The following is a 56,093-nucleotide window of genomic DNA, read 5'->3' on the forward strand; positions in this document are numbered from 1 at the left end:
AACACTTCTACACGACCGGACAGCTTTTGCTTCCAACCTTGCACGATCGGACAAAATATGGTTCCAGCACCGGGTCTGTTTGGTCGATTTTGATCCTCAAAAGGGGGTGAAATCGGATCTATGCGGACAGATTATGCTTCCTGAACAGGACATCTTTTCGTTCACTACACACGGCCTTGCGGTAACGCGGAAACATGAAGTCTGGTTTCAGCCATGGGACCCAGCTTCTCCTTTGGGGATGACGAACAAGGCCCCGTGGTGACGGGGCCTTGTTCGTCATGAGAGGTCAAAACTCCAGGTTGTGAGTGATAACAGCCACACCCTCTTGATTTGAGTCCTTAACTGAACGGCATTACCCCTCGCGGGGGCCTTCCTGTTCAGGGTCGTACTGGAGACCTACTCGCCCGCGGGCCGGTAGTCATCGGCCAGGGTCACGGGCACCTTGGCCTTGATCTCGGACAGGATGCTGGCCTGGATATCTGCCATCCGCTTCTGCTTGAGGCTCTGGGCCACCTGTCCCTTCACGGCCTCGAAGGGGGGGATGCCCTGGGCCTGGCCCGCGGCTTTCAGGCGCTCGACCTGCTCCTGGTAAAAGGCCTTGAGCTGCTCGTCCGTGGGCTCGGCATTGGTCGTGCGCCGCTTGGCCAGGGCCTGGAAGTAGACGCTGGCCTGCTGCTGCTCCAGCTGGCGTTTGACGCTGGGGTCCTGGTCCAGCCCGGTCTGCTTGGCATAGGCGCTGATGGCCCGGGAGGTGGCGAGGCGGCTGGCGAGGTTGGCCCGCTCGTCCCGGGCGGCGGGATCGGAGAGGAAGGCCTGGGCCTCCTTGGGGTCCGTCGAGAGGGTCTTCACCACGTCCTGGAACTCGGCCTCGGTGATCTTCTCGCCGCCTACATTGGCGATCACGCGGCTCGCGTCAGGCTTGCCGGTCTTGCAGGCCAGGGACAGGAGGAGGGCCGAACCTGCGAGGAGGACGGCGGGGCGGGTCAGCTTGGACATGGAATCTCTCCGAAAGGCATCAGAAGATCCAGAATGACAGGTCCGGGAGGATCCCATGAGCCGAATTAGCGACCTCGAAGGCCTGGAATTGGCGGTCTACAGCGCCACCTGGTGCCCGGATTGCCGGCGCCTGGAGGCCTGGCTGGCGGAGCACCAGGTGGCCCATACCAAGGTGGACATCGAGACCGTGCCCGGGGCCGCCGAGAAGCTCGAGGCCGAGACCGGGAAGCGGGCCATCCCCTTCGTGCTGGTGAACGGGAGGCGCTGGGTCCGGGGCTACCACAAGGAGCTGCCCCAGCGGCTGGACGGAGATCTGCTGGTCGAGGAGCTGGTAGCGGCCGGAAAGTAACCCGCCCCGGACACGCGCGCGGGTGTGCAATTCGGATCCCGCCCCCCTCCGGCCTGATTCCCTCCCTGTGGGGCCCCGCTCCGCAGGCTGCCCCGCAGCCTGCTCTGCGACCCACATGGTCGGGACAGCGGCTGGACGGGGATCTGCTGGTCGAGGAGCTGCTGGCGGCTGGAAAGTAACCCGCCCGAAACCCGGTTGCGCCCCCCGGGCCAGTTGTAGTCGGTCCGGTCTGCGCGTGGCACACTAGGAGGTTCTCCGGGAGTCCTCTGTGGCCAGCATTTTCTCCAGCCAGTTCTGGTCCAATTTGTTCAATTCCGACCTTGCCATCGATCTCGGCACGGCCTCGACCCTGATCCACACCAAGCAGGCCGGGCGCATCGTCATCTATGAACCTTCCATCGTGGCCGTGAACACCCTCACCCACGAGGTGGAAGCCGTGGGCGACGAGGCCAAGCAGCTGCTGGGCCGCGCCCCGCAGGGCGTGCGCACCATCCGCCCCATGAAAGACGGCATGATCTTCGAGGTGGACGCCGCCGAGAAGATGCTGGCCGCGTTCATCCTGAAGGCCCGCCCCAACCGCGGCATCGCCCGCACCCGCATCGTGGTCAGCGTGCCGCCCCGGGCCCACCAGGTGGCGCGCCGGGCGGTGAAGCAGGTCTGCTACGACGCCAAGGCCGGCGAGGTCTTCCTGGTGGACCAGACCATGGTGGCGGCCATCGGCGCCGGGCTCGCCATCAACGAGAAACGCGGCTGCATGATCGTGGACATCGGCGGCGGCACCACGGACGTGGCCGTCATCAGCTACAACGGCAAGGTGTTCTCGGATTCCATCCTCATCGCCGGCGACGAGATGGACGAGGCGGTGATCAAGTACATCCGCGAAAAGTACAACGTGCTGATCTCGGAAGCTTCGGCTGAAGAAGTGAAATGGACGCTGGGCTCCGCCTTCCCCTCCGAGCTGACGCGCACCATGGAAGTGAGCGGCCGTGACCAGTTCGAGGGCCTGCCCAAGACGCTCACCCTGAATGACGCCGAGATCCGCGAAGCCCTGGCCGAGCCCATCGGCGCCATCATCGACCTGGTGCGCAAGGCCCTGAACGAGACGCCGCCCCAGCTGGCGGCGGACCTCATCGACCGCGGCATCTGCCTGACGGGTGGCGGCTCGCTCATCCAGGGGCTGGACGAACGCCTCCGCAAGGAGACGCACCTGCCGGTCTTCCGGGCCGAGGATCCCCAGACCGCCGTGGTGCGGGGCACCGCGCTGCTGCTGGAGAACATCCCGCTCCTGCGCCGCATCCAGATCCTCGACTAGCCGGGAGGACGCATGGTCGTCCGCGCAGCCAAGTGGAGTTGGAGCCGCACGGGGTTGCAGCGCCTGGCCCTGGTCCTCCTCTGGCTGGGGCACGGCACCTGGGTGCTGCTGGGGCCGAATCCCGCCCGTCACTGGATGACCTTCATGGACGTGCTCTCGCGTCCATCCCAGTCCATCGCCGCCCGGTGGGAGGGCTGGCGGGCCGCCCGCCGGGATTCCGGGCGCAGCCTGGCGGAGCTCCGCGCCGAGAATGCGCGGCTGGGGGCCGAGCTGACCCAGTTCCGCACCCAGCAGGCCCAGCAGGCCCCGCGGCTGGCCGAGGCTGACGAGGCCGTGCGGATGCTCGGCCTGAAGCAGCAGATTCCGCTGGAGCTGAAGTCGGCGCGGGTGCTCTTCGCGACGCGCCCGGCCACCTTCGGCGGCCTGATCCTGGACCGGGGCCAGGACCTGGGATTGGAACCGGACCAGGGCGTCCTGGTGCCGGAGGGCATCGTGGGGCGCCTCTGGTCCGTTGGCGCCACCCAGTCGAAGGTGCTCCCCGCCGACGCCCCCAATGCCTCGGTGGCCGTGATGCTCATGCGCAGCCGGGCCACCGGCGTCCTCCAGGGACTGGGCTCAGGGCGGGCGCTGATCCGCTACGTGAGCAACCAGGAGGTCGTGCAGGCGGGCGAGGCGGTCCTCACCAGCGGGCTGGACCGGGTCTTCCCCCGGGGCCTGCTCGTGGGCTATGTGGCCGAAGTGGCCAAGGGCGATCTCGAGTTGCGGGTGATCGTCCACCTCTCGGCGCCCCTCGACCGGGTGAATGCCGTCCTGGTGCTGCCCCCCCAGCCGCCCCTGGAGGTGCAGCCGCCCTTCGTGGCGCCGGAGCCGAAGACCCAGCAGCGGAAGCGGGGGGCACCATGAGGCTCGCCGCTCCCACCCTCACCCGCCAGAACCTGCTCTGTGCCGCCGCGCTGGGCCTCGTCGCCCTCAGCGCGCCGTTCCCGGGCCTCCAGCCCATCTTCCACGCCGCCCTGGTGCTGGCGCTCGCGCCGAGGGCCGGATCTCCGCTGTTCGGCGCCCTGTGGGCCCTGGCCGCGGGTTGGACCCTGGAGGGCTCCCTGCGCCTCTACCCCCACCTCGGCGGGACGGCCTGGGCGGACCTGACCCTGGTCCTGCTGGCCGGCTGGATGGCCGGGCGCTGGCCCCTGGAGGGGCTGAAGGGCTGGCTGGCCCGCCTCGCCGCGCTGAGCGTTCTCCACGCCCTCCTGGCGCATGGGGCCGTGCGCCTTGCCACCACCTCGCACCCCTGGGGCTGGGGGTGGTTCTGGACCCTGCTGACCGTGCCGGTCTGGGGCTGGCTGGCCTGGCGCCTGCTCCATGCAGGCACCGGGTCCGGGCGACGCTGAGATGGATCCCCGGCAGCGCCCCCTTCTGCGCCGGAGGCTCGGGGCCTTCAAGGTGATGACCTGGAGCCTGGTGGCCCTGCTGGTCCTCATCTACGCGTGGCTGCAGCTGGTGCGCTACTGGGAGTTCAAGCAGCTGGCTCTGCAGCAGGCGGTGAAGGTGCGGCCCATTCCGGCGCCTCGCGGCCTGGTGCTGGATCGCAACGGCCAGCGGCTGGTGGACAACCGCCGGGCCCTGCACCTGGTCATCCAGCGGGAGGACCTGCCCACCCGGCCGGAGGTGGTGGCTTCGCTCGCCGCGGCGCTGCAGGTGGATCCGGCGGCCCTGACCCGGAAGATCCAGAGCTACCGCCTGGCGGGCAAGGGGCGGCCCCTGGTCCTGAAGGAGAACCTCGATGAGGCGGGCATCGCTATCGCCGAGCGCATCCGGGCCCGCTTCCCCTTCCTGGGCGTGGAGGTGGCGCCCCGCCGGGTCTACCTCGGCGACGAGCTGGCGGGCCACGTGCTTGGCTACGTGGGGGAGGTCGACGAACCGCTGATGAAGGCCAAGCCCGACCTCTACCGGCTCGGCGAGACCATCGGCAAGGAGGGCTTCGAGGCCAGCGGCAACGACAAACTGAAGGGCCTGGATGGCCAGAAGCGCATCCTGGTGGACCAGCTGGGCACGGAAGTCGCCAACTTCGGCCAGGAGGATGCCACGGCTGGCCGCAGCCTCTACCTGACCCTTGACGCCGGGATGCAGAAGATCGCCCAGGACGCCATGGGCGAGGAGGCCGGGGCCGTGGTGGTCCTGGATCTGCGGGATGGCGGGGTGCTGGCGATGTACTCCAGCCCCTCGTACGATCCGAACCTCTTCCTGAACCGGCTCAGCCAGGACATGGTGGACCGCTACCTGGCCAACAACCTCACCAAGCCCATGGTGAACCGGCCCATCCAGGGCATCTACGCGCCCGGCTCCACCTTCAAGCTGCTGGTGGCCCTGGCGGCCCTGGAGAAGGGCATCGCCACGCCCCAGACGGCCATCTACTGCGCCGGGAAGAAGAACTTCTACGGCCGGGATTTCCGCTGCGACAAGCCCACGGGCCACGGCAGCCTGGCCATGGTGCAGGCCATCGCCCAGAGCTGCGACGTCTACTTCTATGAGCTGGCCTCCCGCCTGGACATCGACGACATCTACGCGACGGCCGAGAAGTACGGGCTCACGGAGCGCACGGGCATCGACCTCCCCCAGGAGAAGCGCACCCGCATCCCCAGCCGGGCCTGGAAGAAGAAGGCCGCGCCGAAGGATCCCAAGTGGTACGCCGGCGAGACCATCAGCGTGGGCATCGGCCAGGGCGCCGTGGGCGTGACGCCCCTGGGCCTGGCCCGCTTCTATGCCCTGCTGGCCACCAGGGGCAAGCTGCTCACGCCGCACCTCTTCTACGGCTTCCGGGATGACCAGAGCAACGAGCTGCAGCCCGCGCCGCCCCCCGCCTTCAAGGACACGCCGCTCGATCCGAAGCACTGGGCCACCCTGGACGAGGGCCTCGCCGAAGTGGTGCAGAGCGGCACGGCCGGCGCCAACCCCTTCATCCGCGAGATCGCCAAGCTCGTCCCCTTCTCGGGCAAGACCGGCACCGCTCAGGTGGCCACCTTCGTGGACAAGGCCCACTACGCGCGCCAGGCCAAGAAGCTCAAGGACCACGCCCTCTTCGCGGGCTACGCGCCCCGCGATCATCCCCAGATCGCCTTCGCCGTGGTGGTGGAGAACGCGGGCTTCGGTTCCACCGCCGCCGCCCCCGTGGCGGCCAAGCTCGTGAAGTACTGGTGCCTGGACCGGCTCTCCAACCCCCTGCCGGCGCCCCGGGGCCGGATGGTGGATCCCTTCGCGCCTCAGCCGACGGAGACCCAGGAATGAGGGAACGCTTCCGCGCCCTGGACTCGCGCCTGCTCTGGGTGATCCTGGCCCTCATCGCGCTGGGGACGCTGACGCTCTACTCGGCCGGCCGGAACACGCCCCAGGCGGCGATCTGGCTCAAGCAGAGCCTCTGGAACCTGATCGGCCTGTTCCTGATGCTCCTGCTGGCCACGGTGGATCCCCGGCGCATCTTCCGCTACAGCTTCCCCTCGTACCTGCTGGGCCTCGTGGCCCTGGCCGCGGTGCTGGTGATCGGCAAGAAGATCGGTGGCGCCACCCGCTGGTTCGTCATCGCCGGGCAGACCTTCCAGCCTTCGGAATTGATGAAGTGGGTGACCCTGCTCTACGTCTCCCACCGCCTGGGCTCGAAGGGCGCTGACAGCGTCGGTAGGCTCGAGCTCTTCGGGGCCGTGGGGCTGGTGGTGTTCCCCATGCTGCTCATCCAGCGCCAGCCCGACCTCGGCATGGCCCTCAGCTTCCTGCCGATCCTGCTGCTCATCCCCCTGATGAAGGGCCTGCGCGCCCGCTGGGTGGTGGCGCTCCTGCTCCTGGTGGGCGTCGGTGGCTTCGGCGCCTGGAAGTTCGTGCTGAAGCCCTACCAGAAGCAGCGCGTCCTGATCTTCCTGGATCCCTCCGCGGACCTGCAGGGGAAGGGCTATCAGGTCAACCAGAGCCGCATCGCCATCGGCTCCGGCGGGCTCATCGGCAAGGGCTTCACCAGCGGCTCCCAGACCCAGCTCAACTTCCTCCCCGTGAAGACCACGGACTTCGCGTTCAGCGTGTGGGCGGAGGAGCGGGGCTTCGTGGGCGTCCTGCTCGCCCTCGGCCTGTTCGGGCTGCTGCTGAGCCGCATCCTGGATGCGGCCCGCGAGGCGCATACCTATGCGGAGGCCTACTTCTGCGCCGGGGCCGCCGGCATCTTCTCCCTGCACCTGCTGGTGAACGTGGGCATGGTGGCCGGGGCCCTGCCCAACAAGGGCATGGTGCTGCCCTTCTTCAGTGCGGGCGGCAGCAGTACCCTGAGCTTCTTCCTGGCCCTGGGCCTCATCATGGGCGTGCTTCACCGGGCGAGGGTGAAATGAGGGCGAGGATGGCATGACCGACCTGCGGCAGCGGATGAAGGACCTGGCGGACCAGGTGCGCATGCACCGGTACCGCTACTACGTGCTGGACCAGCCCACGGTCTCCGACGCTGAATACGACGCACTGGAGAAGGAACTGCGCGCCATCGAGGAGGAACATCCCGAGCTGGCCGACGCGAACAGCCCGACCCGGCGCGTGGGCGCGCCGCCGGTGGATGCCTTCGAGAAGCGCCGTCATGGCCAGCCCATGCTCAGTCTCGACAACGCCTATTCGGAAGCCGAGTTGCGCGAGTGGGAGGTGAAGTGGCGCAAGCTGGCGCCGGAGGCCGGGCCGCGCTATGCGGCCGAGCTCAAAGTGGATGGCCTGTCCCTCTCGCTGCGCTACGAAGGACGCGAGCTGGTGGAGGCCCTCACCCGGGGCGACGGCGAGACCGGTGAGCTGGTGACCGAGAACGCGCGGACCATCGCGGACATTCCATTGCGGCTGCCCGCGGAGGCGCCCGTGCGGCTGGAGGTGCGGGGCGAGGTCTTCCTGTCCCGCAAGCGCTGGGAGGAGCTGAACCGCCAGCGGGATGCCCGCGGCGAGGCGCGCTTCGCCAACCCGCGCAACGCCGCCAGCGGCACCATGAAGCTGCTGGACAGCCGCGAGGTCGCCGCCCGCGGCCTGTCCTTCCTGCCTTGGCAGGTCCTCTGGAGCGAAGGCGGGGAATGGGATCACGCGCAGTCCATGGCTCTGCTGGGCGCATGGGGTTTCGGCGTGATGCCGGCCCATGGCGAGGGCGACCTGGCGGGCGTGCTGTCGTTCATCGCGGAGCAGGCCGAAGCCCGGCTCCGGCTGCCCTTCGATACGGATGGCGTGGTGCTGAAGGTGCTGGATCCCGCCCTGCAGCAGCGCCTGGGGGCCACGGACCGCGTACCCCGGTGGGCCATCGCGTTCAAGTTCCCCGCCACCCAGGTGACCACCACGGTGCTGGGCATCACCTGGCAGGTGGGGCGCAGCGGCAAGCTCACGCCGGTGGCCGAGCTGGAGGCGGTGGAAGTGGCGGGTTCTACGGTGCGCCGGGCCACCCTGCACAACGCCGACGAGCTGGCGCGCCTGGGCCTGAAGGTCGGACATCGCGTGTTCATCGAGAAGGGCGGCGAGGTCATTCCCAAGGTGGTGGCGCTGGTGCCGGGCGAAGAGGGCCGGGACCTGCCGGCGACGCTGATTCCCGCGACATGCCCCGAATGCGCCGGCGAGGTCGGCAAGACGGATGATGCAGAGGTGGCCATCCGCTGCCTCAATCCCGAGTGTCCCGCCAAGCTGGCGGCGCGGCTGCTGCACTTCGGCGGCCGCTCCGCCCTGGACATCGAGGGCCTGGGCGAGGCCCTGGTGGAGCAGGTGGTGGCATCCAAACGCTTCGAACAGCCTTGGGAGCTGTTCAGCCTGCTGCAGGAACCCCGGCTGGGGCTGGCCTATGTCTCCGGCCTGGACCGCATGGCCGAGAAGTCCGCCCAGAACCTGATGCAGGCCCTGGACGAGGCCCGCATGAAACCCCTGGCCCGCTGGATCCACGCATTGGGCATCCCCATGGTGGGCGCCCGCACCGCGGAACTGCTGGCCGAGGCCTACCCCTCGCTGGATCTGCTGTGGGTAGCCGATGAACAGAAGCTGCAGGCCGTGGAGGAAGTGGGACCGAAGGTCGCGGCCGCCCTGCGCGCTTTCGTGGCCCTGCATCCGGAACTGCCGGCGCGGCTCGCGGAGCTGGGCGTGCGGCCCGCGCCGCCCGCGCCCCGGGACTTGTCGGGGCTGCCGCTGTCCGGCGAGGTCGCGGTGGTCACCGGCACGCTGCCTTCCCTGTCGCGGGAGGCGGCGGAGGCCCTGCTGAAGCGGCTGGGCGCCAAAGTCACGGGCAGCGTGTCGCCGAAGACCACCCTGCTGTTGGCCGGCGAGAAGGCCGGATCCAAGCTGGCCAAGGCAGAGACCCTGGGCATCCCCGTGCGCGACGAGGCCTGGCTGCGGGGGCTGGAAGGCTGATCCTGGACGAATGGGCCCGGGGGGAAAAAGCCCTGGACGGGGGGGCAGGCCCGTCCGATGATCGGGAAACCATCGTCCGGAAACCTCCGTGCTGACGCGCCTTGGCAAGTTCGAAATCGTACGGCTGCTGGCCCAGGGAAGCATGGGTGAGGTCTACGTGGGTCGCGATCCGATCATCGGCCGGGAGGTGGCCATCAAGGTCATCCACACGGCGGCCGGCATGGGCCCCCAGGCCCGGGAGCGCTTCGCCACCGAGGCCCGCGCCGCCGGCGTGCTGAACCACCCCAACATCGTGACCGTCCACGAGCTGGGCGAGGAGCAGGGCGTCCTCTACCTGGCCATGGAGTTGGTGAAGGGGGAGGACCTGGGCACGCTGATCCGGGCCGGCACGCTTTCCCCCAAGGACACCCTCGAGGTGCTGGCCCAGGTCTGTGATGGCCTGGCCATGGCCCACCGCCACCAGATCCTGCACCGGGACATCAAGCCCTCGAACATCCGGGTCGTGTGGGACGGCAAGAGCCTCCAGGCCAAGGTGCTGGACTTCGGCGTGGCCAAGATCATCAACACGGACACCACGGACGAGGGCACGGTCTTCGGCACCGTGAACTACATGGCGCCGGAGTACCTGCAGAGCGGCCGTCCCGACTCCCGCAGCGATCTCTTCGCCGTGGGCGTGATCCTCTACGAGTCCCTGGCCGGCATCCCGCCTTTCGACGGCCCCAGCCCCGGCTCGGTCATCTACCGGCTGCTCCACGAGAACCCCACGCCGCTGCCGCCCACGGCCTTCCAGGGCATCAGCCGTGATGTGCAGGGCATCCTCCACCACGCCCTGGCCAAGGACCCGGCCAACCGCTTCCAGACCGCGGAGGACCTGGCGGCGGTCCTGCGCGCGGCCAAGGACACGGCCTGGCGCTGGGAGCAGGAGCGCCCCACGGTGGCCCTCAAGATCAAGGGGCTGATGTCCCCCGGCCGCGGACCCACGCCTCCCACACCACCGCGGGGCGTGCCGATGGTGCGCCCGACGCCGCATCCCGCCCCGGCGAAACAGGCCAGCACCACGGCTTCCGGATCCATGTTCAGCCCCGTGATCGTGTCCCGTCCGGCGGCCCGCGAAGCGCTGGCCCCCCAGGGCACCGGCCCCTACGGCCGCGCCGAGGTCCGCCAGGACGTGCTGGAGACCACCAAGCTCCAGCTGCTCCAGGCCCTGGAGATCGATCCGAGGAACGCCAAGGCCCACGCCATGCTGCTGGTCACCCACTACCGCCTGGGCCGCATGGATGCCGTGATGCAGACCCTGCGCCAGGCCCGGGACCGCGGCATCCCCTCGGCGGAGCTCCGGGCCGTGCCCCGCTGCAACCAGGTGGTGGCGGAAGAGCTGCAGACCTGCCACCTGCCCCTGGACCTGCATGGCGAATTCATGGAGTACTTCGGACTCTGAAGCTTTCCCGGGGCTCAACCGAGAAGGAGGGTCTGGGTTCCATGGTGTTTAGAGTGCCTAGGTGGTGACATGCTCCAGAAGCTGGGCCGGTTCGAGATCCTGAAGCGCCTAGGGCAGGGCGCCATGGGAGAGGTCTACCTGGGGCTCGATCCGGCCATCGGCCGAGAGGTTGCCCTCAAGACCATCCACCGCGAGGCGGCCCAGGGTGCCGAGGCGCGGGAGCGCTTCGCCCGGGAGGCCCGGGCCGCAGGCACGCTGAACCATCCGAACCTGGTGACCATCCACGAATTCGGCGAGGACCAGGGGGTGCTCTACCTGGCCATGGAATTCGTGCCCGGCGTGGACCTGGAGGCCATGCTGCGCGATCGCGTGCTGGCCCCGGTGGAGGCCCTGGAGGTGCTGGCCCAGGTCTGCGATGGCCTGGGCTACGCCCACCAGAAGGGCGTGCTGCACCGGGACATCAAGCCCAGCAACATCCGCGTGCGCCGCGAAGGCGACCGCCTGCATGCCAAGGTCATGGATTTCGGCATCGCCCGGGTGGCGGGCTCGGACATGACGGGCACCGGCACCCTGCTGGGCACCTTCGGCTACATGGCGCCGGAGTACATCCGCACCGGTGTGCCCGACCCCCGCAGCGACCTCTTCGCCGTGGGGGTGATCCTCTACGAGGCCCTGGCGGGCCATCGGCCCTTCGAGGGGGACACCACCGCGACCATCCTCTACCGCCTCGTGAATGAAGAGCCCGCGCCCCTGTCCGCCTCCGACCTGCGCGGTCTCGGGCCTCAGGTGGGTCAGCTGCTGGCCAAGGCCCTGGCCAAGGATCCCGCCCAGCGCTTCCCGACTGCGGAGGCCATGGCCCGCACCTTGCGCGAGGCAATGGATCCCGCCTGGGCCGGCCTGCCCGGCACCCAACCCACCCGGGCCCTGCCCAGATCGGCGGTGCCGCCCCTCGCGACCACCCCTCGGCGGACATCACGGAGTCCCTGGCCCTGGATCGCCATCGCGTCCACGGTCGTGGCTGGAGGGGTGGGCGTCTGGGCCTGGCGGGACTTACCGAAGGCCCCCCGGCTCATCACGCTGCCCGCTCCGACCACCTCGGTGCCTGCCGCCCCGGGGCCCGCGGTTGAAGCTGGCGCGAAGTCCGATCCGAAGCCGACCCTCAAGCCCGAGGCCAGACCCGACTTGCGGTCCACTCCCAAAGCGTCCACCCACCCCAGCCCGGCTCCGAAGGCCGCGCCGCGCCTGTCCGAGCAGGAGGCGGCCGACCTGCTCAACGAGGCCGCCAAGGGCATGGTGGACCAACCCCAGGGCAGCCTGGCCCAGTGCGACCGCGTGCTGCGGGACCACCCCCTGAACCCCCGGGCCTACGCCCTCAAGTGCGTCGCGCTCTATGGGCTGGGGCGCTACCAGGAAATGCCGGGCGTCCTGGACGCGGGCAAGGAGCAGGGCGTGAAGCCGGTCCAGCTGCTGGCTTTCGGCTCCTTCCAGGCCATGCTCCGCGAGGAGCGGCGGGAGCATCGCCTCCCGCGGGAGGTGCGGGAATCCCTGGCGGCCGAGATGCCGCTGGGCTCGTTGCGGCCGGGGCAGGGTGCCTGGCAGCAGCGGAAGGCTCAGAGGGACTGAACGGACTGCAGCAGCCACTCACCCTGGCGTTTGCGCCAGGTCAGGCGGAAGCTGCGCTGCGTGGCGTCCTGGGGCAGCAGTCCGCCGCCGTGGCTGGTGAGGATCAGGTCCACCGCCTGGATGGCCTCGCTTCCCTGGACGGCGACCTCGTTGCGCACCTCCGTCACGCCGACCTTCCCCTGCCGGAAGGTGCCCATGAGGAAGAAGCGGGCCGTGGCGCGGTCCATGCCCTCCGGACCACGAAACGCAGGGTCCAGCGGGGCCATGGCGGCAGTGGCGTCCCCGGCTTCCACGGCCACACGGCAGGCCTCGAAGGCCTTCCGCACCTGGGCCTCGGGGTTGTCGGCCCGGCAGGCCAGGAGGACCGCCAGGACGCAAACCGAGGCAATCCTTTTCCTCATGGGCCCACCCCATCACACTGGACGATCACGGAAGGATAGCGCCATGGACCACAAAGGCCGCTTCGACACGCTCTGCATCCACGCCGGCCAGGCGCCGGACCCCACCAATGGCGCCATCATGACGCCTGTGTACTTCACCAGCACCTACATCCAGGAGGGGCTGGGCATCAACAAGGGCTTCGACTACGCCCGCGTGCGCAACCCCACCCGCGACGCGGTGGAGGCCAACCTCGCGGCCCTGGAAGGCGGTGCCCACGGCATGGCCTTCGGTTCGGGCATGGCGGCGGTGCAGGCCATCTTCGAGCAGCTTTCCAGCGGCGACCACGTGGTGCTGGGCGACAACGTGTACGGCGGCACCTTCCGCCTGCTGGACAAGGTGATGACCCGGTTCGGCCTCACCTACACCCAGGTGGACACGGGTGATCTCGCCGCCTTCAAGGCGGCCCTGCGGCCTAACACGAAGCTGGTGATGCTGGAGACGCCCACCAATCCCATGCTGGGGATCACCGACATCCCCGGCGTGCGCCAGGTGATGACCCTGATGGGCTGCACCGCCGTGCTGGCGGTGGACAACACCTTCGCCACGCCCTTCAACCAGCGGCCCCTGGAACTGGGCGCGGACCTGGTCTTCCACTCCACGACGAAGTACCTGAATGGCCACAGCGACTCCATCGGCGGCATCGCCATCACCAACCGCGAAGACATCGCCGAGGGCCTGCGCTTCCACCAGAAGGCCGCTGGCGGCATCCTCTCGCCCATGGAGTCCTGGCTCATCCTGCGCGGCACCAAGACCCTGCACCTGCGCATGGAGCGCCACAATGCCAGCGCCCTCACCATCGCCCGCTGGCTGGAGGGCCGCAAGGACCTGCAGCGTGTCTACTATCCGGGCCTGGAATCCCATCCCCAGCACGCCCTGGCCAAGCAGCAGATGAAGGGCTTCTCGGGCATCGTGAGCTTCGATACCGGCGATGCCGAGCGCACCCGCCGCATGGCCTCGGCGTTCAAGGTGTTCTCCCTGGCCGAAAGCCTCGGCGGCGTGGAAAGCCTCGTCTGCCACCCGGCCAGCATGACCCACGGCAGCGTGCCCGAGGCCGACCGCCAGCGCCTGGGCATCAACGACAACCTGCTGCGCCTGAGCGTGGGCGTGGAGGATGTCCGCGACCTGATCGACGACCTGGACCGGGTGCTGAAGGTCTAGCCCAGCCCGTTCGCCGCGAAGAGCTCGGGGTAACTGCGGGTCTCGGCGCGGTCGGGGGCGAGGCCCAGGCTCTCCATGGCCACACGGATGGCCTGGGGATCCCCCTCCAGTTCCAGGTAGCAGCCGAAGGGCGTCTCATCGAGGCAGGCCTCCAGCTCCGTCCGCTCCCACACGGCGCGCACCTTCTCCATGCGCATCACGGGCGCGTAGCCGAGGGCCCGGAGGATGGCCTCCAGGGCTTCAGGATTCTCGATGCCGCTTTCCTGCTCGGGGCGGATCTTCAGCATGGCGTCGGGGATCTTCGGCCCCTTCCAGGTGAGCCGTGACTGGCCCGCATAGGATCGCGTGCGCAGGGCCGATCCCACGGCGCGGAGCGACCCGTCCCGGTCCCAGAGCACGCTGATCTCGGCCTGGGCGGGGTGGACTTCATGGAAGCCCAGGGCCTCCAGCAGGGGCCGGTAGGGACCCGTGGCCGGGATGCGCAGTTTCAGCTCGGTCTCGATGGCGGATTTGTGCTTCATCTGGGACCGGCCTCCCGCCGGGGTGGGGCATGATGGTGCAAAGGCACCGGAAACCTTGTGATCCCCCAACGGTACATCATCGCCAGCCTCTTCATCGCCGCCATGCTGCTGCTCTTCGCGGTGGTGCAAGCGCCGCGTCCGGTCAGCGCCGGGGGCGTCACGGCCGTGGAGTCGCCCGCGATCATGAACCTGGGGGGCTACGAGGCCCAGTCGGAATTCCGGCTGGCCGATGGCTGGGCACCGCGCTTCCAGGGCACCCAGGATCCGGACCAGCCCGATGCCTGGCCCTTCGAGGGCGGCTTCGGCACGCCCTGGGAGCCGGCCTCGCCCTATCTGGCGGATCAGGGGCTCGCGCTGAACGGCCCCGGGGGCCGCAGCGAGGTGGTGCTGTGGCGGGGGCTGGAGTGGCGGCACTACCGCTTCGACGCCCCGCTCTGCTCGGCCCGTCTGGATCCTGCCAAGGGCAGCCGCCTGCTGGTGACCCTGCAGATGGGTCCGGCCCGCTTCGAGAGCCGCCTGCTGGAAATTCCGGAGGGTCGCGTGCTCTGGTCCGCGCAGTCCGGCCCCTGGAGCCGCTTCAGCTGGGATGGCCGGGCCGTACTGGTCGGCCTCTCCGAGCCCGGAGAATCAAAGCTGCTGCTCAGCGCGCTGCCCGTGGATGCGGAACCCGGGGAAGCGACCCTCGCGGCCTGGGACGAGCCCGGCCTGCCGGCGCCGCCCAAGGGCATTGCCACGAAGACGGAGGCCCTGTCCGAGGATGGCCAGGATCTTCCGGGCCTGCGGGTCGAGTTGCCGTGGCACACGGGAGACCGCGTGTGGATGCCCCACGGCGATCGCCTCTGGCATGGTGGCGCCTCGGGATGGACGCTTTGGGGGCTGGAGGGCCCCCGCTGGCGCCGCCTGGCCGCCGGCCCCGGCGTGCTGAATGCCCACCCGCCCCAGCGCATGGCCCTGGTGGAGGCCCTTCCGGGCGAGGACATGGTCCGCAAGCTCAGCCCCGTGGCCAAGGCCGACTGGACCGCGGTGGCTCCCGACGCGTTGCCCTGGCCGGCCTGGGATGCCGCCTGGGCCTGGCGCGAGAGCGGAGCCTTCGACGCCTGGGATCAGCGCTGGAACGAGAGCGCCCTGCCGCCCGAGCGGCAGCGGCAGGCCCTGTTCGAGTCCTATCGGGCCGAGTGGCGCTCGGCCATGGGGCTCAGGGCCTCGGTGAAGGGCTGGCTGCCGCGGGGGCCGGAGATCGCCCTGCGGGAGCCCTTCGGCGTGGCCTGGATCTGGGTGGGGGACCGGGTCCTGATGGTCCGCCTTGTGGAAGTCGAGCGGGTCCGGATTCTCAAGAAGCTGCTGCGCTGAAGCGAACCATTGTTATCGAAGTGCACATTTCTGGTAGCGTTGTGCCCAGCCACTCTTTCTTCCTCCCGGCTTCCCGAGGTTTCCGATGCCGCGTCTCCTCCTCGTGGACGACAATCCCAGCATTCACCGGATTGCCGAATCCCTCCTGGCTCCCACGGATGTGGAGCTCATCTGCGTGGATTCCGCCGCAGAGGCCCTGGATCGCTTGGAGCGGGGCGAGCGCTTCGATGTGGCCCTGGTGGACACGGCCATGCCCGGCATGGACGGCTGGACCCTGCTGACCCGCCTGCGCGCCCTGGAAGCCACGGCCCAGATGCCCATCGCGCTCATGGCCGGCGTGCTGGATCCCGTGGATCCCGCCAAGCTGGCGAAGGCTCCCATCCAGGGCTTTCTGAAGAAGCCCATCGAGCTGCGCGAACTGGGTGATCGGGTGAAGGCCCTGTTGGCCACGCCTGTCGTGGCGACTCCCTCCCCCTTCAGCACCGTGCCCGCGACGCCGGCCCGGGATCTGGTGAGGCGGGCCGAAGAGGCCCTGCCCGAGCTGCGGCCCGAGCCGGCGGCGGCGCCCAGCGCACCCGAGGTGGCGGACCTGCCCGTGCCCGAACCCGACGACGATCTGCTGGTGCTGACCGCCGAGGATCTCTGGCCGGAAGAGGCTGAGCCGGTGCTTCCGGAGCCGGACTTTGCCGCCCCGGTTCACTCGGATGTCCATCTGGAGCTGGAGGAGCTGGACCTCGACAGCCTCCAGGACCTGACCAGCGAGGCGCTGCCCCCGGTGGTTCCGGCCTTCGAGGACCAGCCCGAACCCGTCCTGCCCGATTTCGACCCGGCGGCGGTGCTCGCCGACGACGATGCGCTGGTCACCCTCTCCGGTCTTGAAGAGCTGGAGGCCCTGCCGGCTGATTTCCAGATGACCCTCCCGGAACCTGAACCCGTTCCGGCCGTGGAAATGGTGGAGGACGACGATGCCTTCGCCGGCCTTCCTGATGCGGCCTCCCTCATCGGTGGCATGGGCGTGGCTGCGGCGGCGGGCCTGGTGGTGCATGAAATCGCGGCGCCGGAGGTTCCCGAGCCTGCCCCGGCGAACCCGGAACCCGCCCTTGTCGCGCCCGTCGAAGCCGAGGGGCCTGCCGCAGGTGGTCAGGTGCCTGCCGTTCCTGGTCAGGTGGTCCCGGGTTCCGCGGTGCCCGTCTCCTCCGAGCAGGCGCAGGCCCTGGTGCAGGCCCTTCTGGCCGACCCGGTGCTGGTGGATGCCCTGGTCAAGGCCGTGGTGGCCCGCATGGGTGATCAGGTGCTTCGGGAGATCGCCTGGGAAGTCATGCCGGATCTGGCGGGAAGATTGCAACATTAGGCGCATGAAGCGCTCTGTCCCCCTGTTTCCCAGGCTGTCCACCAGGTTCCCCTCATGATCACCGGCTACAACACGGATGTGCGCCACGGGAACCGGGTCTTCCATGTGCAGACGGAAGACAAGGGCCTGTCCAACCCCAAGATCGAAACCCTCATCTACGTGGGGGGCGAGATCCTGGACAGCTACCGGTCCTCCTACGAGGATCTGATTGTGGCCCCGCCGATTACCGAATCCGTGATCCAGAGCCGCATGGACGAGCAGCACCGCGCGGTCATCCGGGACATCAAGAACGGGAAGTACGACCTCACGCCTCCGGATCTGCTGGAGCAGCAGGCCTTCAACGACCGTCCCCTGGACCAGGCCATCCTGGAGTTCCTTCAGCAGGAAGGCGATGTGGACACCCTGGAGCTGGTGCTGGACCAGCCCCTGAAGCCGGCCTTCGGAAGCCTGTTCAAGGTGCAGGTCCGCGCGCGGCTCTGCCAGAGCCAGAGTCCCGTCTCCGGGGCCGAGGTCGCAGTGAAGCTCGTGTCCAGCCTCAAGAAGGCCACGGGCCTGCTCTCGGGGAAAACCGGCGTCGATGGCTTCTTCGTGGGCGAGGTCCAGCTGCCCCCGAGCCAGCCGGGCCAGTGCGCCGTGGTGGTGAGCTGCACCAGTGATCAGGGCTTCGATGAGGTGAAGGCCACCGTCGTCGCCGTCTAGATTGTCTTGATATAAATTTAGACAATCTGTTGAGACGGATTATCATGATTCCGTGGATGGGGGAATCATGGCCAAGGTCGAGCCAGGGTTGTTGAGCATCGGGGACATCTGTTCGGAGACCGGGCTCTCGGCGGACGTGGTGCGGGTCTGGGAGCGCCGCTACGGATTCCCCGTGCCGGTCCGGCTGCCCTCGGGCCACCGGCGCTATCGGCAGGAGGACCTGCACCAGCTGAGGCTCATGGCCGAGGCCGTCGCCCAGGGGCATCGCCCCTCCCTGGTGGCCAGGACCGGGGAGGCAGCCCTGAAGCGGCTGCTGATCCCCAGGGACAACCCCCGGGTGGAGCGGCTGTTCGAGGCCGTCGCGGCCCTGGACACGGACGGGATGCGCGGGCTCCTGAAAGAATCGATCGGACAGCTGGGCTGGAAGCCCTTCCTCCAGCAGGTGGTGGCGCCCCTGCTGGACCGGGTGGGCATGGCCTGGGCGGATGGGACCATCGACATCCACCACGAGCACCTGGTCACGGAGGTGCTGGAGGACCTGCTGCGGCAGCTGCGCCTGGACTGCCGGATCCTGCCGGGCCTTGGCTCCGTGCTGCTGTGCACCCTGCCGGGTGAACGGCATCGGCTGGGGCTGCTCATGGCGGCCCTGGCCTACGCCTCCCAGGGCATCCGGACCGAGCTCCTGGGTGTGGATCTCCCCGTGGCGAGCATCGCCCAGGCTGCCCGGGCGTTGAAGGTGGATCGCGTGGCCGTCAGCCTGTCCATCCAGAGCTCGGGGGAGACGACCCGGCGCCTGCTCATGGACCTGAAGGACCGGCTGCCCGCAGGGTGCCGCCTGCTCATCGGCGGCCAGGGGGCGGTGCGGACGCGGAAGATCGAGGGCGTCGAAAGGATGAGCGGCCTGGAGGTGCTCTGAGCGGCCTCAGGCGTCGTGCGAGGCGTCCTGTTCCGCTGGGGCCCACTGTCGCTTCAGGCGATGGAGCAGGAGCCGCAGCTCCAGCAGCAGGGGGCGGGCCGCGAGGAAGCACAGGAACCCGGCGAGGGGCACCGTCACCTTGAAGCCGACGTGCCGGAACCCGAGGGCGCCCACCACGCCGCCGCCGAGGAAGGACGCGAGGATCAGCAGCAGCAGGGTCAGCTTCTGGCGGTTGGCGACGATGCGCTCGCGGCCGTGGCGGTTGTGGACGTTCACGTAGGTGAGTTTGCTCAGCTCGATGCCGATGTCCGTCACGGTGCCCGTCAGGTGCGTGGTGCGCACGGCCGCGCCGGAGATGATGGAGGTCACGGCGTTGTGCAGGCCCATGATGAAGCAGAGCAGCATGACGGTCATGGGCAGCGTGAACTGGATCTCCTGCTGGAGGCGGTTCCCCATGAATCCGAAGATCAGCATCAGCACGGCCTCGAGCGCGAGAGTAAGCGCGTAGCGGCTGCGCATGCGGTGCCGCTGCCCGAAGCTGATGAGCGTGGTGCAGACGAAGGCGCCGCCCAGGAAGCTGAGCATCATGGCCAGGGCCGCGAGTGCAGTGGTGAGGTCGCCGTCCGCCAGCTCGTCGGCCATGGATGAGACGACGCCGGTCATGTGGGACGTGTAGTGGCTCACCGCCAGGAAGCCGCCGGCGTTCACCGCGCCAGCCACGAAGGCCATGGCCCAGGCCAGCTGGCGGTTGAGGGTTTCGGAGCGCAGCGCCCCTTCGCGCACCAGCAGCTTCTCCTGGATCGGCAGCGTGGCCAGGGCCGATTCCACCGCCGCCTGGAGCTGCTGGCCGTCGAGGCGGTTCCTGAGCAGCCGCCGCAGGTAGCGGGCCACGATCAGCTGGATGGTTCGGGGGATGCGGCGCATCGATGGATCAGTGTACCGGGTCGGGAGTCGCTCCAGCCTCCGGCTCTAGCTTGTAGACTCATCCCATGCGAAAGATCCTCCTCCTCCACACCGGCGGCACCCTCGGCATGGCCCCCAGCGGGGAGCCCGCCTCCCTGGCACCCGGGAAGTTCCTGGACCACCTGCTGGAGCAGGTGCCGGAGCTGGGCCAGCTGGCAGAGCTGTCGGTGGAGGTGCCCTTCAACCAGGATTCGGCCTGCATGGAACCTGCGAACATCCTGGCCCTGGCCCGGCGGGTGCGGTCGGCGGCGGGGAGTTTCGACGGCTTCGTCATCATCCATGGCACCGACACCATGGCCTTCACGGGCTCGGTGCTGGGCTTCCTGCTGGCGGATCTCGGCAAGCCCGTGGTGCTCACGGGCAGCCAGCGTCCCCTGGCCTTCGTGCGCAGTGATGCCCGCAGCAACCTCGTCAACGCCGTGGACCTGGCCTGCCGCGCCATCCCCGAAGTGGGCATCTGCTTCGGCACCCACTGGCTGCGGGGCGTGGCCGCCGACAAGCTGAGCGTGAGCCAGTTCGAGGCCTTCCAGAGCCCCAACCTGCCGCCCTTGGCCGAGATCGGTGCCGAGATCCGCCTGCATCCCGAGGCGGGCAGGTTCCCCCGGCAGGTGCCCGCCGGGCTGGGCGCCGAGCTGGACCTCACGGTCCGTACGGTCACGCCCCATCCGGGCATGGCCTGGTTCCCCGCGCCCGCCGGGGCCCGGGCCGTCCTCATCCAGGCCTTTGGCGCCGGCAACCTGCCCATGGACCGTCCTGACCTGCGGGCATTCCTGGAGGACTGCCGCCAGCGCCAGCTGCCCGTGGTGGTGACCTCGCAGTGCCCCCATGGCGGCGTCGATCTGTCCGCCTACGAGATGGGACGGAAGCTGGAGGACCTGGGCGCCATCTCGGGCGGCCTGCACACCCGCTGGGCCGCCCTGGCCAAGCTGGGCCTGGTGCTGGGCGCCGGGGGCGGGGTGGCCGACGCCCGGGAGGCGTTCAGGGCCGCCTGGGCGGGCGAGCCCACGCCGGAAGGGGCTTGGCCGCAAGCCTGATCCTTCAGCCGAAGGCCATCTCCAAACGCGCCGTGGGCGCGTTTGGAGCAAGGTAAACTACACATTTCCAGGACACCTCCATGTTGGACGCCAACCTCCTCCGCAACGACCTCGACGCCGTGGCGGCCCGCCTCTCCGAGCGGGGCTACACCCTGGACCGGGCCCGCTATCAGGAACTGGACCAGCGCCGCCGCGCCGCCCTGCAGGAGGCCGAGGCCCTGAAAGGCGAGCGCAACCGCGTGAGCGAGGAAGTGGGCCGCCTCAAGCGGGCCAAGGAGAACGCGGACCACCTCATCGCCCAGCAGCGCGAGGTGGGCGACAAGCTGAAGGAACTGGAGGCGGCCGAGCGCGAGATCGAGGCGGCCTTCAAGGACTTCCTGGCCGGCATCCCCAATCCGCCCCACGCCAGCGTGCCTCCGGGCCGCGACGAGCACGCCAATGTCGAGGTCAAGCGCTGGGGCCAGGTTCCCAGCATCGAGGCACCCAAGGATCACGTGGAGCTGGGCACCTCGCTCGGCATCCTGGATCTGGATCGGGCCGCCAAGATCAGCGGCGCGCGCTTCTCGGTGCTGAAGGGGCAGGGCGCCAAGCTGGAGCGGGCCCTCATCGCCTTCATGCTCGACCGCCAGACGGCTGCGGGCTACCTCGAGGTCATCCCGCCCTACCTGGTGAACGCCGAGAGCATGTACGGCACGGGCCAGCTGCCCAAGTTCGAGCAGGACCTCTTCAAGACCTCGCGCGGGGACGGCGCTCCGCTCTACCTCATCCCCACGGCGGAAGTCCCCGTCACCAACCTCTACCGCGACGAAATCCTGAACGCGGATTCCCTGCCCCTGCGCCACTGCGCCTTCACGCCCTGCTTCCGCAGCGAGGCGGGCAGCTACGGCCGGGATACCAAGGGCATCATCCGCCAGCACCAGTTCCACAAGGTGGAGCTGGTCACTTTCGCCGCCGCCGACCAGGCGGAGGCTGAGCTGGAGAAGCTCACCGCGGATGCAGAGGCCATCCTCGAAGCGCTGGGCCTGCCCTACCGTCGGGTGCTGCTCTGCACGGGCGACATGGGCTTCAGCAGCCAGAAGACCTACGACCTGGAAGTGTGGCTGCCTTCGCAGAACACCTACCGCGAGATCAGCTCCTGCAGCTGGTTCGGCGACTTCCAGGCGCGGCGTGCCAACATCCGCGCCAGGGGCAAGGAGGGCAAGCCCGCCTTCGCCCACACGCTGAACGGCAGCGGCCTGGCCGTGGGCCGCACCTGGGTGGCCATTCTCGAAAACTACCAGCAGGCCGACGGCAGCATCGTGGTGCCCGAGGCGCTGCGGCCCTTCATGGGCGCCGAGGTGATCCGCTGACGGCAGGACCCCTTCTCTGGGCAGACGGCCTGGGCTTTCTGCGTGAGGGAGGCTGGGCGCTGAAAGCCGTGTCTTTCACCATCGCCCCGGGCGAAGCCTGGGGCGTCGTCGGCGCGAGCGGTTCCGGAAAAACCACCCTGCTGAACCTGCTGCTGGGCCTGCTGGAACCGACGGAGGGCCGGATCACCTTCGAAGGTGCGCCCTGGTCGCCCCTGCCTGAGCGGGAGCGGAGGTTTCGGCGTCCCCGCATCCAGGCAGTCTTCCAGGATGCGCTTGCCAGCCTGCCGCCTCACCGCACGGGCTGGGAGATCCTCCAGGAGCCGCTGGAGATCTGGAGTCGCGGAACCCCCCGCACCCGGCGGGAGGCCGCCGCCCGCATGGCGGCGAAGGTGAAGTTTCCGGAAGCGGCCCTGGCTCAGCGTCCCGGCTCCTGGTCCGGCGGATTGGCCCAGCGGCTGGCGCTGGCGCGGGCCCTCATGCTCGAACCCTCCCTGCTGGTCCTGGACGAGCCCTTCTCGGCCCTGGACTCGACCCTGGCGAGCCACTTCCTGGCGTTGCTGCTGGCCCTGAAGGCCGAGGGCACCGCGCTGCTCCTGGTGAGCCACGACCTGGAGCCGGTGAGGCTCCTCTGCGACCAGCTGCTCATGCTGCGGGATGGCGAGGCCCTGTGCCAAGCCCCGGCCGGGACCCTGTCGGCTCCATCGCACCCCCACCTGCTGGAACTCCTGGAGGCGTCGCCCCGATTGGCGCCCTCCTGAACGGCCGTCTGAGCTCTCAGTCTTCCATCTGCACCGACACGGCGGCGGTGTTCACGTAGATGCCGCCGAAGTGGCCCCACAGGCTGCTGAAGCCCGGACGCAGCCGGCCCTGCTGGTCCAGGGACTGCAATTCCGCGGAGAGCAGCTTCTGGGCTTCGGTGGTCTGCACGTCCTGGATGAGGCTGCGGCGGGTCTCGAAGGTGAGGGCCGGGGCCGGTTCGCGGGAAGTGACCTTGGCCACCCAGAGCTTGCCGTCCTGGGTCCAGAGCACGGGGGTGGTCTGGCCGACGGCCGTCTCCAGGAGGGCCTTGCGGATGCCCGGGTGGGTGACGAAGTCGCGCATGCCGCTGAGGGGGGCGGCAGCCTGGTCGGTGACGGGGCCCACGGCCTGGAGGCCGCCGGTCTTCAGGGCCTGCTGGGCCTTCGCGACGGCCTGCTTGCGGGCCTCTTCCACGCGGAAGGCCGCCAGGACCTTGGCGCGGATCTCCTTGAACGGGGGTACGGCCTCAGGCAGCTCCTCCTGGACGCGGAAGAGCAGGTGGCGGCCGGGGAAGGCCTGGGGTTTCGACACGTCGCCCACCTTCATGCGGAAGACCTCGGCGGCGATCTGGGACAGCTCGGGGAGGCCCTCGACCTGGGCGGAGGGCTCGTTGCTGAAGGGCTGGCTCAGCTGGGCGGGGCTGCCCAGGCTCTTGGCGGCGGCGGCGAGGTCGCCCCCGTTCGCCCGCTTGCGGATCTGCTCGAGGCGTTCCTGGGCCCGGGAGTTGAAGCGGCTGCCGGAGATCTCGCGGGCCAGCTCGGCCTTCACGTCCTCGAACTTCTTCTCGCGGCGCCCCTCCAGCTTGATGAGGTGGATGCCGAACTGGGTGCGCACGGGCTGGCTGATCTCACCCGGCTTCAAGGCCGCGGCGGCCTCGGAGAAGGGCTTGACCATCTTGGAGGCAGTGAACCAGCCCAGGTCGCCGCCGTTGCCCTTGGCGCTGGGATCCTCGCTCTGCTCTTCGGCCGTCTTGGCGAAGTCCAGGCCCTTGACGAGGCGCTGGCGCAGCAGCTGGGCCTTGGTGGTGGCCTCCTGCATCTGGGTATCGCCCTCGGCCTTGAACAGGATGTGGCGGGCCTTGAACTCGGTGGTATCGCCCTTGCGAGCCTCGAAGGCGGCCTTCAGGGCGGCCTCATCCACGTCCAGGTCCTTGCCCAGGGCGGCGCGGTCCACGGCCACGAACTGGATCACGCGACGGGGGGGCTGGAGGAAGCGTTCGCCGCCGGCCTTGTAGAAACCTTCGAGGGTGGCATCCCCGGGATCGGCGATGGCGCTGGCATCCACGGGCACCGCGACCTGCTGGAAGGCGACCTTTTCGTTGCGCAGGCGATGCTCCTGGGCGATCCAGGCCTCGTCCACGGGCACCTGCAGGGCGGACTGCTGGACCAGCTTGGTGCGCAGCAGCTCGGAGCGGATGGCCCGCTCCTGCAAGGCGGGATTGAACCCGGTCTCCTGGAAGATCTGCTTCAGTTCGGCCGTGGGCTTCAAGCCGCCCTTGGTATCCAGCAGCATGGGGTACTGGCGCAGGAAGGCCCGGAGCCGGGCGCCCACCTCCTCGTCGGTCACCACCACGTGGTGCCGCTCGGCCAGCTCCTCCATGAGCTTCTGGTTCATGAGGTCGCGGAGGGCCTGGGACTGGACGAAGGGCTTCAAGGCCTCGGGGCTGGCCTGCTTCCCGTAGCGCTGGTAGAGCTCCTGCATGTGGTCGCTCAGCTCCTGCATGGTGACTTCGTGGCCGTAGACCCGGGCCACGACCGTGTCGCGGGAGATCGCGCCCCCCGTGGGAGCCAGGTACGCGACCAGACCCAGGAGGACGACGATCATGACCGCGGCCATGGGCGTGCGGTTGGATTTGAAGACCTGGCGGAAAGAACGAAGCATGCGTGGCTCCAGACGGACCCCCCAGATTAACAAGGGAACGGCCATCGATTACACTGGAATGCTGGAGAGGTTGAATGGCCGTCTTGCCCGTGCTCACCTGGGGGGATCCCCGCCTCAAGAAGAACAGCGAGGATGTCGGGGACTGGACGCCCGAGCTGGAACAGCTCGTGGCGGACATGTTCGAGACCGCCCTCGACGAAGAGGGGGTCGGCCTCGCGGCGCCCCAGATCGGCCGGAACATCAACCTGGCCGTGATCGACTGCTCCTGCGGGGAGGATCCGGCCCAGCGGCTCGTCCTCATCAACCCGGAGATCACGCGGGAGGAGGGCTCCCAGGTGGGCCCGGAGGGCTGCCTTTCCATCCCCGGCATCCGCGAGGTGCTGGAGCGCCCCCAGAAGGTGACCATCCGCAACCGGGCCCAGGACGGCAGCTGGCACGAGCTGACCGGGGAGGATCTCATGGCCCGGGCCTTCTGCCACGAGATCGACCACCTGCGGGGCCGGCTCTTCGTGGAGTACTTCGGGCCCGTGAAGCGGCAGTTCCTCCAGAAGAAATACCTGAAGCAGGCCCGGGGATGACCCGGATCGCCTTCCTCGGCACCCCCCGCGCGGCTGTCCCGGCGTTGCGGGCGCTGGCCGGGGAGGGGGTCGAGGCGGTCTTCTGCAATCCCGACCGGCCCGCAGGCCGGGGCCGCCACCTGGAGGCACCGCCGGTGAAGGCCGCGGCCCTGGAACTGGGGCTGGCCATCCATCAGCCCCTGAGCTGGAAGGCGCCCGAGACCCGCGAGCTCTGGGAAAGCCTGAAGATCGACCTGGCCCTGGTGGTCGCCTATGGCCACCTCCTGCCCAGGTGGATGCTGGATTCCTGCCCTGGCGGGGTCTGGAACCTGCATTTCTCCCTGCTGCCCCGTTGGCGTGGCGCGGCGCCCGTGAACCATGCCCTGCTGGCCGGGGACGAGGAAATCGGCGTCAGCCTCATGCGCCTCACGCCAGGCATGGACGAGGGCCCGGTGCTGGCCCAGAGCCACCGCGCCATCAATCAGGAGGATACCGCCGAGGGCCTGCTGACCGAGCTGGCCCTGGACGCGGCGGACCTGCTCCTCGACGAGCTGCCCAAGCTGCTCTGCGGCTGCGCCCAGCCGGTGGAGCAGGAGCACGGGCGGGCCACCTATGCCCCGAAGCTCAGCAAGGTGATGGGCCGCCTGGACTGGCGCCGATCCGCGGCGGACCTGCACCGGCAGGTGCGGGCCCTGTGGCCCTGGCCGGGCTCCGAGCTTGAACTGGAAGGCCAGATCCTCAAGGTCTGCGGCGTGGGCGCCCTGCGTCCCTGCTACCGCGATCCGGGTCAGCTGGTCTGGGGCAAGGAGGGCGCCTGGCTCACCACCTCGGATGGCGCCCTGGAGCTCACCCAGCTCCAGCGCCCCGGCAAACCCGTCCAGCCCGCGCTGCAGGCCCTGCAGCCCTGGGGAGCGAGTGGAAGCCGAGTCGTCGGATGACCGGAAAACGCTGACAGGATATCCCGTCCCAGCTTTTTCGAACCGCTAGGCGAGTCTCGCCGCCACGTCCCGGTAGTCGGGGTCCATCTCGTAGACGGCCTTGAACTCCTCGGCGGCCATGCTGGTGTGGCCCTGCTGGAGGTAGATCTCGGCCAGGTCATAGCGGAGGCCGATGCTGTCCTCGGGCGGGAAGCCGGGGGCGAGGATGCCCTGGCGCAGCCACTCCACGGCGGCCGGGAGGTCGCCCCGGGCCTGCTCGCAGATGCTGAGCATGGAGCAGCACTCCAGGGTGCGCTCGGGGTCGCCCATGGCGATCTTGAACTCCTCGATGGCGGGATCGATGAGCATCATCTCCTTGTAGGCGATGCCCAGGTTGTAGTGGGTGTCGTAGTCGTCGCCCTTGACCTGCTTCTCCACGCCCTCGCGGAAGGCGCTGAACAGCTCGTCCACGCTCTGGATCTTCTCCACCACGTGGGTGGCGTCGTGCATCTCCTCGCCTTCGCCACTGTCCATGAGGGCGGTGCCCAGCACGTCGGTGAGGTCGAAGAAGGAGTTGGCGAAGTCGCTCTCGTCGAGGGCGCTGGCCTTGGGGACATGGCCCAGCTTCTGCAATGCGGCTTCCGCACGGCTGAGCCGGGACTGCAGATCGGGGTGTCCGGGGAACTGCTGGAGGGCGGCCTCGATCTCGATCTTCGCTTCCTCGGGGCTGCCGTAGTCCAGCTGGAAGTCGATGTCGCCCAGCAGGCTCTCGATGTCCTCGGCCACCGGCTCGGGAACCGTGGGTGCGATCGGGGCAGGTTCCGGCGCGGGAACCGTGACCGGCCGCGTGGCTTCGACCTCGGGCAGATCGGGCAGGGCGGAGAGGGCGTCGATGACCTCCTGCCCCAGCTGCCGGGTGGGCATGGGCGGCAGAGGTGCGGTGGGCGCGGAGGTGGAGGCGGCGATCTCGGGCGCGAAGTCCGTAAGCGTGGTGTCCATCCAGCTCAAGTCGGAAGGCTCGAGGGCGGCATGCTCCTGGCTTGGCGGGACCGGAGCCGGCGGCAGGGCCGGAGGCGCGAAGGGATCCGGAGGCAGGGCGTCGAGATCGGGAAGGAGGGGGAGTGCCTCTTCCAGGCCATCGCCCAGGGCGATGGGTTGGGCCGCCCGGGGGGGGGCAGGACGCTGGGGCGGCACTTCGAAGCCGGGAAGGTCGAGGCCGATCAGCATGTCCAGGTCATCCGCCGGCGGCGGCGCGATGGGCTGGGTCGGGGCGGAGGGGGTCGGGATCGGCGCCGGGGCGGGCAGGCCGATGGCCGCGCGGGAGGCGGGTGGGGGCAGCACGCCCGGTTCGGGCAGGCCCATGGCGCGGCGGTGGATGCGCGTGGAACCCGGGAATAGCTGCTCCGCCAAGTCCAGCAGATGCGCGGCCTCCCGTTTGCGGTCCAGCTGGACCAGGGCCTGGGCGCTCTGCACGTACTGCATCTGCACCTGGGTGAGGCGCCCCGTGGTCCGGTGCACCGCCACGATGGCCTCGATGATCGTGAGGTCGGCGGGGTCCAGCTCCAGGGCCTTCTTGTAGGTCTCGATGGCCCGTTCGGGACTGCCGCCGCGCAACATGGCCTCGGCTTCGCGCGAGAACTGCTCGATGCGCAGACGCTTGACCGGATCCACCTCGGTCTCGCCGCCGTGGCGGGTGATCTCCTGGGGAGACCGGGCTTCGAAGCCCGCCGGGAGCCCGATGGGGGCGAAGGTGGCGGGGGCCGGGGCGGCGGCGCCGGGAACCACGCCCATGCCCTGCAGCTGCCCCGCGAGGTGGCTGATGAGCGCCTGGTCGTTGTTCTGGTAGGCCATGCCGTAGGCGCTCTGGAGCGCCTGCACCTGGTCGGCCCGGTTGCCGCTCTGGTGGGCGATCTCGGCAAGCAGGACCCAGCCCTCGATGCCGATGTTCCCCTGGAGGGCGTTGCGCAGGCTGCGGCCGATGACGTCGCCGGAGCCGCGACGGGCGAGCTCCCGGGCGATGGGCGCGAACAGCCGCAGGCCCTCTTCCGCACGATCCCCGTTGACCAGGTTGCGCAGGGCCTTCTCGCAGAGGGGCAGGGACTTCTCGGGCAGCTGGGCCACCTCCGCCAGGGCTTCGAGGGCGCGGTCCGGGTGGCCGCTGCGCAGCTCGATCTCGGCCAGGGCCTCCAGCAGCTCGGTGTTGCGGGGGTTGTTGGTGAGCCCTTCGCGCAGGTGCTGCGCGGCGGTGGTGTAGTCGCCCTGGATGACGCCGAGGCGGCTCTGCGTCAGGTAGACCTGGGGCGTGGAGATCATCGCCTTGGCGCGTTCGAGGATCTGGTTGGCCTCGCCGTGCATCTGCTCCATGGCCAGGGACTCGGCCACCTCGAGGTAGATGCCCGCGGCGCGGTCCTTCATGCCCTCCTTGTTGTAGAGGTCCGCCAGCTTGACCTTCATCTTCAGGTTCTTGGGGTCCAGGTCGACGACCTTGTTGAACTCCTCCAGGGCCCGCTTGATGAGGCCCTTCTTCTGGAAGTGCTCGGCCACCTGGAGGTGGACCTTCACGGCGTCGCTGGTCTTGTTCATCTGGCGGTAGAGGTCCGCCAGGCGCTGGGCCGCGTCGATGTCCTCGGGGGCGTTGCGCACCACCTTCTGGAAGATGGCCGCGGCGCGCGCATGGAAGCCGTCCCGCTCATAGGCCCCGCCCAGGCGCTTGTGGATCTCCACGCCCTCCTTCACCCGACCGATCTGGACGCAGAGGTCGCCGATCTGGTTCAGGGTGTTGTAGTCCTTTGGATTGTCGTCGACGAGCTTCTGGAACTCATCGATGGCCCGTTCCACCTTGCCCGCCGTCAAGAGCTTGTCGGCTTCCTTCTTGACTTTGATGCGATCAATGGCCATTCAGCTGCCTCGGCGGGGTTCGGAAAGTGTAGGCGGTGGAAGCCGCCCTGAACTAGCGAAAATGTCCGCCCGTAAAGCTGTGGGGGAGCAGATTTTCCAGCCGGTGGAGCTGGCGGGCGTGGCGGTTGGCCAGGAGCACCGGCAGCTCGCCCGCGAACTCGATCAGTGCTTGTCGGCAGGCTCCGCAGGGCGGCGTGAGTTCCGCCACATCGGTCACCACCACGGCAGCCACCAGGCCACCGGGCTGCAGCCCCGCGGCCACGGCTGCGCTCAGGGCGCCGCGCTCGGCGCAGAGGCACACGGGATAGGCGGCGTTCTCCACATTGCAACCGCCGAACACGGCCCCCGTGGTCGTCAGCAGGGCCGCACCCACCTGGAACCGGGAATAGGGGGCATGGGCATGGTCCCGGGCCTTCCAGGCCGCCTCCAGCAAAGGGGTCCAGGCCGGGGACTGCGGATCGTCGAACACCAGCGCCTCCTCGAAGGTTCAGCTTAGCGGAGCCAGGCTGGTTCCGCCTTCCCCGGTTCCCGCGGCCTGGGCCAGGGCGAGGGCCCGCCAGCAGGGCGTGTGGCCGTGGACCTCCCGGATCCCCTCGGGACCCTGCACCTCCAGGCTGATGTCCCGCTTCTGGAGCCGGGCCTGCAGGATCGCCCCGGACAGGCGCTCCAGTTCCCGCTCGAAGGGACGTCCAGGGCCCCAGGCGGTGAGATCGACCCGCAGATGCAGGCCCATGGGGCGCTCCTCCTCGAAAGTGCGCACCCAGGGTTGGCTGCGCTGGGCGGTGCGCTTCCAGTGGACCCGGCCCGGCGAGTCGCCCAGCCGCAGGGGCCGGGCCCCTTCGGGACTGCTGGTGCCCTCCTGGGCCAGGGTGCGGTGCCCTTCGCCTCGCCAGCTGGCGGGCTGGGCGGGTGGCGTGCGGGGATGGGGCAGTACCAGGGCCTGGTGGTCCAGCTCGATGAACCGGGATTTCTCCAGCAGGCCGAAGGGGAAGCGGGTCCGGAATTCGAGGGCCCGCAGCCGGGTCCAGCCCCGGTGGGCCACCCGGGCCTGGAGGACCACCGTCGTCTCCCCCTCCCGGCTGGCGATGCCCAGAAACCCGGGTTCCACGGCGCCGTCGTCCAGCACCAGATGCAGTTCGAGCCCCCGGAGGCGGCCGTGTCCCTCGTCCTGGAGGCGCAGCCGGAGGCCGCCCCGCACCCGGGCGAAGAGGTTGCCTTCCTCCAGGCCCGTCAGCCGGAGGCCCTGCAGGGCCCGGCGGCTGAGGACGCCCGAAACCAGGAAGAGTCCCAGCATGAGAGAGAACACCAGGTAGAGCAGGTTGTTGCCGGTGTTGACGGAGAACGCGCCCACCGCCAGCAGGGCCAGCAGGTACTGCAGACCGAGCCCCGTGAGGGACAGGCGCAGGTGGCGGTCGTTCCAGAGACGCATGGGTTACAGGGTACAGGCTTCAGGCCTCAGGTCTCGGCCTTCAGGGGCAGCTGATAGCATGGTGCTTCTCCCAAGGTCCCCATGTTCGAGCGCCTCTTCCGCACCAAGTCCCTGGAGCAGCTGCGTGCCAGCGCGGACGAGCCCGAACACCAGCTCAAGAAGAACCTGGGGGCCTTCGACCTGACCATGTTCGGCATCGGCGCCATCATCGGCGCCGGCATCTTCTCCAGCATCGGCACCGCCGCGGCGGGGAACATGGCGGACGGGCGCCTGCCCGCCGGACCAGGTCTGGTGCTGAGCATCCTCATCGTGGCCCTCATCTGCGGCTTCACGGCCCTGGCCTACGCCGAGCTGGCCTCCATGATCCCCGTGTCGGGCAGCGCCTACACCTATGCCTACGCGACGCTGGGCGAGCTCATGGCCTGGATCATCGGCTGGGACCTGCTGCTGGAATACGCCATCTCCAACGTGGCCGTGGCCATCTCCTGGGGCGACTACGCCCGCAGCTTCTTCTCCACGGTCTTCCACGTGAACATCCCGGGCTGGCTGGGCATGGACCCGCGCTCGGCCCTGAAGCTGGTGGAGGGTGTGCCCGCCATGGACCTTTCCGCCAAGCTGCACGCCCTGGCCCAGGCCAAGGCAGGCCTGGCCAACGGCGCCGCCACCTTCCTCAACTGGGACGTGGTGAAGGCTGCGCCCACGATTGCCGGGATGCCCATCACCATCAACTTCCTGGCGGTGGTGATCACGGCCCTCATCACCTGGCTCTGCTACATCGGCATCAAGGAGAGCGCCCGGGTGAACAGCGTCATGGTGGTCATCAAGGTGATGATCCTGCTGGCGGTGGTGGGCCTCGGCATCAAGTTCATCGACACGGGCAACTGGCATCCCTTCGTGCCCCACGGATGGAAGGGCATCCAGGCGGGCGCAGCCATCATCTTCTTCGCCTTCATCGGCTTCGATGCGGTGAGCACCACGGCGGAGGAATGCCGCAATCCCGGCAGGGACCTGCCCCGGGGCATCCTCGGGTCGCTGGTCATCTGCACCTTCATCTACGCGGCCGTGGCCCTGGTGGTGACGGGCATGCTGCACTACACGAAGCTCGGCGGCATCGCCGACCCCCTGGCCTACATCTTCACCCAGCACCACATGGGCGGCATCGCCGCCGTCATCAGCTTCGGAGCCGTCATCGCCACCACCGCAGCATTGCTCGTGTATCAGGTGGGCCAGCCCCGCATCTTCATGAGCATGAGCCGCGACGGTCTGCTGGGCCCCTGGTTCGGCAAAGTGCATCCGAAGTTCAAGACGCCTGGCCACGCCACCGTACTCACGGGCTTCCTCGTGGCCATCCCGGCGGCCCTGCTGAACATCGACGAGGTGGTGGAGCTGGCCAACATCGGCACGCTGTTCGCCTTCGTCATCGTCTGCGTCGCAGTGCTCCTGCTCCGCAAGCGCCGTCCCGAGGCCTCCCGCAAATTCACCATGCCCTTCGCCTGGTTCGTGGCGCCAGCAGGCATTGTCGGCTGCTTCTGGATCGCCAAGGGCCTGCCTGCCCTCACTTGGTATCGCTTCTTCGGCTGGCTGGGCATCGGCCTGGTGATCTACTTCCTCTACGGAGCGCGGAAGAGCCGATTGGGGGCAGCCATTCCGAGATAGAGCGAAAATGACTCAACCTTCGAACATCCCGGTTCTCTTGTCACAGAACACCTACCTGGCCATCCAGAAGGTCTGGGCACGGTACCAAGTCCGAATGAAGCGCCTGGTTATCTTTGGAGCGACCGCTGCCCTGGCCACCTTCATCTTCGGGAAATCGCTACCCAAGGATCGAAACCTCTTCGCCGTTCTGGCCATCGGGGTCGCCCTCCCCCCCGCAGCGTGGATCGCCTATGCCAGTCGACGGGACTGCAAGAGAGAGGGTGCCCTTTGCCCTGCCTGTGGCGCCACTTTGCTCCAACGGGTGGAATGGAACGCGTTTCCAGGAGGCATGCGCGGGACCTGCGGCAAATGCAAGTCGGTTCTGGAATGGACCGACGCCCAGCGTCCCCTGGCAGAGCACCTCCATGCTGCCCCAGGTTCAAATCGCAAAGCTGCATGGGCTCGGCGAATCGCCTGGGCCTGCGTGCTCCCACCCATGACGCTCCTTTACTGGTTGGCCCAACATGCCAACAAATGGGGTCCGCGATACTTTCCCTCGGTTCCATGGAATCACCCACTTTGGGGATTCCTGCTTGGGGGGTGCTTCTTCGGCCTCATTGTGTTGGCCTTCTTGCCCTTCGATTTGATCGCGATCTGGTTGGGTCGCCGTTGGGGCGTAGTATGTGCCTCCTGCAAGACCCCCTTGGTCGGCAATTCGGCCCAGCCTTGGCACCAATTCGAAGACCATGCTGAAACCGTCTGCAGCACCTGCGGTCGGGGAATCAAATGCGACCTCGCGTAAGATGGTTGCCATGTTCACCGGCCTGATCAGACATCTCGGCACCCTGGAATCCCGCTCCTCACGCCCCGGCGGGGCGCGGCTGCGCATCGCGGCCCCGGCAGACCTGCTGGCCCGCGCGGAGTTGGGGGCCAGCATCGCCGTGAACGGCGCCTGCCTCACCAGCGCGGCCGTGGATGGCCGTGCCTGGGAGGCGGAGCTCAGTGAGGAGACCCTCGCCAAGACCACCCTGGGCCGCCTGGCGCTGGGTGCGACGCTGCACCTGGAACCGGCCCTGCGCGTGGGCGATCCCCTGGACGGCCACCTGGTGTCGGGCCACGTGGACGGCATTGGACAGCTGGTGGCGCGGCCCCATGGCGAGCGCGGCCTGGACGAGGGCATCTGGCGCTTCAGCCTGCCCGCGGCCCAGGCGCCCATGACCGCGCCCAAGGGCTCCATCGCCGTGGATGGCATCTCGCTGACGGTGGTGGACTGCGGCAATGACTGGTTCACCGTGGCCCTCATCCCCGAGACCGTGAAGCGCACCGCCCTGAGCGGCATGCGCCCGGGCGATGCCGTCAACCTCGAAGCCGACCCCATCGGCCGCTTCGTGGCCCGGGCCCTGGCCTTGCGGGGCAGCGACGAGAAGCTGGCGAAGTTCGCGCAGGGGGGATGGGGCGCCTGATCCGCGGACGCAGTTCCAGAAAGGGAACACAGCTTCCGCCGGGATTTTGACGGAGGCGATCCCAGGGGTTACATTGACCCCGCACATTCCCCTCAGCCGCCCCGAGGCACCCGTGCGCTCTCGAGCCCTCCTCCTCGCCCTTCCCATCGGTCTGGCCCTTGGGGTCGGTTGCGTCGATCCCGGCGTGGTGCAGGAGAAGGCGCGCGCCTTCGAGGCCGGGTTGCTGGAACCCATCCAGGATGGGCGGACCACCCGCCAGGAGGTCCTGCTCCGGCTCGGCACTCCTTCCGCGGCCTTCGAGGGTGGCCGGATCCTCACCTACGACTTCGTGGTGGATCTGTCCGGCGAATGGCGCCGGGTGGGCACCAGCGTCTTGAGCGACTGGTCCTATGCCCTTCCCCGCACCACCACCCTGGTGCTGGTGTTCGGCCCGGAGGACCGTCTGGTCCGGCACAGCCTGGTGAAGGACCTGCGCAAGGTCGAGCAGCCTCCCCGGGAAGCGGCATCCACGCCGCAGGGCCAGGCTCCCTAGGAGTCCGCATTGGATCACCCGCCACCCTTCCACTCTCCGAGACCGGAGAAGTCCCCGCCCCTCCGTCGGCGCGGCCTGCTCCTGAGTCTGGTGCTCCTGGCGGGTTGCACGCCGCCGCTGCTGAGGCAGGCGCAGCCCGCCGAGCTTCGGGCGGAGTGGCTGGCCTTCCTGGTGGATGGGAGGACCACTCGGGAGGAGGTGCTCCTCAGGCTCGGAACGCCCAGCGCCCACCTCGAGGGGGAGCGGATCCTCACCTACGCCTTCTCCAGACGGGCCTCTGGCGCGCGGACCCGGGAGGGACGGAGCCTGGACCGGGAACAGAAGGTGCCCGTCTTCCGGGCCCACGGCATGGAGAACCTGGTGCTGGTCTTCGCGGCCGACGGCAGCCTGATCCGCCACAGCCTGGTGGTGTCCGAATGAGGCGCCCCGGCGCCCCGCTCATGGGCATCCTGGCCCTATCGCTCTCGCTCGGCTGCGTGATCTGGCCTTTCCCGACGGGGAGCCTGCTCGCCGGGCGGGGGCGGATCACCCGGGACTACGCCGCCCCCCTCCAGGTGGGCGTGACCACCCGCGAGGACGCGCTGCTTCGCCTGGGCGAGCCGGACGAGGTGCTGGAGGGCGGCAAAGTCCTCATCTACCGCTGGACGGAAGTGAGGGGCTTCTTCGCCGCGGGCGGTTACGGCGGCGCAGTCGTGGCGATTCCCTTCTCCGGTCATCGGGCCGTGCGGCTCAAGTTCGGCGTCGATGGGCGCCTGGTCCACCTCGGGTTCGAACGGGGAGCCCCCGCGTCGCCGGCGGATCCAGAGTCCAGCGGGAAACCCTGAGGCGCGAAGATCGCGCCTACTCCCGCGCGCCCTTCCGGATGCGGTCCATCTCACGCTTCTGCTCCCGCTGCTTCAGGGCCTCGCGCTTGTCGCCCACGGCCTTGCCTTCGGCCAGCGCCACCTTCACCTTGATCATGCCCTTCTCGTTGAGGTAGATGGCCAGGGGGATGATGGTGAGGCCCTTGCGCACCACCTTGGCGGTGATCTTGGTGATCTCGGCCTTGTGCAGCAGGAGCTTGCGGGCCCGCAGGGGATCGTGGTTGGCGTAGGTGCCGAACTCGTAGGGTGAGATGTGGGCCTGCTTGAGCCAGAGCTCGCCGCCCACGGCGTCCACGTAGGCGTCCTGCAGCTGTCCCAGGCCCGCCCGCAGGGCCTTCACCTCGGTGCCCTGGAGCGCGACGCCGGCCTCCCAGGTCTCGAGGACGTGGTAGTTGTGCAGGGCCTTGCGGTTGCGGACGAGATCCTCGGACATACGGACAGTGTAGCCTCCCGGTAGACTCGTCCTTTTGGGATGCCTCCATGCTGCAGAAGCTCCTCGCCCCCATCGTCGCCTGGATGGTGGCCCTCATGGCCGCCATGGGGCCCCTGGGCGTCATGCTGCTCATGGCCATCGAAAGCGCCTGCATTCCGCTGCCCAGCGAGGTGATCATGCCCTTCGCCGGGTACCTCGCCTACAAGGGCCAGCTCACCTTCTTCGGTCTGGGCGCGGGCAACCCCGTGGCGCAGATCTGGATCGCGGGAATCTTCGGGGCGCTGGGCTGCAACCTGGGCAGCATTCCTGCCTACGAGGTGGGCGCCTGGGGTGGACGCCGCGCCGTGGAGAAGTACGGCCGCTACATCTGGCTGCACACGGGCCACCTGGACCAGGCCCACCGCTTCTTCGAGCGCTTCGGCACCTGGGCCATCTTCATCGGTCGCCTGCTGCCCGTGGTGCGCACCTTCATCGCCCTGCCTGCGGGCATCGCCAAGATGGACCGCACCCGCTTCCACCTCTACACCTTCGCCGGCAGCCTGCCCTGGTGCCTGGCCCTGGCCTGGGTGGGCTACAAGCTGGGCGAAAAGTGGAACACCCTGGGCGCCTACTTCCACAAACTCGATGCCGTCATCGGCGTGCTGATCCTGGCGGGTGTGGCGTGGTTCATCTATGACCACGTCAAGAGCCGGGTGAAGGGTTGAGGGCCCACTTCAGGGCGTGAGCGCGGTCAGGTCTTGAGCCGGGCCGCCACCGCGTCCAGGTGCTCCTTCAGGTCCCTCATGCTGAAGGGCTTGGGGATGAGGGTGACGCCGGGGTAGGTGCGGGCCAGCTCCAGGGCCGCCTGATCGACGCGGCCCGTGGCGAGGAACACCGGCAGGTCGGGGTGCCGGTCGCGGAGCAGGGGGAGGGTGCCCTGCCCACCCAGGCCGGGCATGTTCATGTCGAGGATGATGACCTGGGGCACCTTCCCGGCGGCCAGGCGCCCGAGCGCCTCTTCGCCGCTGAATGCCAGCGTGACGCGATGCCCCAGGCAGCGGATCACCGGCCCCAGCGTGGCCCTGATCAGCTCGTCGTCGTCCACCAGCAGGATGTCCATGGGACGGGCTGTTTCGCCCAGCCCGCCCAGGGGCGGAGGGGTTTCTTCAACCACCGTGAAGTCGATGGTGGGGAACCGGAGGGTGACCCGGGTGCCCTTTCCGGGCTCACTGTGCAGTTCCATGGTGCCCTGGTGGGCGTTCACCGTGCTGTAGACGATGGAGAGCCCCAGGCCGGTGCCCTTGTCCGGGGGCTTGGTGGTGAAGAAGGGGTCCATGGCCCGCTCCAGCACCTCGCTGGGCATGCCGGTCCCCGTGTCCTCCACCTCGAGCTCGACCCAGCCCCGGTGTCCCGGACGGGTGCGGAGGTGGAGCTCGCCGCCCTCCGGCATCGCGTCGACGGCATTGAGGCAGAGGTTCATGACGGCATGGACGAGGGCGCTGGAGTCGCCGCGGATGAATGGCAGCTGCGGCGCCAGCTCCGTGGTGCACTGGACCCGCCCGAGGGTGGTGCGCTCCAGCAGCAGGACCTCCTCCTGGAGCAGGATGTTCAGATCGACCACCTTGGTTTCCGTGAGGTCCTGGCGGGCGAAGTCCAGCAGGCGGCGGACCAGGCCGCCGCCCCGCTGGCAGGCCCGGGCGATGATGGAGAAGGCCTGCTGGGCGGGCGAGTCCGCGGGATGGAGCTCCTGGTGCATGGAGGCCATGCCGAGGATGGAGCCGAGCACGTTGTTCATGTCGTGGGCGACGCCGCCGGCAAGGCTCCCCAGGCTTTCCATCTTCTGCGAGCGCTGCAGCTGGCGCTCGAGCTGAAGGCGGTTCTCCTCGGCCTTCCGCAGGCTCGTGATGTCGAGGTGGGACACCACCAGCCGGGCTGGACCGAGGCCCTGGAAGGGGGTGACGAGGGCCTGGAACCAGCGCTGCTGGCCGGGGGAGTGGCAGGGGTATTCGAGGGTGAACTCCGGCAATCCCCCCAGCAGCACGGCCTTCATCCCCTCCGCCATGGCCTGGGCCGTGTCGGCATCGGCACCCGTCGCCCGCGCGCAGACATCCAGGTAGTTGACGCCTTCCCAGGGGAAGCCGGCGGGCAGGCCGTTGGCGGAGGCGAAGTCCTGCCAGGCCCCGTTGACCTTGAGGATCCGGCCCTCCCCGTCCAGCACCGTGAGGTTGTGCCTCAGGGCATCGAGGATCCGGTCGGCGAAGCGCTCGGAGTCGCGGAGCGCCTGCTGCGCCGCCACCCGCTCGCTGATGTCCCGGGAGTTGACCACGATGGCCTGGACGGAGGGCGTGTCCAGGAGGTTGACGGCCACCGCCTCCATCCAGATCCAGGAGCCGTCCTTGCGCGCATAGCGATACTCCACCCGCACCGGCTGCCCCGGCTGGGCGAGGCAGGCCTGGAAGGCCTCGCCGACGCGCGGCGCATCCTCCTGGTGGAAGAACTCGAAGGTGCTGCGTCCATCCATCTCCTCGGGGCTGAAACCGTGCAGACGCTGGGCGGCCGGCGAGTTGTAGATGAGGCGCCCCTCCCCGTCGAGGAGGGAGAGGATGTCCCAGGAATAGGCCAGAAGAGCCTGCATGCGGTCGTGGCTCAGGCCCGCAGACGCTGGATCGGCCATTGAACGCACGCGCTCCGGGTTCGACATCGCTGGCACCTGTGGGGTGCCTGACTATATACCCGGGCCGAAGGCTACTGCATCACAGCTTCAGTTCGCGAACCGGTCCGTGGCGGAGACCAGCGCCCGCGAGATGCCGGCATCGTAGGCGCTGTGGCCGGCGTCCGGCACGATGACGAGATCCGCCTCGGGCCAGGCCTTGGACAGGGCCCAGGCGCTCTCGATGGGGCAGACCATGTCGTAGCGGCCCTGGATGATGGCGCCGGGGATGCCCTTGAGCTTCGGCGCATCGCGCAGCAGCTGGGCTTCACTCATCCAGCCCTTGTTCAGGAAGTAGTGGCATTCGATGCGGGCGAAGGCCAGGGTGGTGGCCTCGTCGCCGTAGGAGGCGATGAAGTCGGGATCGGGGATCAGCTTGCTGGTGGCGCCCTCCCAGATGCTCCACGCCTTGGCCGCGGGCAGGTTCACGGCCGGATCCTCGCTCAGCAGACGCTTGGCGTAGGCGCCCATGAAGTCGCCGCGCTCCGCTTCGGGGATGGCGTCGCGGTAGGGCTCCCAGGCATCGGGAAAGATGCGGCTGGCACCCTCCTGGTAGAGCCAGTCCACCTCGCGCTGGCGCAGCAGGAAGATGCCGCGGAGGATCAGCCCCGTCACGCGCTCCGGGTGCTCCTCCGCGTAGGCCAGGCCCAGCGTGGCGCCCCAGGAGCCACCGAAGACCATCCAGCGCTGGATGCCCAGGTGCTCGCGGATGCGCTCGACGTCGGCCACCAGGTCCCAGGTGCTGTTTTCGCGCACGTCGGCGTAGGGCGTGCTCGCGCCGCAGCCGCGCTGGTCGAAGAGGATGATGCGGTACTTCTCTGGATCAAAATAACGGCGGTGCTTGGGGCTGGTGCCGCCGCCGGGCCCGCCGTGGAGGAAGACGACCGGCTTGCCGTTTGGATTGCCGCTCTCCTCGACATGCAGCTCGTGCAGGTCCGAGACCTTGAGCCGCTGGACCTTGTACGGCTCGATGGGCGGATAGAGCCAGCTGACGGGATCCTTGCGAAGCGGCATGGGAACTCCTGTTCCAGGTATGTGCAATCACGAATTGAAATAATTTTCACCGCCAAGGCGCCAAGGGCGCCAAGAAAAGCAAGAGATGAGGTTTTATTTCTCTTGGCGTCTTGGCGTCTTGGCGTCTTGGCGTCTTGGCGGTGACTTTTTTTGGCCGCACGAATGGGTCGCTAGACAAAGAACAACGCCGCTGCGCCTGCCAGGGCCAGCAGTGTCCCGAGGATGGCATGGCCGCCCACCTTCTCCTTGAAGACAAAGTGGGACACGGGCAGCAGGAGGATGGGCGACAGGGACATGAGGGTGGCGGCCACGCCCATGGGGGCCTTGGCGATGGCGATGAGGGAGAGCACCACGCCCAGCACCGGGCCGGTGACCGCGCCGAGCCCGATGAAGGCCGTGGCCCGGCCATCGCGCAGGGCGCCGAGCGTCCCCCGCAGGCGGCCCGTGGCGCCGAACCAGAGCAGGAGCGCCGCCACGCCCGCGGTGACGCGGATGAGGTTGGCGGAGATGGGCGGGAAATCCCCTGCCAGGCCGAACTTGCTGAAGACCAGGCCGATGGACTGGCCCAGGGCGCCCCCGATGCCCAGCAGGATGCCACGCCAGAGGTGGGGATGCTTCTCGTGGTCGCCCCCGCCCCACACCACCCAGGCGATGCCGCCGAGGGTGACGGTCATGGCCAGGAGCTTGGGCAGGGTCAGGGCCTGGCCCAGGAACAGCCAGGCGAGCAGCGCGCTGAAGATGGGCGAGAGCGTCATCAGCAGCATGGCGAGCCGGGCGCCGATGAGCACGAAGGCCTCGAAGAGCACCGCGTCGCCCAGGGCGAAGCCGATGAGCCCCGACACGCCCAGCCAGCCCAGGCGGGCGCCGCCGGCCTGCATCGGGAAGAGGCTGCCGTAGACCACCTGATGCACCAGCAGCAGCGTGGCCCAGGCCATGAGCAGGCGGCCCAGGTTCACCGCCGCCGAGCCCACGCGCCGGCCGGCCACCGTGAAGCAGACGGAGTTCAGGGACCAGCAGAGCGAGGTGAGGAGGGCGGCGCTTTCGCCGAGGTAGGGCAAGGGGACTCCGCTGCGTTCCCCGGGGCGGCGGGGCCGAAGACATCATCATACGATGCCAATGGCCTCCCGCCTCAGACGAACATCTGCAGGATGCCATTGCTCATGAGCATGCCCCTGGCCCCGAGGCGCACGTGGTCGCCTTCCCATATGACGAGGTCCTCCTTGGCGAGGCTGCGCAGGTGGGCCTCCCAGGCATCGCAGAGGGGGCGCAGGTTCCGGCGGTCGGCTTCGTGCCGCAGGGCCCCCCAGTCGAGGCCTCGGTGCATGCGCAGACCCAGCAGGGGGATCTCGGACAGGATCTCCGCGGCGTCCAACTCCTGAACGTCCGCTTGGCCGCGGCCTTCGGCCCAGGCGGGGATGACGCTGGACTCGATCCATCGGAAGGGGCCCAGCTGGGAGGCGGCGCTGGGCCCCAGACCCAGGTAGGGACGGCGCTCCCAGTAGCGGGTGTTGTGGATGGATTCGGCGCCGGGGCGGGCGTAGTTGCTGATCTCGTAGGGCAGGAGACCCTGTGCGGGCAGCTCGGCCTGGAGGGCCTCGAACACGTCGGCCACCTCGTCCTCCGAGGGCAGGACCAGCCGCCCCGCATCGATCTCGCCGCGCAGGGGGCAGGCCTTGTCCAGGTCCAGCAGGTAGATGCTGAGGTGCTCGAGGCCGGTGGCGGCCAGGACGCGGGCGTCCGCCACCACTTTTGACAGGGACTGTCCGGGGATGCCCACCATGAGATCCGCGCTGCGGCGCTGGAAGCCGGCCCGCTCTGCCAGCTCGAGGGACTCGAGGGCCTGGGCCGAGCCGTGGATGCGGCCCAGATGGGCCAGCAGGGTGTCGTCCAGGGCCTGCACGCCCAGGCTGATGCGGTCCCAGCCCAGGCCGCGCGCCTGGCTCAGCCAGGCCAGGTCCACGGTGCCGGGGTTGGCCTCCAGGGTGGCTTCCGCCAGCGGCCCCAGGTCGAAGGCCTGCCGCACGGCCGCCGTGAGCGCCTCCAGTTCATCGGCCGCCAGCAGGGAGGGCGTGCCGCCGCCCAGGTAGAGCGTATCCACCGCGGGCCGTTCCAGGGCCGCGCCCCAGGCGGTCACCTCGGCGATGAGGCGCCGGATCGTCTCCGGCTGGAGGGCCCGGTCCCGCGTGGTGGTGAAGGAGCAGTAGGTGCAGCGGTCCAGGCAGAACGGGACATGGAGGTAGAGACCCAGGGGTTCGGACCGGGCCGCCCTCCGGAGTTCGGGCAACCGGCGCCCGAGCTCAGGGTTCAACCATCACCTGCTTCAGGGCCTGGCGAAGCGCCTTCACTTCGGCGGGGAACCGCCAGGGTGCCTGCAGGGGCTCCGCGGCCTGCTCGAGGGCGACGTAGCGCTGCTGCAGGAGGGTCCGGTGCTCCGGGCGCAGGGCCCGGTCGGTGCCCATGTGCTGCTCGAGCAGCTCCAGGTTCTGGCGCAGGCGCACCGCCTGGGGATGGTAGAGGAAGACGTTCAGGGCCAGGTGGCCGAAGGCCGCCCCCAGCAGGAGGAAGCCTGCGACCAGGGGGAGCTTGGGACCCGTCCGGAAGCCGAGGGCCAGCCACCAGCCCAGGAGCCCCATGAGGGCCACCGAGAGGAGGGGCAGCACGGGCATCGCCCACAGCCCGTTGCCCCAGAGGCAGTCATAGATGAGGGAGTCCGTCACCGCCTCCAGGGTCGGGCGGTCCCCCTCGGCGCGCGCCCTGGCCAGGCGCTGGTTCAGGGCCTCCCAGGCCTGCTGCTGGGCAGGGCTGAGCAGCGCCTGGCGCCGCCCGCCCCTGTTCGCGCTCTGGCGGAGCATTTCCGGCCGTCCGGCGTGACCGGGCTCGACGGCCTGGGGTGGGGGCGCCTCCAGCACCTCCGCGCCCGGAGGGGGCGGGGTGTTGGTGATCTGGACCTGGCCGTGGTCGTCCCGCCACCGATAAGTGTGCGGCTGCGGCTGGCCCAGGATGGCCAGGACCAGCAGTCCCGCGACAGCGATCACCGGGTGGCCTCAGAAGTGGGCATCGAGGGCCTCGCACCAGAAGTGGTAGACCATCTGGTGGACCTCCTGGATGCGCGCGGTGACCGTGGAAGGCACCACCAGCGCCTCGTCCATCAGCCCCGCCAGCTTGCCGCCGTCGCGGCCCAGCAGGCCCAGGGTGCGAATGCCCAGCTCCTTGGCTGAAGCCACGGCGCGGATCACGTTGGGGCTGTTGCCGCTGGTGCTGATGCCGACGAGCAGGTCGCCCGGGCGCCCCAGGGCCTCCACCTGGCGGGAGAAGATCTGGTCGAAACCGTAGTCGTTGCCGATGGCGGTGAGGGCCGAGGTGTCCGTGGTGAGGGCGATGCCCGCCAGGGCCCGCCGCTCCTTGACGTAGCGCCCGCTGAGCTCGGCGGCGAGGTGCTGGGCGTCGGCGGCGCTGCCCCCGTTGCCGCAGACCAGGATCCGGCCGCCCCGGCGGAGGCGTTCGGCCATGTCCTCGGCCTGGGCGATGATGCGATCCATCTCCCGGTCGAAAAAGACCTGCTTCAGCTGGATGGCCGCCTGGACGTGCTGGAGAAGGGTCTGCTTCATGGCGGCAATTGTGACAGCAATTCCCCTCCCTAGATCCCGCGGAGGCTGGCAGACTGCGTGTGAATGCCCATCGACAGGTTAGGGTCCCATGGAATGGATTGCCCTCAAGCACGCCCTGCTGTCCCACCTCCCCGTGGCCACGGGGCTGCTGCTTCCGTTGGCCCTGTTCGCCTCCCAGCGGCCAGGGCGGGGGATCCGCCCCTGGTGGACCGTGGCCCGCTACCTGGGCTGGGCGGGTCTCCTCGGCACCCTCTGCGCCTTCGTGAGCGGCTTCGCCACGGGCCGCTTCCTGGCGCTGATTCCGCCCCACCGCCTCCTGCCCGTGCTTCCCCACGGCTCGGAGCCTGCCGCGCTCCTGTTCCGCCATGCCCTCTGGGGTCTGGGTTCCCTCGTCGTGGGCATCGGCGCCACCTGGGCCATGAACCGCCCGCGCAAGGACCATGAAAGCCTGGGTGTGCTGGCGCTGTTCCTCGGGCTGGTCTGGTCCGCCGCGCTGCTGGTCGTGGGCGAAGGTGGGTACCGTCTGGCCCACGACCATGTCCGGACGGTGTCCGTCGTCGCCCCGGCCGCCCCGGTCGCCTCGCCCGCGCCCAAGGCCGACCTCGATCCCGAGGCCAGGCTGCCGATCCGGGCCCTGGACTACGCCTCGCTGGAGGCCATCCATCCCGAGCCCGTGAAGTCCCCGGCCCATGGCGGCCGGTGGATCCGCGTCTGGGTCAGCCCCGAGGCCGCCGCGGCCTACCGGGCGGGCCAGCCGCTGCCGCAGGGGGCCCTGGTCGTGCTCAGTTCCACCGAGGATCGCTGGGGCCGCCCCGGCGTGGAAGCCGGTCCGATCCACGCGCTGGAGATGAAGGCCTCTGGGCCCACGCTGACCTTCTACTGGGCCCGCGTCCCCATGGAGCGCCGCCCCGACTTCGGCGGGGAGTCACGGGTCTACTGGCGGGGGCAGGATGCCCACCTGGAGGCCTGCCGGACCTGCCACGCCGGGGGGATCGCGGATCCCGCGCAGCGCAGCCGCTGGCGGGCGAAGCGGGTGGTCGCGGCCGAGTAAGGCAAAGGCCGGCCTGATGGCCGGCCTCCAGGTGTTGTGCCGGGGCTAGTCGATGGTGAACTCGCCCGTGTCGATGATGGTGATTTCCGTGGGGAGGAATCGGACGTCGTAGCCCTTCTCCTTCAGCAGGTGGTAGGCCAGTTCCGCCCGGATGCCGGTGGAGCAGTGGCAGATGACGGGCCTGTCCCTGGGGATCTCGGAGAGCCGGGCCAGCAGCTGCGGCTCGGGGATGAGGAGGGCGCCCTTGATCACGCCGTTTTTCGTCTCGTCCGCGTTCCGCACGTCCAGGATCAGGGCGGGGCGGCTGGCGATGGACGCTTCGGCGATCCTGGTGAAGTCGGCCGGTGAGATGGAGCCCGGGCGGGGCCGGGGGACGAAGGTGGCCTTGGCGGCCAGGGCCCCGGTCTCGACGGGGAGGGCGGCGGCCTGCCAGGCCTTGAAGCCGCCGGATAGCACGTTCACCCCCGCGTAGCCGGCCTTCACCAGCGCCATGGCCACGCCCTTGGCCGTCTCGCCGCCGGTCTCATCCACGACCACCACGGGGGGCTTCAGCTTGGCAGCCGGGAAGGTCTTGAGGAGGTCGGCGAGCTGGTTGGGATCGGCGGCCACCGAGCCCTTCAGGAAGCCCTTGGCGGCCTCGGCGGCGGAACGGGCGTCGAGCACCACCATCGGCGTCTGCGTGTCGACGTAGGCGGCCTTCAGGGAGGCGGGACTCAGCACGCCAGGCTGCTTCTTGGCCCAGGCGGGCATGCCCTCGATGAAGACCTTGGCATGGGTGTAGCCGAGCTGCCTGGCCTTGGCCAGGGAACCGGGGCTCATGTTGCAGGTCTTCCCGCTGCAGTAGAAGACCACCAGCGCGTTCTTGTCGGCGGGCAGCTTGTCCACCTGCTTGTCGAAGGCGGGGAAGGGCAGGTTCACCGCCGTGGGGATGGCCCCCTCCATGAAGCGCGGGGCGGGGCGGGAGTCGAAGAGGAAGTACTTCCCCTTCTCGGGGCCCATGGCGACGAGCTTCTGCACCTCGTCCAGGGTGATGGTCTCGTTTGCCGCCAGCTTGACCGGCGGCTTCACGGCCACTACCGTCGCGGTCTTCACGCCATCCTTTTCGGTGAACTGGACGCGCACCTCGTGGCCCTTGGCAATGCCCTTGAAGGCGGCTTCCACATCCGCGGCGGGCTCGGGGGTGATCACCTTCACCGTGGCCTTGTCGAAGCGGAGCACTTCCATGCGCTCGTCGATCTTCAGCTGGAAGGAGTTGCTCTTCGGCGCGAAGTTGTCGAAGTGGCCCCGGAGGTTGTCGGGGGCCGTGGTGTGGCAGGTGGTGCAGATCTTCGCGGAGGCCGGCTTGGGGGCTGGCGCGTCGGCGGCGCAGAGGGCCGTCGCGCAGGCGACCGGCAGGGCGCAGCGGTGCAGGATTTTCATAGATTCTCCCTTGGTCGTGAACAGTAGGAGTCTAGGGTTGTATTCCCATGAAGCCAGAAAGTTGTGATGACGATCTACAGCCACCCCAGTGGTGACTTCACGCCACCCGAAGGGCGCCTGAAGCAGGCTCGATGCTCTCGCCCATGACGAACAACACACCACCTCGGTGGTTCAACAGAGCTTCTGCTTTTCTCTGTGTCCTTCGTAAATCTCTGCGTCCTCTGCGTTCCAGCTCCCCGACGCCGAGTGGGCCCCCACGCCCGTCCGGCTACTCGGCCTCGACCAGGACTTCGCGGGGTTTTCCGGCGCCGCGGTCGGGGCCGACGATGCCCTCTTCTTCCATGCGGTCGATGAGGCGCGCGGCCCGGCCGTAACCCAGGTTCAGCTTGCGCTGCAGGAGGCTGGTGCTGGCCTTCCGCTCCCGGCGCACGACGGCGAGGGCGCGCTGGTAGATGTCATCCACGCCGTTCATCTCCGCCTCGTCGAAGAGGGCGGTCTCCTCCTCGGTCTCCATGGCGCTAATGAGGGCCTGGTTGTAGTCGGGGCGGCCCCGCTCGCGCAGCCAGGTGACCAGGCGCAGGGTCTCCTCCTCACTGAGGAAGGGCGCGTGGATGCGCTTGGGATGGCTGGCGCCGTTGGGCAGGTAGAGGGCGTCGCCCGCGCCCAGCAGCTGCTCGCCGCCGCTGCAGTCCAGGATGGTGCGGCTGTCGATCTTGGTGCGCACGCGGTAGCTGAGGCGGCTGGGCAGGTTGGCCTTGATGACGCCCGTGACCACGTCCACGCTGGGGCGCTGCGTGGCGAGGATGAGGTGGATGCCCACGGCGCGGGCCTTCTGGGCGATGCGCGCGATGCTGTCCTCCACCTCGCTGCGGGCCACCATCATGAGGTCCGCCAGCTCGTCGATGACCACCAGCACGTAGGGCAGGTGCTCCAGTACCGCGGGGCGGTCCGGCCAGCGCGGGTTGGGGGTCCGGTCAGTCAGGTCCATCATGCCGCCGGCCTCGGCGATCTTGGCGTTGAAGCTCTTGAGGTCGCGCACGCTGAGCAGGGCCAGGCGCCGGTAGCGGTCCTCCATCTGGGCCACCACCCACTTGAGGACGCGGCCCGCCTCCTTCATGTCCGTGACCACGGGGGCCCAGAGGTGCGGGATGTCCTCGTAGACGCCCAGCTCCACCATCTTGGGATCCACGAGGATCAGCTTCACCTCGTCGGGCATGGCCCGCACCAGGCAGGAGCAGATCATGGCGTTCACGCCCACGCTCTTGCCGCTGCCGGTGCTGCCGCCGATGAGCAGATGGGGCATCTTGTTCAGGTCGGCCACGACGGGCCGGCCTGCGATGTCCTTGCCCAGGGCCAAGTGCAGCAGGCCGCCCGCATCCCGGAAGGCGGGGCTGTCGATGACCTCGCGGAAGGTAATGATCTCCCGCTTGGGGTTGGGCACCTCGATGCCCACCAGGTTCTTGCCGGGGATGCGGTCCATGCGCACGGCCTCGGCCTGCAGGGCCAGGGCGAGATCCTCCTCCATGCCTAGGATGCGCGACAGGGGAATGCCGGCGTCCGGCTGGAACTCGAAGACCGTGACCACGGGCCCGGGCTGCATGCCGGTGACCACGCCCTTGATCTTGAACTCGGACAGCTTCTGTCCAATCTTCTCCTTGATCACCTCCAGCATGGCCAGGTTGACCTTGGCGTGCTGGCCCGGGGGATCGAAGAGGCGGCGGGGCGGCAGGGTCTCGCGCTCGGTGACCGAGGGGTGGGCGGGCTCCGGCGGCAGGGGGGGCAGGGGCCGCGAGGGTGTGGGTTCGGTGAGGGGCAGGGGCGGCTGGACGATCTCGCGGCCGAAGCGGTCCTTGACCACCTGGGCCCGGGCCACGGTGGGCCTGGGCTTGGGCGGGGGGGGCGCGGCGGCCAGCAGCTTGGTGCGGAAGGCGGCGGTGGGTTCGGCGCCCGTGGCCACCGGACCGGCCACGGGGAGCGTCTGCGCCTCGAGGATGGTCGAGGCGGCATCCAGGTTCATGGACTGGATCGGCGGCAGGAGATCCTCTGCCCGGATGAGGGGCTGCTTGCGCTTCGCTTCGGCCGTCTCCAGCTCCGCCCGCAGCAGGGACTCCCGCTGATCCTCCAGGTCCTGCTGGCGCTGGGCCAGGGCCTGCAGCGCGACGGCATCGCCCGCGTCGATGTCCGGCTGCTCCGGGTTCCGGCCCCGCAGGAAGGGCCGCTTCACCATGGTCAGGAAGCCCTGGAAACCCTTGGCGGGCATGGGCCTCACCCAAGGCCAGGCCTTCTCCCCGAACCAGCGGGTGAGGAGGAGCCCCAGCGCCCGGGTCAGCGCGGGCGCCAGCACCAGCGCACAAAGGAGCACCACGATGGCCAGCAGGAGGGGCAGACCCACGGGGCCGAGGAAACGGCGCTCCACAGGCCAGAGGGCGCTGCCCAGCCAGCCACCCCAGCGGAGCTGGAGGGTGCCGCCCTCAGGCAGGCCGGCCCAGGTGCGGTTGCCGAAAGCGCCGAGGGCGGTCCAGAACGACAGGGCCAGCCCCAGCCAGGCCAGCCGGCCGGGCCAGTGGCGGCCATCACGGGGCCAGGCCTCCCAGATCAGGTAGGGGGGCACGATCCAGGCGCCGATGCCCATGAGGGTCTGCAGGAGCCCCGCCATGGTGGCGCCGACGGTGCCGCACAGGTTCTGGACGGCGGCCACGGCCGCCCCCTGCGTGAAGGGGTGGGGGTCCAGGGGGTGGTAGCTGGCCAGGGAGAGCAGCAGCACCAGGGCCGTGAAACCCAAGCTCGCCCTCAGCATCCAGCGGCCGATCCCCTGCAACGCGACTCCATGGTGGTTCGGCACCAGTGTAGCCCAGCGCAGGGCCTTCAGCGGGCCGGAGCGCTGGTGCCGTTCAGCAGGGCGAGGCGGTGCCGGGGATCCCAGGCGGGCTTGCCGAGGTCGCGCAAGATGGTGCCCGCGGACACGAAGGTCCAGCCCTCCTTGCGGGCCCGGTCCATGAAGGCGCCGAGGCCGTCCGTGGGACGGTCCCCCTCCTCGCGGGCCGAGCCCAGGTGCATGAGGACGATGAGGCCATCGCCATCGCGGCCCAGGCGCTGCTGCAGCCGCGCCACGATGGCCTCGCCGCTGCGGTAGAGCTTGCGTTCTTTCGGCGTGGCCCAGTCGAGGGTATCGGCGCCTTCGCTCCACCCCACGTGGCGGTAGCCCAGCTCCTCAGCCCAGCGGCGGATCTCCGCCGTGTGCTCGCCGTAGGGGGCCCGCCAGTAGGGATCCATGGGACGCCCCAGCAGGCTCACCAGAGCCGCATCGGCGTCGAGCAGCTGGCGCTGGATGCGCTCGCGGGTCCACTTGGGATCGCGCTTCATGCCGGGCGCGAAGTGCGGGTGGTCCATGGTGTGGTTGCCCAGCTCGTGGCCTTCGGCGGCCATGCGCTTCACGAGGGCGGGGTAGCGCCGGATGAAGGCTCCCGTGAGGAACAGGGTGGTGCGCACGCCGCGGGCCTTGAGCAGGTCGAGCACCTCGGCGGCCACCTCGGCGCTGGAGCCGCCGTCGAAGCTGAGCAGGATGCGCTTCTGCCCTCCGGGACCCCGGGTGAGGTTCAGCGCCTCGCCCATGCCGGGCCAGGCGGAACCGGCGCCCGTGGGGATGCTGATCGGGGCGACGGTGGTGGCCGGCGGTGGCGCTGGGCTCACCGGCCGCGGCGTCGCCGGCGCCACCCGGGGTGTCGCAGGCTCCACGGTGATCGGCGTGAAGAGCGCGGCCCGGGGGCGCGGCCCGCTGGGCGCTTCCGATGCGCTGGGCAGGTCGCGGCCCCTCCGGTCCGGAATCGGCGCCACGGGCAGGGGCCGCAGCCGGGCCTCCGCGCGGGCCTTCGGGGCCGGTGCGGCGGGTGGCGCGGTGGGAGCAGGAGCAGGAACAGGCGCGGGTGGAGGCGCGGGGGGCTTCCGGGCCAGACGCGGGGCGGCGGGGGCAGGCCGGGGGCGGGGCGCCAGGGAGAAGGTGAAGCGGGCCAGCTCCCTCCCCTCGGCCGTCCGCAGGATGGCCGTCTCACCTTCGGGGGGACGGAAGAACTCCCAGCGGACCGGACCGGCTTCGGCATAGCGTTGCTCCCGGATGGAGCGCCCCTCCAGGACCAGGTCCGTGGGTTCCGCCACCTCGCCTTCCACCACGGCCAGGCCGCCGATGGGGTGCCAGGTCCACTCGCCCACGGACGGAGATTGGGCCGTCGGCAGCGGCGGCGGGGTCTGCCCGGATCGGTCAGAGCGGCCGCAGGCCGCCAGGACCAGCAGCAGGGCCGCCCCAAGACGTGTCCTCATCGGTCCACGCCGGCGCGGCAGAGGGCCCAGTAGTTGGCCTTCTCCCGGATCTTCACCCACTGGGGCCGGAGGGCCGAGGCCTGCAGCTCCCGCAGCGCCCACTCGGCCAGGGCCTCGGCGGTGGGGTTGCGGCCGGCCAGGGCGGGCAGCTCGTTCAGCAGCCGGTAGTCCACGCCGCGCACCCAGGTCTCCAGGGCCGCGGCGAAGGCCGGCTCATCGGCCTCCCGGGCCAGCTTCACCGCCGCCTCCACCTCCCAGTTGTGCCCGTGGCGATCCTCCTGGAAGCCCGGCAGGTCGTGGAAGTGGTCGGCCACGAAGGGACGCCGGAGGGAGAGGGTGAAGGCCATGGCGAAGTATATCCCCGCGACAGGGGTTCTAATTCCCCCGGAACTCCAGGTCGATCTCGATGCGCAGGGCCTGCAGGAAGGCCTCCATGGTGCGCTGGCGGGGTTCCGCCATCCGGCGCCCGGTGGAGGTCTTCATGAGCCCGGGGAGCTTCATGAGCTTCTTCTCGAAGTGATCCAGGATCCAGGCCTTGTCATTCAGATCTCGGTTGCGGGCGAAGGGATCCAGGGGGTGCCAGAGGCCCGAGTTGAAGCTGCCCCCGGTGGCGAAGACCCGGGCCACGCCAATGGCCCCCAGGGCCTCCAGCCGGTCCGCGTCCTGCACCACCGCAGCCTCCAGGCTGAGGGGCTGGCCGCCGCCGCTCCAGCTGTGGCTGGCCACCGCCGAGGCCACGGCCTCCGCCTTGTCCTCCAGGCCCGGGGTCTCGCGGCACCAGATGGGCACCAGCTCTGCGGCCATCTGGGCCGTCTTGGATGACTCCGGGTGGTTCTTGGGGCGGTAGACCAGGTCGTGGAGCAGGGCCGCCGCCAGGCAGATCTCCTGGTCGGCGCCCTCGGCCTGGGCCAGGGTCTGGGCCAGGGTGGCCGTGCGGAGGATGTGGCCCAGGTCGTGGGCCGCGTCCCGGGGGGCGGGCTCGGCGGCCAGGTGGGCCTTCAGGCGGGCGATGAGGGGGACATACCAGGGAAAGGCGAATGGGCGTGGCATGCCCCTAGGCTACCGGGACCTGCCATCGGGGAGGAACCTCCGGGGCGCTACCATGGTGGATTCTGGTCTGGAGCCCCCATGCGCCCGTTGACACCGATCTTCCTGAGCCTCTGCCTGGCACTGCCGGCCCTGGCCCAGCGGGCGGACCCCGGCTTCGACCCCGTCAAGGACGTGGGCCTGCGCTTCGAGAAGGGGGCCGTGGTGGTCTCCGCGCCCACCGGGTCCCACCTGAAGGCCTCGTTCATGGAGGTCACGAAGAAGGCCGGTCCCGGCACGCTGAAGATGGGCAAGCTGCCCCCCACCACCGCCAAGGACGAAGTCGGCGACGGCATCTGGCACGGCACCGTGAGGGTGCCCGTGAGCGGCGAGGGGCTGTCCGGCACCGTGACCCTGCAGGTGACCTACCAGCCCTGCACCGAGGGCGAGGGCGGCGTCTGCTACCCGCCGACCACACGGCCGCTGGAGGTGAAGGCGGGGGAGGTTCCCGTGGCGGCGTCTGCGGCAAAACCTGCGGCTTTGCCGTTGGACAAAACTTTGGAGGCACCAAAACCTGAAGCTTCTGCCGCGCCCGCGGCCGCGCCGACTGCGCAGCCGGATGTCCCGGCTGCGCCAGCTCGCACGGGGCTGCTGCTGTCCCTGGCCATCGTCTTCTTCTTCGGGATGGGAGCCTCGCTGACGCCCTGCGTCTATCCGATGATTCCCATCACCATGGCCATCGTCGGGGCCAAGGGCAGCGGCAAGGCCCGGGGCTTCGTGCTGTCCCTGGCCCTGGTGCTGGGCATGGCCGTGACCTACACGACGCTCGGCGTGCTGGCCGCCAAGAGCGGGGCCGCCTTCGGGGCCTTCGCCCAGAAACCCGCCTTCCTGATTCCGGTGTCCCTCATCTTCGGCGCCTTCGCGCTGTCCCTTTTCGGCGCTTTCGAGATTTCCCTGCCACCCAGCCTGGCGATGAAGCTGCAAGGGGACGGCTCACGCAAGGGGCTTGGGGGCGCCTTCCTCATGGGCATGGTCCTCGGTCCGCTGTCGGCTCCCTGCGTGGGCCCCGTGATCGGCACTGTCCTCATCGGCATCGCGCAGCGGGGCGAGGTCTTCCTGGGCGGCCTCCAGCTGTTCGTGTTCTCGCTTGGCATGGGCGTACTGTTCATGGCCGTGGGCACCTTCTCCGCGGGGCTGCCCAAGAGCGGCGAGTGGCTCACGCGCTTCAAGCAGATCATGGGCCTGCTGGTGCTGGGTTTCGCAGCCTGGAACGTGCGGCTGATCGTCCCGGCCTGGGGCAACTTCGCCATGTGGACCTTCGTCATGCTGGCCGGCACGGCAGTCTTCGGCCTTTTCGAAACGGCGGATGACCTGGTGGGGCAGTTCCGCAAGGGGCTGGCGATCCTCATGCTGGCCCTGGGTGTGCTGCTCTCGGTGCGCGCGGTGGAGGGCTTCCTCCAGGTGGATCTGCTCCCCCGCGGCGGCGCCCCCGCCTCGGCGAAGGAGGAGCACGCCGGCTGGCTGGAGCAGGATCTCCAAGGGGCGCTGGCCCAGGCCAAGGCCGACAAGAAGCTCGTGCTGGTGGACATCTACGCGGACTGGTGTGCCCAGTGCAAGGAACTGGATGAGAAGACCTGGCCCGATGCCGGCGTGAAGCAGTGGATCGCCCAGAACGCCGTGGCCATCCGCATCGACACCGACGCCAAGCGCAAGGACCTGGCCGCGAAGCTGCAGGTCCGGAGCTATCCGACCGTGATCCTGCTGGATGCCGAGGGCCGGGAGCTGCGCCGCCTCCTGGGTTTCGAGAAACCCGCGACGATGAAAGCCTGGCTGGAAGCCAAATAAAAGGGGCCCGCAACCGCGGGCCCTTTCCTATCTGAATTCGCGCAGCGGGTTCAGCCGACCGCTACTTCCCCAGGAACTTCTCCAGCGTCTTCTCCAGGTTGGCGCCGCGGAGGTCGCCACCGCTGGCGACGATCTTGCCGTCGGGTCCGATGAGCAGGGGCTTGGGGATGCCCTTCACGCCGTAGGCGTCGCTGATCGGGTTCTGGAAGCCGTTCTCGATGTAGGTGTGCTTCCAAGGCATGGGCGTGGCGGCCTGGGCGCGGAAGGGCGCGATGTGCTCGACCTTGCGATCGAAGGAGAGGGACAGGATGTCGAAGGGCTTGGCTTTGAACTTGGCCCAGGCGGCGTGCATGGAGGGCATCTCCACCCGGCAGGGGCCGCACCAGGTGGCCCAGAAGTCCACGAGCAGGTAGCGGCCCTTGAAGCTCTCCAGGGTGTAGGTGGTCTTGGCGTCCCCGAGGGCCTTCAGGCTGAAGGCGGGCGCGGGCCGGCCGATGGCGGTCTTCTGCTCGGCTTCGAGCAGTTCCTTGGCCTGCTTGGCCTGCCGGGTGTCGCCGAACTCGGACTGCAGGATGTCGTTGGCGGACCTCCAGGCGGCTTCATCCTTCGCATCCAGGCGGTCCCAGAAATATTCGAAGAGCAGGTGGCGGCGGATGGCCGGATCGGGGTGCTTGGCACGGGCCTCGGTCACGTAGGGCCCCCAGCCCTTCGCGTTCTCGTCGGCCAGCTCGAGGATCAGGGGGACATCCAGGCTCCAGACGGTGGCCGTGGCCGGCACCTCCTTCTGCACCTGGTCGATGAAGGCGGGGGTCCGGTCCAGCTTGGCCAGCTGCAGGTGGTAGAGCTTGCTCACCAGCAGGGCCTGGCGCACGTCGGGCCGCTTCTCGGCGGCGAGCCGGGCGTCCAGATCCGCCAGTTCCTTCGTGCAGTCGCCGCGGAAGTCCTTGGTGTTCTTGCCGGCCTGGATGTGGGCGGTACGGGCCTCCATCACCGACTTGGCCTTGGCGCGGGCCGCGTCCAGGATGGCCTGGATCTCGTCAGCAGGGGCCGGCGCCTGCAGCGTGGGCAGAGCAAGCATGAGGCAAGTCAGGGTCAGCGGCATAGGGCCTCCGGCAGGTGGTTCCGTTCCACCCGCCAGGATACCTCGATTGATGAGGTCAAGGCTGAGAGGGCTTGGCGGGCTCAGAACGGGCCGGACCACCTGTGGGGGCAGGAGCCGAAGGGAGGGGTTTCTCGACGATCGCGCGACTAAGGGCTTTGCCCACGAAGCCGTCCTCGTAGCCGATGTGGACCTCGGCCAGCCTCCCCAGCCGATCCACGACGAAAAGAACCGGGACGGAATAGACCATATCCATGAAATTGGAAGGCCCCTCCTTGCCTAGACCCGGTGTAAAGACCGGCATCTTACTGACCTCGAAGAACTGGCGGTTCTTGTTCATGAATTTATGGATGGCTCGCCATCCGCCCTCGATGGCACCGCCATCCTGCTGGTTCTCGTCAAAGTTGATGGCCAGGATGTCGAAATCGAATTGATGTCGTTTGGGGTAAAGGGCGGCGAACTCCATGAGCATCTTGGCTGAAGGGTCGCAGTTCTTGCTCCAGAGCCCCACCAGCACCACTTTGCCCCTCAGGCTGGAGAGGGAGATTCCCTTGGCTTTCTCATCATAGGCGGCGAAAAGAGACACATCCTTCCGTTCATTCTGGGGAATGAGCCAGTCGCCTTGCTGGTGGTGGAGGACTAAAGATCCTCCTCCGGTCCTTTCGAGATAAGTCTTCTCCCTCATCAATCTGGGACAGGTCGCATCACTGGGACTGTCGGCATTGGTGAACACTCCTTGGGCATTCAGAGTCAGGGCGGTGATGGCGAACAATGGCGCGAAAAGTATTCGTTGACGCATTGACAACCTCTTGGTGGGGAGTTCGCCGCCAGTCTACAGGCAGACCCGTTCCACCTGTCAAGGTGCCTTGATTGAAGGGGTCAAGGTTGAGTGGGCTTGGTGGGTTAAGAAGGGGTAGGGCCACCTGCCGGGGCAGGCGCCACCGGAACGGGGGGTTGGGCCTTCTCGACGATCGCCCGCTTGATGGCTTCGCCCACAAAGCCCTCCTTGTAGCCGATGTGCTGCTGGGCGAGGTTCCCATCGCGGTCGATGACGAACAGCACCGGAAGCGAATGAACGATGTCCATGAAATTCGAAGGCCCCTCTTTACCCAGGCCGGGGATGTAGACCGGCATCTTGCTGACTTCGAAGAACTGCCGGTTCTTGTTCATGAAGGTGTTGATGGCTCGCCAGCCACCCTCGATGGTCGAATCGAACCGGGAATTGCCGCCCCCCTGCTGGTTCTCGTCGAAGTTCACGGCGAGGATCTCAAAGCCGAACTGGCCCTTCTTGGGGTAAAGGCTCGCGAGTTCGAGCAGCATCTTGGCCGATGGATCGCAGTGGGTACTCCAGAGCCCGACCAGGACCACCTTCCCTTTCAGGCTTTCGATGGAGGTGGGCTTGCTCTTGGCGTCATAGGCCGCGAAGGCAGCCACGGACTTGCGCTGACCCTGGGGGAAGAACTGCTGCCCCTGCTGGTAGGAGAGCTTGGTCGTACTGTCCGCGCCGAGCATTCCGCCCGTGGTGCCAGCCACATGCGTACCGTAATTCAACGCGGTCTTGTCCTTCTCGACCCGGGGGCAGATGGCGTCCGTGGGGGAATTGGCGTTCTGGTAGATGCCTTGGGCACCCAGGGTGAGCCCGGAAACGGCAAGCATCAGACTGGTCGTCAAGCGTCGTTGCATCTTGGACCTCTCGGCTGTGATTGGACCACCAGCCTATCGAGTTCCGGACCTTGGGGCCACTCTTCTCCACCCTCCAGAGTGAGAGGGCCTATCCTAATGGATACCCATCGATCTGGAATCCACCTTTGTCCCACCTTGCCTCCAATCCATCTGCTCCTCGGGTGGGCGGTCCCCCCGCCCTTGGCGCCCCCGTTCCGGATCTTCCCCCCACCCTCCAGCCAGCGGCCATCTTCCGGGCGGCACCTCCGCGGGATCGGCGGCTCAGCGCCCTGGTGACCCTGAATGTCTATGGGGGGCTGCTGCTGCTGGTCTGGGCCTGGAGCCGCCCCCCTGGTGCCGGGCGGCTCCGGGAGGCCCCGCGGCAGACCATGACCCTTCATCTCGAGGAACCCCCCGCTCAGGGCGCGCCGAGCCCGAGCCCCTTGATCCAGGCCGGTGCCGCCTCCCCGGAGCACGCAGTCAGCGCGCTCACGTTCACTCCGGATCCGATCGCTTCGGACCTGATCCTGCCGATGTCCGACGCGTTACATGACCTGCCGGAACCATCCCAGACCCATCCGGTGCCCGTGGATCCCGGCCCTGTGACCCATGCTGGAGTGGGCCACGGGACCGGGCCGGGGGGCAGCGCTGGGAAGGGGTTTCCCAAAGAATCGGGACGGACCATGTTCCGCGCCGTCCCGGGCCTGAATCCGGGGTTGGATCTGAACGACCTGGAGGTAATCCACGAAGAGATCCCGTCCTACCCATTCCTGGCTGAATGGGGGCGGATCCAGGGAGACGTGGTGGTGCGGGTCACGATCAACGAGAAGGGTTTCCCCATTCGCACCGAACTGCAGGAGGGGCCCGAGGCCCTTCAGTCCGAGACGATGCGGGCCGTGAAGCTCTGGCGCTTCGGTCGCGGAATCTTCCGCGGCCAGAAGGTGGATGCCACCTTCGACATGACCTTCCGCTACATCCTTCGTGAGAGCTCTAGAGCGACCTCGCCAGCTCAAGGCCAGCCTCGGTCCGGCTCAGGTACCAGGTGAGGGCACGGCCATCCACGAGGCGCACCTCGGCGG

The 56,093-nt window shown here is 68.9% G+C and carries 52 protein-coding genes (1 of these 52 only partly in view); 28 read left to right on the top strand and 24 right to left on the bottom strand.

The genetic code is table 11. From position 1 onward, the window contains the following. Window positions 1-396 precede the first annotated feature (396 nt). On the bottom strand, window positions 397-996 hold the full coding sequence (locus QOZ81_RS01410) for a hypothetical protein (RefSeq protein WP_291202722.1): 600 nt from the start codon (window positions 994-996) through the stop codon (window positions 397-399). 55 nt (window positions 997-1,051) lie between these two features. On the opposite strand from QOZ81_RS01410, the gene QOZ81_RS01415 reads away from it, so the two are divergent. The 9 genes from QOZ81_RS01415 (at window position 1,052) to QOZ81_RS01455 (ending at window position 12,099) form a co-directional block, all read left to right on the top strand. After that, complete coding sequence (locus QOZ81_RS01415; RefSeq protein WP_291202719.1) at window positions 1,052-1,345, top strand: glutaredoxin family protein; 294 nt, start codon at window positions 1,052-1,054, stop codon at window positions 1,343-1,345. Window positions 1,346-1,613: 268 nt separating this feature from the next. Next, window positions 1,614-2,657: a rod shape-determining protein gene (locus QOZ81_RS01420; RefSeq protein ID WP_291202716.1), complete on the top strand. Its 1,044-nt coding sequence runs from the start codon at window positions 1,614-1,616 to the stop codon at window positions 2,655-2,657. A gap of 12 nt (window positions 2,658-2,669) precedes the next feature. Next, on the top strand, window positions 2,670-3,560 hold the full coding sequence (gene mreC / locus QOZ81_RS01425; RefSeq protein ID WP_291202713.1) for a rod shape-determining protein MreC: 891 nt from the start codon (window positions 2,670-2,672) through the stop codon (window positions 3,558-3,560). After that, complete coding sequence (locus tag QOZ81_RS01430) at window positions 3,557-4,045, top strand: hypothetical protein (RefSeq protein WP_291202710.1); 489 nt, start codon at window positions 3,557-3,559, stop codon at window positions 4,043-4,045. Before mreC ends, QOZ81_RS01430 begins: the two co-directional genes overlap by 4 nt. After that, window positions 4,017-5,939: a penicillin-binding protein 2 gene (gene mrdA, locus QOZ81_RS01435; protein WP_291202707.1), complete on the top strand. Its 1,923-nt coding sequence runs from the start codon at window positions 4,017-4,019 to the stop codon at window positions 5,937-5,939. The genes QOZ81_RS01430 and mrdA overlap by 29 nt, the downstream gene beginning before the upstream one ends. Further along, the gene (rodA, locus tag QOZ81_RS01440; RefSeq protein ID WP_291202704.1) at window positions 5,936-7,021 is read left to right on the top strand and encodes a rod shape-determining protein RodA; all 1,086 of its coding nucleotides are present in this window, start codon (window positions 5,936-5,938) and stop codon (window positions 7,019-7,021) included. Before mrdA ends, rodA begins: the two co-directional genes overlap by 4 nt. Window positions 7,022-7,034: 13 nt before the next feature. Beyond that, window positions 7,035-9,038: an NAD-dependent DNA ligase LigA gene (gene ligA / locus QOZ81_RS01445; protein WP_291202701.1), complete on the top strand. Its 2,004-nt coding sequence runs from the start codon at window positions 7,035-7,037 to the stop codon at window positions 9,036-9,038. A gap of 88 nt (window positions 9,039-9,126) precedes the next feature. Beyond that, window positions 9,127-10,476 (top strand): serine/threonine-protein kinase, encoded by a 1,350-nt coding sequence (locus QOZ81_RS01450; RefSeq protein WP_291202698.1) that lies wholly within the window; start codon window positions 9,127-9,129, stop codon window positions 10,474-10,476. Window positions 10,477-10,545: 69 nt separating this feature from the next. Then, window positions 10,546-12,099 (top strand): serine/threonine-protein kinase, encoded by a 1,554-nt coding sequence (locus tag QOZ81_RS01455; RefSeq protein WP_291202694.1) that lies wholly within the window; start codon window positions 10,546-10,548, stop codon window positions 12,097-12,099. Here the strand turns inward: QOZ81_RS01455 and QOZ81_RS01460 are convergent. After that, window positions 12,087-12,500 carry a hypothetical protein gene (locus QOZ81_RS01460; protein ID WP_291202692.1) on the bottom strand — a complete coding sequence of 138 codons (414 nt, stop codon included), beginning with the start codon at window positions 12,498-12,500 and terminating at the stop codon, window positions 12,087-12,089. The two genes, QOZ81_RS01455 and QOZ81_RS01460, sit on opposite strands and share 13 nt — an antisense overlap. A 43-nt stretch (window positions 12,501-12,543) precedes the next feature. Here QOZ81_RS01460 and QOZ81_RS01465 point away from each other — a divergent pair, with 43 nt between their 5' ends. Next, window positions 12,544-13,698 (top strand): trans-sulfuration enzyme family protein, encoded by a 1,155-nt coding sequence (locus QOZ81_RS01465; protein ID WP_291202690.1) that lies wholly within the window; start codon window positions 12,544-12,546, stop codon window positions 13,696-13,698. On the opposite strand, the gene QOZ81_RS01470 is transcribed toward QOZ81_RS01465, so the two are convergent. Next, on the bottom strand, window positions 13,695-14,219 hold the full coding sequence (locus QOZ81_RS01470) for a class IV adenylate cyclase (RefSeq protein ID WP_291202687.1): 525 nt from the start codon (window positions 14,217-14,219) through the stop codon (window positions 13,695-13,697). The genes QOZ81_RS01465 and QOZ81_RS01470 overlap by 4 nt on opposite strands. 57 nt (window positions 14,220-14,276) lie before the next feature. Here QOZ81_RS01470 and QOZ81_RS01475 point away from each other — a divergent pair, with 57 nt between their 5' ends. From QOZ81_RS01475 to QOZ81_RS01490, 4 genes are all read left to right on the top strand, one after another. After that, complete coding sequence (locus QOZ81_RS01475; protein ID WP_291202684.1) at window positions 14,277-15,569, top strand: hypothetical protein; 1,293 nt, start codon at window positions 14,277-14,279, stop codon at window positions 15,567-15,569. An 85-nt stretch (window positions 15,570-15,654) separates the two neighbouring features. Beyond that, window positions 15,655-16,920: a response regulator gene (locus QOZ81_RS01480; RefSeq protein WP_291202681.1), complete on the top strand. Its 1,266-nt coding sequence runs from the start codon at window positions 15,655-15,657 to the stop codon at window positions 16,918-16,920. A gap of 54 nt (window positions 16,921-16,974) precedes the next feature. Next, entirely contained in the window at window positions 16,975-17,619 is a 645-nt protein-coding gene (locus QOZ81_RS01485; protein WP_291202678.1) for a hypothetical protein, read from the top strand. Window positions 17,620-17,686: 67 nt separating this feature from the next. Next, the gene (locus QOZ81_RS01490; RefSeq protein WP_291202675.1) at window positions 17,687-18,535 is read left to right on the top strand and encodes a MerR family transcriptional regulator; all 849 of its coding nucleotides are present in this window, start codon (window positions 17,687-17,689) and stop codon (window positions 18,533-18,535) included. A gap of 6 nt (window positions 18,536-18,541) precedes the next feature. Here QOZ81_RS01490 and QOZ81_RS01495 read toward each other — a convergent pair whose 3' ends face one another. After that, complete coding sequence (locus QOZ81_RS01495) at window positions 18,542-19,459, bottom strand: YoaK family protein (protein WP_291202672.1); 918 nt, start codon at window positions 19,457-19,459, stop codon at window positions 18,542-18,544. A 65-nt stretch (window positions 19,460-19,524) separates the two neighbouring features. Between QOZ81_RS01495 and QOZ81_RS01500 the strand changes: the two genes are divergently transcribed. The 3 genes from QOZ81_RS01500 (at window position 19,525) to QOZ81_RS01510 (ending at window position 22,639) form a co-directional block, all read left to right on the top strand. After that, window positions 19,525-20,532 carry an asparaginase gene (locus QOZ81_RS01500; RefSeq protein ID WP_291202669.1) on the top strand — a complete coding sequence of 336 codons (1,008 nt, stop codon included), beginning with the start codon at window positions 19,525-19,527 and terminating at the stop codon, window positions 20,530-20,532. Between the two features lie 80 nt (window positions 20,533-20,612). Beyond that, the gene (serS, locus tag QOZ81_RS01505; protein ID WP_291202666.1) at window positions 20,613-21,881 is read left to right on the top strand and encodes a serine--tRNA ligase; all 1,269 of its coding nucleotides are present in this window, start codon (window positions 20,613-20,615) and stop codon (window positions 21,879-21,881) included. A gap of 68 nt (window positions 21,882-21,949) precedes the next feature. Next, the gene (locus QOZ81_RS01510) at window positions 21,950-22,639 is read left to right on the top strand and encodes an ATP-binding cassette domain-containing protein (protein WP_291202663.1); all 690 of its coding nucleotides are present in this window, start codon (window positions 21,950-21,952) and stop codon (window positions 22,637-22,639) included. A 16-nt stretch (window positions 22,640-22,655) separates the two neighbouring features. On the opposite strand, the gene QOZ81_RS01515 is transcribed toward QOZ81_RS01510, so the two are convergent. Next, a complete protein-coding gene (locus tag QOZ81_RS01515; RefSeq protein WP_291202660.1) occupies window positions 22,656-24,560 on the bottom strand; it encodes a peptidylprolyl isomerase in 1,905 nt (634 codons plus the stop codon). Between the two features lie 74 nt (window positions 24,561-24,634). Here QOZ81_RS01515 and def point away from each other — a divergent pair, with 74 nt between their 5' ends. Both def and fmt read left to right on the top strand, forming a co-directional pair. Then, complete coding sequence (gene def, locus QOZ81_RS01520; protein WP_291202657.1) at window positions 24,635-25,138, top strand: peptide deformylase; 504 nt, start codon at window positions 24,635-24,637, stop codon at window positions 25,136-25,138. Next, window positions 25,135-26,055 carry a methionyl-tRNA formyltransferase gene (gene fmt / locus QOZ81_RS01525; protein ID WP_291202654.1) on the top strand — a complete coding sequence of 307 codons (921 nt, stop codon included), beginning with the start codon at window positions 25,135-25,137 and terminating at the stop codon, window positions 26,053-26,055. The genes def and fmt overlap by 4 nt, the downstream gene beginning before the upstream one ends. A gap of 45 nt (window positions 26,056-26,100) precedes the next feature. Here the strand turns inward: fmt and QOZ81_RS01530 are convergent, their stop codons facing one another. The 3 genes from QOZ81_RS01530 to QOZ81_RS01540 are packed head-to-tail and all read right to left on the bottom strand — an operon-like array spanning window position 26,101 to window position 30,361. Continuing rightward, entirely contained in the window at window positions 26,101-28,932 is a 2,832-nt protein-coding gene (locus tag QOZ81_RS01530; RefSeq protein ID WP_291202651.1) for a tetratricopeptide repeat protein, read from the bottom strand. Window positions 28,933-28,984: 52 nt separating this feature from the next. After that, window positions 28,985-29,401, bottom strand: a complete 417-nt coding sequence (locus QOZ81_RS01535; RefSeq protein WP_291202649.1) for a cytidine deaminase — start codon at window positions 29,399-29,401, stop codon at window positions 28,985-28,987. Window positions 29,402-29,419: 18 nt separating this feature from the next. Beyond that, entirely contained in the window at window positions 29,420-30,361 is a 942-nt protein-coding gene (locus tag QOZ81_RS01540) for a DUF58 domain-containing protein (RefSeq protein WP_291202646.1), read from the bottom strand. Window positions 30,362-30,442: 81 nt separating this feature from the next. On the opposite strand from QOZ81_RS01540, the gene QOZ81_RS01545 reads away from it, so the two are divergent. The 5 genes from QOZ81_RS01545 (at window position 30,443) to QOZ81_RS01565 (ending at window position 34,815) form a co-directional block, all read left to right on the top strand. Continuing rightward, entirely contained in the window at window positions 30,443-32,017 is a 1,575-nt protein-coding gene (locus QOZ81_RS01545; RefSeq protein WP_291202643.1) for an amino acid permease, read from the top strand. Between the two features lie 791 nt (window positions 32,018-32,808). Beyond that, complete coding sequence (locus QOZ81_RS01550) at window positions 32,809-33,459, top strand: riboflavin synthase (protein WP_291202641.1); 651 nt, start codon at window positions 32,809-32,811, stop codon at window positions 33,457-33,459. Between the two features lie 112 nt (window positions 33,460-33,571). Further along, window positions 33,572-33,991 (top strand): hypothetical protein, encoded by a 420-nt coding sequence (locus QOZ81_RS01555; RefSeq protein ID WP_291202638.1) that lies wholly within the window; start codon window positions 33,572-33,574, stop codon window positions 33,989-33,991. 9 nt (window positions 33,992-34,000) lie between these two features. Next, window positions 34,001-34,411 (top strand): hypothetical protein, encoded by a 411-nt coding sequence (locus tag QOZ81_RS01560; protein ID WP_291202635.1) that lies wholly within the window; start codon window positions 34,001-34,003, stop codon window positions 34,409-34,411. Beyond that, window positions 34,408-34,815, top strand: coding sequence for a hypothetical protein (locus tag QOZ81_RS01565; protein WP_291202632.1), 408 nt, complete (start codon window positions 34,408-34,410; stop codon window positions 34,813-34,815). Before QOZ81_RS01560 ends, QOZ81_RS01565 begins: the two co-directional genes overlap by 4 nt. A gap of 16 nt (window positions 34,816-34,831) precedes the next feature. Here the strand turns inward: QOZ81_RS01565 and smpB are convergent, their stop codons facing one another. Further along, window positions 34,832-35,287, bottom strand: a complete 456-nt coding sequence (gene smpB / locus QOZ81_RS01570) for an SsrA-binding protein SmpB (protein ID WP_291202629.1) — start codon at window positions 35,285-35,287, stop codon at window positions 34,832-34,834. Window positions 35,288-35,334: 47 nt separating this feature from the next. Here smpB and QOZ81_RS01575 point away from each other — a divergent pair, with 47 nt between their 5' ends. Beyond that, window positions 35,335-35,991 (top strand): DedA family protein, encoded by a 657-nt coding sequence (locus QOZ81_RS01575; RefSeq protein ID WP_291202626.1) that lies wholly within the window; start codon window positions 35,335-35,337, stop codon window positions 35,989-35,991. A 26-nt stretch (window positions 35,992-36,017) separates the two neighbouring features. Here the strand turns inward: QOZ81_RS01575 and QOZ81_RS01580 are convergent, their stop codons facing one another. The 6 genes from QOZ81_RS01580 to gmhA form a co-directional block, all read right to left on the bottom strand. Further along, on the bottom strand, window positions 36,018-37,940 hold the full coding sequence (locus QOZ81_RS01580; protein ID WP_291202623.1) for a hybrid sensor histidine kinase/response regulator: 1,923 nt from the start codon (window positions 37,938-37,940) through the stop codon (window positions 36,018-36,020). Window positions 37,941-38,027: 87 nt separating this feature from the next. Beyond that, window positions 38,028-38,990, bottom strand: coding sequence for a prolyl aminopeptidase (pip, locus tag QOZ81_RS01585; RefSeq protein ID WP_291202620.1), 963 nt, complete (start codon window positions 38,988-38,990; stop codon window positions 38,028-38,030). A gap of 170 nt (window positions 38,991-39,160) precedes the next feature. Beyond that, window positions 39,161-40,048: a DMT family transporter gene (locus QOZ81_RS01590; RefSeq protein ID WP_291202617.1), complete on the bottom strand. Its 888-nt coding sequence runs from the start codon at window positions 40,046-40,048 to the stop codon at window positions 39,161-39,163. A 71-nt stretch (window positions 40,049-40,119) separates the two neighbouring features. Further along, on the bottom strand, window positions 40,120-41,298 hold the full coding sequence (locus tag QOZ81_RS01595) for a coproporphyrinogen-III oxidase family protein (RefSeq protein WP_291202613.1): 1,179 nt from the start codon (window positions 41,296-41,298) through the stop codon (window positions 40,120-40,122). Continuing rightward, window positions 41,288-42,025 carry a DUF4124 domain-containing protein gene (locus tag QOZ81_RS01600; RefSeq protein WP_291202611.1) on the bottom strand — a complete coding sequence of 246 codons (738 nt, stop codon included), beginning with the start codon at window positions 42,023-42,025 and terminating at the stop codon, window positions 41,288-41,290. The genes QOZ81_RS01595 and QOZ81_RS01600 overlap by 11 nt, the downstream gene beginning before the upstream one ends. 9 nt (window positions 42,026-42,034) lie before the next feature. Beyond that, the gene (gene gmhA, locus QOZ81_RS01605; protein WP_291202608.1) at window positions 42,035-42,598 is read right to left on the bottom strand and encodes a D-sedoheptulose 7-phosphate isomerase; all 564 of its coding nucleotides are present in this window, start codon (window positions 42,596-42,598) and stop codon (window positions 42,035-42,037) included. Window positions 42,599-42,686: 88 nt separating this feature from the next. On the opposite strand from gmhA, the gene QOZ81_RS01610 reads away from it, so the two are divergent. Further along, entirely contained in the window at window positions 42,687-43,649 is a 963-nt protein-coding gene (locus QOZ81_RS01610) for a hypothetical protein (RefSeq protein WP_291202605.1), read from the top strand. A gap of 45 nt (window positions 43,650-43,694) precedes the next feature. Here the strand turns inward: QOZ81_RS01610 and QOZ81_RS01615 are convergent, their stop codons facing one another. The 5 genes from QOZ81_RS01615 to QOZ81_RS01635 form a co-directional block, all read right to left on the bottom strand. Continuing rightward, window positions 43,695-45,068 carry a rhodanese-like domain-containing protein gene (locus QOZ81_RS01615; RefSeq protein ID WP_291202602.1) on the bottom strand — a complete coding sequence of 458 codons (1,374 nt, stop codon included), beginning with the start codon at window positions 45,066-45,068 and terminating at the stop codon, window positions 43,695-43,697. A 268-nt stretch (window positions 45,069-45,336) separates the two neighbouring features. Next, entirely contained in the window at window positions 45,337-47,886 is a 2,550-nt protein-coding gene (locus tag QOZ81_RS01620; protein ID WP_291202599.1) for an FtsK/SpoIIIE family DNA translocase, read from the bottom strand. Window positions 47,887-47,933: 47 nt separating this feature from the next. Then, on the bottom strand, window positions 47,934-49,382 hold the full coding sequence (locus QOZ81_RS01625; protein ID WP_291202596.1) for a polysaccharide deacetylase family protein: 1,449 nt from the start codon (window positions 49,380-49,382) through the stop codon (window positions 47,934-47,936). After that, window positions 49,379-49,729 carry a 6-pyruvoyl trahydropterin synthase family protein gene (locus tag QOZ81_RS01630; protein WP_291202593.1) on the bottom strand — a complete coding sequence of 117 codons (351 nt, stop codon included), beginning with the start codon at window positions 49,727-49,729 and terminating at the stop codon, window positions 49,379-49,381. The genes QOZ81_RS01625 and QOZ81_RS01630 overlap by 4 nt, the downstream gene beginning before the upstream one ends. A gap of 28 nt (window positions 49,730-49,757) precedes the next feature. Next, window positions 49,758-50,432 (bottom strand): HD domain-containing protein, encoded by a 675-nt coding sequence (locus QOZ81_RS01635; RefSeq protein WP_291202590.1) that lies wholly within the window; start codon window positions 50,430-50,432, stop codon window positions 49,758-49,760. Window positions 50,433-50,510: 78 nt separating this feature from the next. Here QOZ81_RS01635 and QOZ81_RS01640 point away from each other — a divergent pair, with 78 nt between their 5' ends. Continuing rightward, window positions 50,511-52,253 carry a protein-disulfide reductase DsbD family protein gene (locus QOZ81_RS01640; RefSeq protein ID WP_291202587.1) on the top strand — a complete coding sequence of 581 codons (1,743 nt, stop codon included), beginning with the start codon at window positions 50,511-50,513 and terminating at the stop codon, window positions 52,251-52,253. 61 nt (window positions 52,254-52,314) lie between these two features. On the opposite strand, the gene QOZ81_RS01645 is transcribed toward QOZ81_RS01640, so the two are convergent. The 3 genes from QOZ81_RS01645 to QOZ81_RS01655 form a co-directional block, all read right to left on the bottom strand. Beyond that, window positions 52,315-53,355, bottom strand: a complete 1,041-nt coding sequence (locus tag QOZ81_RS01645; RefSeq protein ID WP_291202584.1) for a TlpA family protein disulfide reductase — start codon at window positions 53,353-53,355, stop codon at window positions 52,315-52,317. 55 nt (window positions 53,356-53,410) lie between these two features. Next, window positions 53,411-54,151, bottom strand: coding sequence for a TlpA disulfide reductase family protein (locus QOZ81_RS01650; RefSeq protein WP_291202581.1), 741 nt, complete (start codon window positions 54,149-54,151; stop codon window positions 53,411-53,413). 104 nt (window positions 54,152-54,255) lie between these two features. Then, a complete protein-coding gene (locus QOZ81_RS01655) occupies window positions 54,256-55,008 on the bottom strand; it encodes a TlpA disulfide reductase family protein (protein ID WP_291202578.1) in 753 nt (250 codons plus the stop codon). A 152-nt stretch (window positions 55,009-55,160) separates the two neighbouring features. Between QOZ81_RS01655 and QOZ81_RS01660 the strand changes: the two genes are divergently transcribed. Continuing rightward, on the top strand, window positions 55,161-56,060 hold the full coding sequence (locus QOZ81_RS01660; protein WP_291202574.1) for an energy transducer TonB: 900 nt from the start codon (window positions 55,161-55,163) through the stop codon (window positions 56,058-56,060). Here the strand turns inward: QOZ81_RS01660 and nth are convergent. Next, window positions 56,005-56,093 carry the 3' portion of an endonuclease III gene (nth, locus tag QOZ81_RS01665; protein ID WP_291202571.1) on the bottom strand. 1,360 nt of this gene lie beyond the right edge of the window, so 89 of the gene's 1,449 nt are visible here — the last part of the coding sequence; its start codon lies off the right edge, out of view — the gene reads right to left on this strand; the stop codon is at window positions 56,005-56,007. The genes QOZ81_RS01660 and nth overlap by 56 nt on opposite strands.

Source organism: Geothrix sp. (assembly GCF_030219325.1).
Lineage (GTDB): Bacteria > Acidobacteriota > Holophagae > Holophagales > Holophagaceae > Geothrix.

Coding starts and splice junctions, on each gene's coding strand:
- QOZ81_RS01515 (WP_291202660.1), bottom strand. CDS start 24,560: ATGCTTCGTTCTTTCCGCCAGGTCTTCAAATCCAACCGCACGCCCATG.
- QOZ81_RS01640 (WP_291202587.1), top strand. CDS start 50,511: ATGCGCCCGTTGACACCGATCTTCCTGAGCCTCTGCCTGGCACTGCCG.
- ligA (WP_291202701.1), top strand. CDS start 7,035: ATGACCGACCTGCGGCAGCGGATGAAGGACCTGGCGGACCAGGTGCGC.
- QOZ81_RS01480 (WP_291202681.1), top strand. CDS start 15,655: ATGCCGCGTCTCCTCCTCGTGGACGACAATCCCAGCATTCACCGGATT.
- QOZ81_RS01655 (WP_291202578.1), bottom strand. CDS start 55,008: ATGCTTGCCGTTTCCGGGCTCACCCTGGGTGCCCAAGGCATCTACCAG.
- QOZ81_RS01545 (WP_291202643.1), top strand. CDS start 30,443: ATGTTCGAGCGCCTCTTCCGCACCAAGTCCCTGGAGCAGCTGCGTGCC.
- QOZ81_RS01495 (WP_291202672.1), bottom strand. CDS start 19,459: ATGCGCCGCATCCCCCGAACCATCCAGCTGATCGTGGCCCGCTACCTG.
- def (WP_291202657.1), top strand. CDS start 24,635: ATGGCCGTCTTGCCCGTGCTCACCTGGGGGGATCCCCGCCTCAAGAAG.
- QOZ81_RS01465 (WP_291202690.1), top strand. CDS start 12,544: ATGGACCACAAAGGCCGCTTCGACACGCTCTGCATCCACGCCGGCCAG.
- serS (WP_291202666.1), top strand. CDS start 20,613: ATGTTGGACGCCAACCTCCTCCGCAACGACCTCGACGCCGTGGCGGCC.
- QOZ81_RS01550 (WP_291202641.1), top strand. CDS start 32,809: ATGTTCACCGGCCTGATCAGACATCTCGGCACCCTGGAATCCCGCTCC.
- QOZ81_RS01530 (WP_291202651.1), bottom strand. CDS start 28,932: ATGGCCATTGATCGCATCAAAGTCAAGAAGGAAGCCGACAAGCTCTTG.
- mrdA (WP_291202707.1), top strand. CDS start 4,017: ATGCAGGCACCGGGTCCGGGCGACGCTGAGATGGATCCCCGGCAGCGC.
- pip (WP_291202620.1), bottom strand. CDS start 38,990: ATGCCGCTTCGCAAGGATCCCGTCAGCTGGCTCTATCCGCCCATCGAG.
- mreC (WP_291202713.1), top strand. CDS start 2,670: ATGGTCGTCCGCGCAGCCAAGTGGAGTTGGAGCCGCACGGGGTTGCAG.
- QOZ81_RS01460 (WP_291202692.1), bottom strand. CDS start 12,500: ATGAGGAAAAGGATTGCCTCGGTTTGCGTCCTGGCGGTCCTCCTGGCC.
- QOZ81_RS01410 (WP_291202722.1), bottom strand. CDS start 996: ATGTCCAAGCTGACCCGCCCCGCCGTCCTCCTCGCAGGTTCGGCCCTC.
- QOZ81_RS01625 (WP_291202596.1), bottom strand. CDS start 49,382: ATGAGGACACGTCTTGGGGCGGCCCTGCTGCTGGTCCTGGCGGCCTGC.
- smpB (WP_291202629.1), bottom strand. CDS start 35,287: ATGTCCGAGGATCTCGTCCGCAACCGCAAGGCCCTGCACAACTACCAC.
- QOZ81_RS01415 (WP_291202719.1), top strand. CDS start 1,052: ATGAGCCGAATTAGCGACCTCGAAGGCCTGGAATTGGCGGTCTACAGC.
- QOZ81_RS01635 (WP_291202590.1), bottom strand. CDS start 50,432: ATGCCACGCCCATTCGCCTTTCCCTGGTATGTCCCCCTCATCGCCCGC.
- QOZ81_RS01645 (WP_291202584.1), bottom strand. CDS start 53,355: ATGCCGCTGACCCTGACTTGCCTCATGCTTGCTCTGCCCACGCTGCAG.
- QOZ81_RS01610 (WP_291202605.1), top strand. CDS start 42,687: ATGGAATGGATTGCCCTCAAGCACGCCCTGCTGTCCCACCTCCCCGTG.
- QOZ81_RS01650 (WP_291202581.1), bottom strand. CDS start 54,151: ATGCGTCAACGAATACTTTTCGCGCCATTGTTCGCCATCACCGCCCTG.
- QOZ81_RS01455 (WP_291202694.1), top strand. CDS start 10,546: ATGCTCCAGAAGCTGGGCCGGTTCGAGATCCTGAAGCGCCTAGGGCAG.
- QOZ81_RS01540 (WP_291202646.1), bottom strand. CDS start 30,361: ATGCGTCTCTGGAACGACCGCCACCTGCGCCTGTCCCTCACGGGGCTC.
- QOZ81_RS01630 (WP_291202593.1), bottom strand. CDS start 49,729: ATGGCCTTCACCCTCTCCCTCCGGCGTCCCTTCGTGGCCGACCACTTC.
- fmt (WP_291202654.1), top strand. CDS start 25,135: ATGACCCGGATCGCCTTCCTCGGCACCCCCCGCGCGGCTGTCCCGGCG.
- QOZ81_RS01565 (WP_291202632.1), top strand. CDS start 34,408: ATGAGGCGCCCCGGCGCCCCGCTCATGGGCATCCTGGCCCTATCGCTC.
- gmhA (WP_291202608.1), bottom strand. CDS start 42,598: ATGAAGCAGACCCTTCTCCAGCACGTCCAGGCGGCCATCCAGCTGAAG.
- QOZ81_RS01485 (WP_291202678.1), top strand. CDS start 16,975: ATGATCACCGGCTACAACACGGATGTGCGCCACGGGAACCGGGTCTTC.
- QOZ81_RS01615 (WP_291202602.1), bottom strand. CDS start 45,068: ATGAAAATCCTGCACCGCTGCGCCCTGCCGGTCGCCTGCGCGACGGCC.
- QOZ81_RS01490 (WP_291202675.1), top strand. CDS start 17,687: ATGGCCAAGGTCGAGCCAGGGTTGTTGAGCATCGGGGACATCTGTTCG.
- QOZ81_RS01430 (WP_291202710.1), top strand. CDS start 3,557: ATGAGGCTCGCCGCTCCCACCCTCACCCGCCAGAACCTGCTCTGTGCC.
- rodA (WP_291202704.1), top strand. CDS start 5,936: ATGAGGGAACGCTTCCGCGCCCTGGACTCGCGCCTGCTCTGGGTGATC.
- QOZ81_RS01470 (WP_291202687.1), bottom strand. CDS start 14,219: ATGAAGCACAAATCCGCCATCGAGACCGAGCTGAAACTGCGCATCCCG.
- QOZ81_RS01575 (WP_291202626.1), top strand. CDS start 35,335: ATGCTGCAGAAGCTCCTCGCCCCCATCGTCGCCTGGATGGTGGCCCTC.
- QOZ81_RS01580 (WP_291202623.1), bottom strand. CDS start 37,940: ATGGCCGATCCAGCGTCTGCGGGCCTGAGCCACGACCGCATGCAGGCT.
- QOZ81_RS01500 (WP_291202669.1), top strand. CDS start 19,525: ATGCGAAAGATCCTCCTCCTCCACACCGGCGGCACCCTCGGCATGGCC.